This window comes from Acinetobacter sp. YH12132 (genome assembly GCF_013418645.1).
Classification (GTDB): Bacteria; Pseudomonadota; Gammaproteobacteria; order Pseudomonadales; family Moraxellaceae; genus Acinetobacter; species Acinetobacter indicus.
Map to the genome: position 1 here is coordinate 1 of NZ_VPBR01000017.1, position 45,391 is coordinate 45,391.

At 33.2% G+C, this 45,391-nt stretch carries 45 protein-coding genes; 22 read left to right on the plus strand and 23 right to left on the minus strand.

Going from position 1 to position 45,391, the window contains the following annotated elements:
* From FTU67_RS12475 to FTU67_RS12515, 9 genes are all read left to right on the plus strand, one after another.
* Positions 1–802: hypothetical protein (locus FTU67_RS12475; protein WP_180061805.1), on the plus strand; the 802-nt coding region annotated here is incomplete at its 5' end.
* Positions 803–916: 114 nt separating this feature from the next.
* Entirely contained in the window at positions 917–1,831 is a 915-nt protein-coding gene (locus FTU67_RS12480) for a hypothetical protein (RefSeq protein WP_180061806.1), read from the plus strand.
* A gap of 2 nt (positions 1,832–1,833) precedes the next feature.
* The gene (locus tag FTU67_RS12485; protein ID WP_180061807.1) at positions 1,834–4,554 is read left to right on the plus strand and encodes a hypothetical protein; all 2,721 of its coding nucleotides are present in this window, start codon (positions 1,834–1,836) and stop codon (positions 4,552–4,554) included.
* Positions 4,555–4,844: 290 nt separating this feature from the next.
* Complete coding sequence (locus FTU67_RS12490; protein WP_180061808.1) at positions 4,845–5,165, plus strand: hypothetical protein; 321 nt, start codon at positions 4,845–4,847, stop codon at positions 5,163–5,165.
* A 64-nt stretch (positions 5,166–5,229) separates the two neighbouring features.
* Positions 5,230–7,335 carry a DNA topoisomerase gene (locus tag FTU67_RS12495; protein WP_180061809.1) on the plus strand — a complete coding sequence of 702 codons (2,106 nt, stop codon included), beginning with the start codon at positions 5,230–5,232 and terminating at the stop codon, positions 7,333–7,335.
* Positions 7,336–7,422: 87 nt separating this feature from the next.
* Complete coding sequence (locus FTU67_RS12500) at positions 7,423–7,881, plus strand: H-NS family nucleoid-associated regulatory protein (protein WP_180061810.1); 459 nt, start codon at positions 7,423–7,425, stop codon at positions 7,879–7,881.
* 54 nt (positions 7,882–7,935) lie between these two features.
* Positions 7,936–8,406: a thermonuclease family protein gene (locus tag FTU67_RS12505; protein ID WP_257221863.1), complete on the plus strand. Its 471-nt coding sequence runs from the start codon at positions 7,936–7,938 to the stop codon at positions 8,404–8,406.
* A 391-nt stretch (positions 8,407–8,797) separates the two neighbouring features.
* On the plus strand, positions 8,798–9,613 hold the full coding sequence (locus FTU67_RS12510) for a SprT-like domain-containing protein (RefSeq protein ID WP_180061811.1): 816 nt from the start codon (positions 8,798–8,800) through the stop codon (positions 9,611–9,613).
* Between the two features lie 280 nt (positions 9,614–9,893).
* A complete protein-coding gene (locus FTU67_RS12515) occupies positions 9,894–10,331 on the plus strand; it encodes a hypothetical protein (protein ID WP_180061812.1) in 438 nt (145 codons plus the stop codon).
* A 335-nt stretch (positions 10,332–10,666) separates the two neighbouring features.
* Here FTU67_RS12515 and FTU67_RS12520 read toward each other — a convergent pair whose 3' ends face one another.
* The 3 genes from FTU67_RS12520 to FTU67_RS12530 all read right to left on the minus strand — a co-directional run bounded on the left by FTU67_RS12520 (position 10,667) and on the right by FTU67_RS12530 (position 13,110).
* A complete protein-coding gene (locus tag FTU67_RS12520; protein WP_180061813.1) occupies positions 10,667–11,524 on the minus strand; it encodes a hypothetical protein in 858 nt (285 codons plus the stop codon).
* A 163-nt stretch (positions 11,525–11,687) separates the two neighbouring features.
* A complete protein-coding gene (locus tag FTU67_RS12525) occupies positions 11,688–12,440 on the minus strand; it encodes a TraX family protein (protein ID WP_180061814.1) in 753 nt (250 codons plus the stop codon).
* 19 nt (positions 12,441–12,459) lie between these two features.
* On the minus strand, positions 12,460–13,110 hold the full coding sequence (locus FTU67_RS12530; RefSeq protein ID WP_180061815.1) for a hypothetical protein: 651 nt from the start codon (positions 13,108–13,110) through the stop codon (positions 12,460–12,462).
* Between the two features lie 563 nt (positions 13,111–13,673).
* On the opposite strand from FTU67_RS12530, the gene FTU67_RS12535 reads away from it, so the two are divergent.
* The 3 genes from FTU67_RS12535 (at position 13,674) to FTU67_RS12545 (ending at position 14,526) form a co-directional block, all read left to right on the plus strand.
* Positions 13,674–13,877 (plus strand): hypothetical protein, encoded by a 204-nt coding sequence (locus tag FTU67_RS12535; RefSeq protein WP_180061816.1) that lies wholly within the window; start codon positions 13,674–13,676, stop codon positions 13,875–13,877.
* Between the two features lie 89 nt (positions 13,878–13,966).
* Entirely contained in the window at positions 13,967–14,191 is a 225-nt protein-coding gene (locus tag FTU67_RS12540) for a hypothetical protein (RefSeq protein WP_180061817.1), read from the plus strand.
* A complete protein-coding gene (locus tag FTU67_RS12545; RefSeq protein ID WP_180061818.1) occupies positions 14,188–14,526 on the plus strand; it encodes a DUF2726 domain-containing protein in 339 nt (112 codons plus the stop codon). The genes FTU67_RS12540 and FTU67_RS12545 overlap by 4 nt, the downstream gene beginning before the upstream one ends.
* A 46-nt stretch (positions 14,527–14,572) precedes the next feature.
* On the opposite strand, the gene FTU67_RS12550 is transcribed toward FTU67_RS12545, so the two are convergent.
* The 15 genes from FTU67_RS12550 to FTU67_RS12620 form a co-directional block, all read right to left on the minus strand.
* Complete coding sequence (locus FTU67_RS12550; RefSeq protein WP_180061819.1) at positions 14,573–14,791, minus strand: hypothetical protein; 219 nt, start codon at positions 14,789–14,791, stop codon at positions 14,573–14,575.
* 11 nt (positions 14,792–14,802) lie between these two features.
* Positions 14,803–15,828 carry a P-type DNA transfer ATPase VirB11 gene (gene virB11 / locus FTU67_RS12555; protein WP_180061820.1) on the minus strand — a complete coding sequence of 342 codons (1,026 nt, stop codon included), beginning with the start codon at positions 15,826–15,828 and terminating at the stop codon, positions 14,803–14,805.
* 328 nt (positions 15,829–16,156) lie between these two features.
* The gene (gene virB10, locus FTU67_RS12560; RefSeq protein WP_180061821.1) at positions 16,157–17,557 is read right to left on the minus strand and encodes a type IV secretion system protein VirB10; all 1,401 of its coding nucleotides are present in this window, start codon (positions 17,555–17,557) and stop codon (positions 16,157–16,159) included.
* 18 nt (positions 17,558–17,575) lie between these two features.
* Positions 17,576–18,358 (minus strand): P-type conjugative transfer protein VirB9, encoded by a 783-nt coding sequence (gene virB9 / locus FTU67_RS12565; protein WP_180061822.1) that lies wholly within the window; start codon positions 18,356–18,358, stop codon positions 17,576–17,578.
* A complete protein-coding gene (locus FTU67_RS12570) occupies positions 18,355–19,113 on the minus strand; it encodes a virB8 family protein (protein ID WP_180061823.1) in 759 nt (252 codons plus the stop codon). Before FTU67_RS12570 ends, virB9 begins: the two co-directional genes overlap by 4 nt.
* Before the next feature lie 27 nt (positions 19,114–19,140).
* Positions 19,141–19,362 carry a hypothetical protein gene (locus tag FTU67_RS12575; RefSeq protein WP_180061824.1) on the minus strand — a complete coding sequence of 74 codons (222 nt, stop codon included), beginning with the start codon at positions 19,360–19,362 and terminating at the stop codon, positions 19,141–19,143.
* Positions 19,363–19,489: 127 nt separating this feature from the next.
* Entirely contained in the window at positions 19,490–20,536 is a 1,047-nt protein-coding gene (locus FTU67_RS12580; protein WP_180061825.1) for a type IV secretion system protein, read from the minus strand.
* Positions 20,537–20,582: 46 nt separating this feature from the next.
* Positions 20,583–20,909, minus strand: a complete 327-nt coding sequence (locus FTU67_RS12585; protein ID WP_180061826.1) for a hypothetical protein — start codon at positions 20,907–20,909, stop codon at positions 20,583–20,585.
* Positions 20,910–20,978: 69 nt separating this feature from the next.
* Positions 20,979–21,680 carry a type IV secretion system protein gene (locus tag FTU67_RS12590; protein ID WP_180061827.1) on the minus strand — a complete coding sequence of 234 codons (702 nt, stop codon included), beginning with the start codon at positions 21,678–21,680 and terminating at the stop codon, positions 20,979–20,981.
* Positions 21,681–21,720: 40 nt separating this feature from the next.
* Positions 21,721–24,279 carry a VirB4 family type IV secretion/conjugal transfer ATPase gene (locus tag FTU67_RS12595; protein WP_180061828.1) on the minus strand — a complete coding sequence of 853 codons (2,559 nt, stop codon included), beginning with the start codon at positions 24,277–24,279 and terminating at the stop codon, positions 21,721–21,723.
* Between the two features lie 19 nt (positions 24,280–24,298).
* On the minus strand, positions 24,299–24,604 hold the full coding sequence (locus tag FTU67_RS12600; RefSeq protein WP_180061829.1) for a type IV secretion system protein VirB3: 306 nt from the start codon (positions 24,602–24,604) through the stop codon (positions 24,299–24,301).
* Between the two features lie 91 nt (positions 24,605–24,695).
* A complete protein-coding gene (locus FTU67_RS12605; RefSeq protein ID WP_180061830.1) occupies positions 24,696–25,010 on the minus strand; it encodes a TrbC/VirB2 family protein in 315 nt (104 codons plus the stop codon).
* 62 nt (positions 25,011–25,072) lie between these two features.
* Positions 25,073–25,795 carry a lytic transglycosylase domain-containing protein gene (locus tag FTU67_RS12610; protein ID WP_180061831.1) on the minus strand — a complete coding sequence of 241 codons (723 nt, stop codon included), beginning with the start codon at positions 25,793–25,795 and terminating at the stop codon, positions 25,073–25,075.
* Positions 25,796–25,862: 67 nt separating this feature from the next.
* Positions 25,863–26,330, minus strand: coding sequence for a hypothetical protein (locus tag FTU67_RS12615; protein ID WP_180061832.1), 468 nt, complete (start codon positions 26,328–26,330; stop codon positions 25,863–25,865).
* Between the two features lies 1 nt (position 26,331).
* Positions 26,332–26,622: a hypothetical protein gene (locus FTU67_RS12620; protein ID WP_180061833.1), complete on the minus strand. Its 291-nt coding sequence runs from the start codon at positions 26,620–26,622 to the stop codon at positions 26,332–26,334.
* A 1,138-nt stretch (positions 26,623–27,760) separates the two neighbouring features.
* Between FTU67_RS12620 and FTU67_RS12625 the strand changes: the two genes are divergently transcribed.
* Both FTU67_RS12625 and FTU67_RS12630 read left to right on the plus strand, forming a co-directional pair.
* Positions 27,761–28,906 (plus strand): replication initiation protein, encoded by a 1,146-nt coding sequence (locus FTU67_RS12625; RefSeq protein WP_180061834.1) that lies wholly within the window; start codon positions 27,761–27,763, stop codon positions 28,904–28,906.
* Between the two features lie 20 nt (positions 28,907–28,926).
* Positions 28,927–29,373 carry a hypothetical protein gene (locus FTU67_RS12630; protein WP_180061835.1) on the plus strand — a complete coding sequence of 149 codons (447 nt, stop codon included), beginning with the start codon at positions 28,927–28,929 and terminating at the stop codon, positions 29,371–29,373.
* Positions 29,374–29,771: 398 nt separating this feature from the next.
* Here the strand turns inward: FTU67_RS12630 and FTU67_RS12635 are convergent, their stop codons facing one another.
* From FTU67_RS12635 to FTU67_RS12650, 4 genes are all read right to left on the minus strand, one after another.
* Positions 29,772–30,284, minus strand: a complete 513-nt coding sequence (locus FTU67_RS12635; protein ID WP_180061836.1) for a hypothetical protein — start codon at positions 30,282–30,284, stop codon at positions 29,772–29,774.
* Positions 30,285–30,939: 655 nt separating this feature from the next.
* Positions 30,940–31,527: a hypothetical protein gene (locus FTU67_RS12640; RefSeq protein WP_180061837.1), complete on the minus strand. Its 588-nt coding sequence runs from the start codon at positions 31,525–31,527 to the stop codon at positions 30,940–30,942.
* Positions 31,528–31,597: 70 nt separating this feature from the next.
* The gene (locus FTU67_RS12645; protein WP_180061838.1) at positions 31,598–32,374 is read right to left on the minus strand and encodes a hypothetical protein; all 777 of its coding nucleotides are present in this window, start codon (positions 32,372–32,374) and stop codon (positions 31,598–31,600) included.
* Between the two features lie 30 nt (positions 32,375–32,404).
* A complete protein-coding gene (locus tag FTU67_RS12650; RefSeq protein WP_180061839.1) occupies positions 32,405–32,824 on the minus strand; it encodes a hypothetical protein in 420 nt (139 codons plus the stop codon).
* A gap of 632 nt (positions 32,825–33,456) precedes the next feature.
* Here FTU67_RS12650 and FTU67_RS12655 point away from each other — a divergent pair.
* From FTU67_RS12655 to FTU67_RS12680, 6 genes are all read left to right on the plus strand, one after another.
* The gene (locus FTU67_RS12655) at positions 33,457–33,648 is read left to right on the plus strand and encodes a hypothetical protein (protein ID WP_180061840.1); all 192 of its coding nucleotides are present in this window, start codon (positions 33,457–33,459) and stop codon (positions 33,646–33,648) included.
* Between the two features lie 23 nt (positions 33,649–33,671).
* Entirely contained in the window at positions 33,672–35,309 is a 1,638-nt protein-coding gene (locus tag FTU67_RS12660; RefSeq protein ID WP_180061841.1) for a type IV secretion system DNA-binding domain-containing protein, read from the plus strand.
* A gap of 17 nt (positions 35,310–35,326) precedes the next feature.
* Positions 35,327–40,507: a MobF family relaxase gene (mobF, locus tag FTU67_RS12665; protein ID WP_180061842.1), complete on the plus strand. Its 5,181-nt coding sequence runs from the start codon at positions 35,327–35,329 to the stop codon at positions 40,505–40,507.
* A 5-nt stretch (positions 40,508–40,512) separates the two neighbouring features.
* A complete protein-coding gene (locus FTU67_RS12670) occupies positions 40,513–40,863 on the plus strand; it encodes a hypothetical protein (protein WP_180061843.1) in 351 nt (116 codons plus the stop codon).
* A gap of 132 nt (positions 40,864–40,995) precedes the next feature.
* Positions 40,996–42,450 (plus strand): hypothetical protein, encoded by a 1,455-nt coding sequence (locus FTU67_RS12675; RefSeq protein ID WP_180061844.1) that lies wholly within the window; start codon positions 40,996–40,998, stop codon positions 42,448–42,450.
* A 138-nt stretch (positions 42,451–42,588) separates the two neighbouring features.
* On the plus strand, positions 42,589–43,491 hold the full coding sequence (locus tag FTU67_RS12680) for a phosphoadenosine phosphosulfate reductase family protein (protein ID WP_180061845.1): 903 nt from the start codon (positions 42,589–42,591) through the stop codon (positions 43,489–43,491).
* A 102-nt stretch (positions 43,492–43,593) separates the two neighbouring features.
* Here the strand turns inward: FTU67_RS12680 and FTU67_RS12685 are convergent, their stop codons facing one another.
* Complete coding sequence (locus FTU67_RS12685) at positions 43,594–44,448, minus strand: hypothetical protein (protein WP_180061846.1); 855 nt, start codon at positions 44,446–44,448, stop codon at positions 43,594–43,596.
* 76 nt (positions 44,449–44,524) lie between these two features.
* Between FTU67_RS12685 and FTU67_RS12690 the strand changes: the two genes are divergently transcribed.
* Both FTU67_RS12690 and FTU67_RS12695 read left to right on the plus strand, forming a co-directional pair.
* Positions 44,525–44,824 (plus strand): hypothetical protein, encoded by a 300-nt coding sequence (locus FTU67_RS12690; protein WP_180061847.1) that lies wholly within the window; start codon positions 44,525–44,527, stop codon positions 44,822–44,824.
* 182 nt (positions 44,825–45,006) lie between these two features.
* Positions 45,007–45,391: hypothetical protein (locus FTU67_RS12695; protein ID WP_180061848.1), on the plus strand; the 385-nt coding region annotated here is incomplete at its 3' end.

Below are 45,391 nucleotides of genomic sequence, written 5' to 3' on the forward strand. Positions count from 1 at the left end.
TCAAGATGAAATCGCAGAAGCCCTTTATTCCAATGATGAAAACCATGAAGCACATACAAGCGTTTATAACGCTATGGCATGGTATGCAGGGGAGAAAGCAAGCCATGAATATGCAAATGCTATGGACAGCTTAGAAAGCGAATATGCGAAAGCGTATGAGTTCGATAGTTTAGGGGATGCAGTTGTAGAGCATTATGCAGGGGATAAGCTAGAAAACCCAATTTATGAGCTAGAAGAAAAACTGAATGATCTAAATATATCGGTAATCGGTATTGAAGTGGATCAGGATGACAAGAGCTTAACCTTTACAGCAACAAACCTTTTTGAAAGCCCTGAAACAAGTAATCTTGATATTTCAGTATCAGAAGATGGAATTAGTGTAACTAATGAAGCCGGTAAAGAAGTTCAATTTACCTTAGAAGAAACAGATAATGTATCTTCATATATTGCTGATAATACACTTGGCAAAGAATATGAAATGCAAGTTTATTCAGGTGAAAACCTAGATAAACTTGAACAAACTTTCCAAAGTCGTGACGTTGATGCAATTATGGATCAGGTTAATCAACTTGAAAACGGTAATGAAGTTTATATCAATCATGGTGATGAAGCAGTAGCTCATATTTCAATTGATGCCGGTGAAGCTAAGGCTCAATTTGTTGAATCCGATAAAGCAGAACATGCAGGACTATTTAATGCTTTAGAAAGCCAATCTAAAGAAATGGAGTTTTTTCATCTTCACGTTAAAGATGACACCAAGCAGGAAGTTAAGCAGGATAGCAAAGGAATGGAGCTAGATTGATAATAAGGTACATAATAAAAAAGACTGCAATTGCAGTCTTTTTTTTACAATTTAATTATGTATATATAATGACTTTAATAATATAATTATAATAATTATATAGGGAGTTTTATTATGATTAAGTACGATGTAAGCGGAACAAGCAATTCTATTCACCTTGATAAAGCAAATAACTTTATTGCTGTTTCATATTATGACAATAATTTAATTTCTATATTGGATTATAGAACAGGTCGGATCATTAAAGAATTAAAAACTGAATATTGTTCAGCATCAAGCAACTTGTTGGCAGGAAATGATAAATATTTCATTTATCAGTATTCAGCTAAAGAAATCGTAGTAGCAGATGCACGTACCCATGAAAAACTACATAATTTAAAAGTCGATCATTGTGGTGCTGTTAATTCAATTAGTTTGGATCAGGATCAATTGCTTATTACAGCAAACAAGAAGATTGGAAAGCATGATTTTTATTCAAATATTTTTCTTTTTGATTTAACAAATAAAACTGGAAAGACTTTCACGGATGGAACGAAATTTATTAAAAAAGGCATCATTAAAAATAATCATATAATCTGTTTTCATAATGAAATTGACAGTCATAACTATCTATCAATTAATTTAGATAGAGAAATAAAAGACTATAAAATATCAGATGGAGTGGCAGAGGATTTTAATATAATCAAAAGCAATGACAATTCTCTTTACTTTGTTTCAAGTATCAATACAGGTGAAAACCTAGTAAACAATATCTATGAAATTAGTCCTATCAGTGGATCATTATATCCAATTGAAAACAAATTCTTTAACTTACAGGTACAGACAGGCTATATAAACCATACCGGAAAGAGCTTTATTTTAGGATATGACAGCATGATCAAAAAAACGTGTTTATCAGTGACTAAAGGCTTTAATAGCAAGATTGGTAATACAATCTTAGGTGCAACCGTAATAACTGAATCAATTGCCGTTGATGATAAGTATTTTGCTTTTGGTGCGGATCATGTCATTTATCTTGTTGAGGTGTAAAAATGAGCAACATTAAAACACTAATTGCTGTCAATCATAATGCTTATTCAGCTTTAAAAAACAAAAATGATATTGAAGCAAAAATTGGTAATTATGAGTTCATAGGCTATAAACGTGACATGAAAAGCGATCATGGAGGGATAGCTTATTATAATCCGGAAGATAAAAGCGTAATTATAGCCCATAGAGGAAGTGCAACCTTAAAAGATTGGTTGAATCATAATCCTAGAATTGCGCTTGAAGTAATCGGAAAGCCAATTGAAACAATGGCAGACGTATCAGGAAAAAGATTCACTAACCAAATCCTAGAACAGCTTGACAAACAAGGAAATGAAATCGGATTGATAATCCAAAGTGGTCATAGTCTTGGAGGAAGAATCAGTCAAAGTTCACTAATTGAGATAACCGAAAACCTTAACTTAGAAACTAAAAGTCTTACTTTCAATTCAGCACCAATTAAAAACCCTACTGAGAGAGATTATAAAGAAGATCATATTAATTTAAAGTTATCAGGAGGAAGTATTTATAACACTGATTTAGTATCATCTTTTGGCACACAATTGGGGGAAAACTATAAAGTTATCAGTGATAAAATTGGCAACCCTATTACAGCACATTCATTAAAAAGTTTTGCTCATATTGAACGTGAAAGTAATCAATTTGTTTCAGATGACTTAGCAAAAATATTTAAGCATGTAAAAGATGGAAAATTGTATGCAGATTATCCAAAGGATTTATTATCAGTTGATAAATACTTTGAAGAAGAAAAAAATAAAACTATATACAGTTTAGGTAGTGAAGCTATTGGTAAAGGCATGATTTCTGATTCTGAGAACAAAAAATCAGGCGATAATAATGAAAAACAAACTTTTCATAATGTAGATTATAATGATCTTAAATTAGTTCGAGTTGTCAAAAATATTGATAACTTTAAAGCTGATGGAGATAATTTAATTATTGGTCAAAATCCAAATAAAGGAGAATCAATTAGAAATACACTTCATTTTACCTTGAATACAGTTGTTCAGGATCATGCGAACAGCAAAGGTCAATTTAGTGAATCAAAATATGCAATTGTGGCAGACCTGAAAGAAACAGCAGATAATAACAAAATTCATGGACTTTCACCGGTTGATACCTTTTTTTGGGGGGATAATTTAAAAGTTAAGCAACCAACTATATTTATGCCGGCAGGAGATCAGAAGATTGATCAATACTCTAATCAATTCGAGGTTATACAGTATCCTAAAGGTGATACCAAAGAAGAAAATTATAAAAATTTAAGTGTTGCCGTTGAAGATTATTTTAATAAGAAAGAATTGCCATTCAAAGAAGCTAGTCTATGGAATTGGAGTGGACACGGCATCACACCCGATGAAGAACAGAAAAAACTATCACAATACTTGGGAAGCACAGAAATGTTGCCGAAAAGTCACGATAGCTCATTAGATCGGCAAATTGAAAGTGCCAATGCTTCATTAGTAGTTATTAAACAGGATATGGAGCAAATAAAAACTGAAAATGATGTAAGTAAGTTGCCTTATTCAATTGGACATGAAATTGATGAAAGTAAAAAATTTATTACTGAGTTAATGAATCAAGTTAAGGAAACAAACCCCCACAGCCTAGAACATTATAGCTCAGTTCAAAGCCTACATAATGATTTAGAAAACCAATGGAAAGAAAAACTAGATTCATTTTACCAAGATATAAGTATTGCTACACCACCACCATTACCTAAAGAATATTTAGAGAGTGTAGAGCAAAATAAAATCGAACATTTTTGCTCAAGCATTGAAATTAATAATGCAGTAGATAAGCATTTTAGTTCTGATGGTGAAAATAAAGAGCGTAAATTTTTTATGACCCAAGAAGATGCCTTGAAGTTCTACCAAGAGAATTACAAGGAGATTGATCAGACAATAGACATGCAGAAAAATATACTTGGCTATTCAACTAAGGAAGATTTTTTGAAAGAAAGCCCATATTTTAGTGAATATGAAAAAGAAAATATTGAAAAAACTTTAAACAATCAAGCTAATGATCAGCAGAAAGAGATTCAAGCATCATTGGCAGGATATGCTTTAGATTCTACTATTTATGACCGCCAATTTTTTGCAGATATGCAGAAAGATATTGAACAAGACTATGAAAAAAATGAAGTCTATATCTTCTTATCTGATTCAGACAGTCAAACCGTTGTGTACCGGAGTGATATGTTCATGGACGATCAGAAGCATGAAATGCAAGTCGAATTGGATACCAAAGTTTTTGATCGGGTAGATCAAGTTGAAGATCATCTTGAAGCTAATGAAGCCCTGTTACAGCATAAATTTAATCGTTTAAATGTTGTTGATGGTCGAACAAATCCACAGGTATTAGCAGTTAAAGGAATGCTTCAAAACAAGCTAAACAATGTAAGAGGTGATCTTGCTGAATTAAAGCCGTTTCATAGCGTTACAGCAACACCGCTTGGAGCAGATAAAAACAATGTTATTCTAGTGGATACCAAGTCTAATAATTTATACAGTATCAGTAAAAATAAAATTGTCGGCACTGATATTGATTTAGATGATATTTTAAAGAATCATAAATCAGTTGAATTATTTAATAATGGTAACAAAATAGATACTAAACTGTCAGATAATACTTTGAATAATCAAGCAGATAATGATAGGTTGAAGTCTAAGAGTTCTGAAAGAAGTTTAGATTTAGATATTTAGGAGTGTTAAGTATGTGTTCAGGACATGATTCAAATAATGGCTATAATGGTCATAACAGTTATGATAGTGCTAAGGGCGACATGAAAGGCTTATTTATGTTAATTGTCTTTTTAGGCGCATCCATTGGTTTTTTATATGCAGTATCTTTTGTTCAAGAATTTATAAATAAGATACTACACTTTCTAAACTACTTATTTTAATAAAGATTTTGGCAAATAAAAGGCGTTTTACATAAACGCCTTTTTTATTATATAATGTTTGACATAAACGAACACATAATAGGTTTTAATATGAAAAAGTTTTCTAAAGCGTTATTTAAAAACTTAATTAATTCACCATACCATGAAATTTTGGCAACTCAAAGAGTAATGACTTTAATAGGAGATGATAGTACAAAAAGTGCTGAATTATCTGAATTTGTTAAACGCTATTTTTCGTGTGATTGGGGGGAAGATATTTTAAATGATCCGGAAGATTATGCTGTTAATAATTCTGCATTGTCTTATGGAGGACGTATTCTAGGTGTGTATTATATTGATAATATTAAGATATTCATTATGACAGGCTCACATTGGGAAACAACTCAAATAATGTTAGCAGATGAATATTAATTAGAGATTTTAAATTTACTTGATTCATTAAGATCAGGAAATAGGTGCGAAATAGGTAAAAATTATGAAAGTTGTAATCGCTGAGAAAAAATTAGTTGGTGAAGCAATCGCTAAATCAATTTTAACTAACCCTAAGAACAATAAAGGTTATATTTCTGACAATGACACCTTTATTACATGGTGCAGTGGACATTTATTGGAATTGGCAGAACCGGCATTTTACAATCCGGAATTAAAAAAATGGGATATAGCTAACTTACCGTTCTATATCCGTGAAGTTAAGCATGTGCCGGTTGATCGAACCAAAGAGCAACTTAAAGTTGTACTAGACCTCATTAAAAAGGCAGACACGGTATATCATTGTGGCGATCCGGATGACGAGGGACAACTAATTGTTGATGAAGTATTAGACTATGCCAATTTCAACAAATCAGTGAAGCGAGTTATTTTTAATGATAATAACCCTAAAATTATTGCAAAGGCTTTTGCAGAAGCGAAAGATAATTCAGAATACCGGCATTTAGGCTATAAAGCACTAGGACGATCATCAAGCGATTGGCATTATGGATTGAACCTTACAAGAGCATTTACAGTCGTTGAGCAACGTAAAGGATTCAATGACCTTTATTCAGTTGGTCGAGTGCAGGACGTAATTAAAGGACTTGTAGTTAGACGTTGCAGAGAAATTGCCGATTTTAAACCGCATGATTACTTTGTTATTAATTCTCTATTCAATAAAGATGACCAAGTAATTAAAGGCGCAAAATACCAAAACCTTTTAAATCCTGAATTAAAAGATACTGATAATTTAGATAGTGATAATCGAATTATTAGTAAAGCTATGGCTGATAAAATTAAACAATCTATTATTGATAATCCAAATTTTAAGGTAATCAATGTTCAGGTTGAAGATAAAAGTCAGAAGCCACCATTACCTTATAATCTATTAAAACTACAAATGGATATGTCAAGGAAGTTCAATATTTCACTTGACCGGACTTTAGAAATCACACAAGAATTGCGTGACCAATATAACGCTATCACTTATAACCGTTCAGATTGCCAGTATTTGAATGATGAAACTTATACTGAAAGCCCTGAAATTTTGGCTCAGATTGCAAATAATGCCAATATTTTTCAGGGAGCAGTTGCTAAAACTGATACCACCATTAAATCAAAATGCTTTAACACAAAAATCGTTAATGAACACGCCCATCATGCGATTATCCCAACATTAGATGCTTTTGACTTTGATGCACTGACAGACGATCAGAAGAAATGCTACCAACTCATTGCACGTTCATTTATTGCTCAGTTCTACCCGAACCATGATTATAAAGTTCAGACCGTAACTTTAGATAATGGTAATAATGACACATTCACTATCACAACAAAAAACGTGGTAAACAACGGATGGAAGAACCTATATAGAAATGACGTAGGCAATGAAGAAACGGAAGAAGAAGCTGAATATACAGAGCTTGATACCGTTTTACAGGTTGATGACATTTTATTAGCAAGCAATGCTGATTATGAAGCGAAAAAGACCACGCCACCAAGTTACTATACAGAAGCTACACTTGCCGGAGAGCTTACCAAAGTTGCCAAATACATTAAAAACCCTGAATTAAAGAAACTAATGATCGAAAAGGATGCAGGGAAAAAAGGGGAGCATGGAGGAATTGGCACATCGGCTACCCGATCTACAATTATTAAAGAGCTTTTTAATAAAGGCTTTTTGATTATAGATCGAAAAAAAATCATGGCTACTGATAAAGCATACAGCTTATATGACAAATTGCCGGATAATGCCAAATATCCTGACTTAACAGCGATATGGCACGAAGATTTAAGAAATGTTCGCACTAGAGAGGATTCTATTAATTTTGTGCAGAAAGTCATGCGCTCAGTTGCAGAAATGGTATCTGATTTAAAAAATCAATATGATAATATTGAAGTTAAGACATATAATTGCCCTACTTGCCAAAAAGAAATCCGCAGAGTTAATGCCGGTAAAAATCCTTTTTGGTCATGTGTCGGTTATAAAGATCAAAGTTGCAAATATACTTGTGATGACGATAATGGTGTACCAACTTTCCAAAAGGCTGAATATAAGCCTAAAAAGACAGTTAAAAAAACCAATGCAAAAAAAGGTTTTAGTAAGTATTAAACTTTGGTAATATCTAATCTGAATATCTATCTACTAATTTTAATCAATTAGATAATTGCCAAAATATCAACAAATGGAGTATGCAAAATGTTAGACCAAACAACTTTAAATGAGATTCAGAAATTAATTGGTAATATCCAAGATTCTGACACTCTTATTCAGATCAAGGCTTTATTAGACGTTAAATTAGAGGACGTTAAACAAGCTGAAATCGAACAGTTTGTCGCTAAAGCACAAGAGTTACAACGTAACTATGGTATTGAACCAACAGATTTAGCTACTGCATTGTCAAGCAATCGTGGCAAAGGCTTACGTGTTAAAGACAAATACCGCAGTAAAACTAATCCTAATAATGGTTGGTCAGGTCGTGGCAAACAGCCGGCATGGATTAAAGAATATCTTGATTCAAATCCGAACCATAAACTAGAAGATTTATTGGTTGATAAGTCAGCAGTTAATGCAGAAGCTAAACCGGAACAAAAGGCAGAAGCACCAAAGGCAGAAGCTAATAAGCAACAAGCGCAACAAGCTCCGGTCAAAAAATAATTTGATCATAATTAAAAGGCGCATTATGCGCCTTTTTTTATAAGAGGAATTATTATGCTGAAATCAATTTTATTTTTTTCATTTTTATTATTTTCAATTCAGAGCTATGCCTTTCATGGAAAGGTAATATCGGTATCCGATGGAGATACCATTACTGTAATCACCAATGATAAGAAACAATACAAAATTAGATTGCTACATATAGATGCACCTGAATCAAAACAGGCTTTTGGTAATCAAGCAAAAAAGGCACTCAGCAATCTAATTTATTCAAAACAGGTTTATATCCAAAGATCAGGAGTAGATCAATATAATCGAATACTTGGCACAGTTTATCTTGGTCAAAATAATATTAATAAGCACATGGTACATAGTGGCTATGCTTGGGCGTACCGCAACCGTTCAACCGATCCGAGCTACATACAGTTGGAAAGATCGGCTAAAGCTAATCAACGTGGACTATGGCAAGATAAAAACCCTATTGAACCTAAACAATGGCGAAAACTTCAAAACTCACAAAGGTAATTATGATGAAAACTTAGAAATCCAATCCCGTATCCATAAACATAAAACAGCAACGCCACGTACCCAAAAAAATACTTGGATAGTTCGACAGGCTCACTAACCAGGATTTTTCCGGCTACTCTTACAGAATCCAATCTAAAGCGATTTAAGAGCAAAAAGAAAAAGTATATACAAACACAAGGACACCACCTGAAATAAGCGATACAGCGCAAATGGTGAAGCTGTTTTTCCGGAAATCCAAAAAAAAAATCCAAAGTGACATAACCAAGCACATATTTTGCACAAATATATATTGTATGGTACGATACACTTTGTATTGAACGAAGCCGGCAAGTTTTCAAATTTTGCACCACTTGGAGTTCAATATTTAGGTCTAACCAATGGAGCGAACATGCAAATATATGTTGAATTACAAAATGCTTATGATCATTTTAATAAAACATTATTCAATGACAAATTAGATAGTTGCTTAATAACTTTACAGCGTCAAAAAAACACTTTCGCATATATTTCATATAATCGCTTTGTTTCTATTAATGATAATCAAGTTTTTATGCACGAATTGGCATTAAACCCTGAATATTTTGGCATTAAACCGTTAATTGAAGTAATGCAATCTCTATGTCACGAAATGGTACACCTCAATCAATATCAGTACGGTACACCAAGTAGAAAGACATATCACAATGCTGAGTTCGCAGAAATGATGGAAAACATCGGACTTATGCCTAGTGACACCGGCAGAATAGGAGGGAAAAAAACAGGTCAGAAAATGGCAGACTACCCGATACCTGATGGACGTTTTCTACACGCTTGTAATGATCTATTTAAAGATGGAAGCATAATTCAATGGTATGACCGCTATTTGCCGGCACACGCCACAGCAGAACGCATATACAGCGACCTACACTTCGCTGAAAGTCTAATTTCTCAGAACAGCGTACCATCATTATTAGAAGTACCGTTGATCAAAAATAATTCTATTTCAAAAATAAAAAAACCAAGTGCAGGAGCAGGAGAATCAACCAACCTGATTTTAGATGATGCTGAATCTAATCACACTGAATTGAGCATTCAAGCCATTCAAAAACCTAAAAATGCCAATAAAATTAAGTACACATGCAATTGTGGCAATAACGTATGGGGGAAAGGAGGACTAGATATAAACTGCAATTCATGCGGTACACAATTCATAGAAACAACCTAATTACACTAATCTTAATAATGGCTATTGTAATATTCTTTATAATGCTATATATAATATGGTACATAATATTTTTTCATGGTGCGAAAATGAAGAAACATTCAAAACTAAAAAGGAAGATCATAATTCCTTTGCTAATCGCAACAGCAAGCATATCTAATGTTGCTTGCTCAGTGAATCCAAGTGCAACATTCAGCAATCAAAATGCAAATGTTCATATATCAAAAAGCGGTGTGTCAGCGAATATTGGCACTTATTACAACCTTAATTTTTAGGAAGAAAAATGCCAATTCTATATTATGGTATTCACCCATTAGTGGCTATTATAGTTGCTTTAGTGTGGGCGAGCCTTTCAGTCTATATCTTTTTCCGTTTAGTTAATTCAAAACGTGCAACTAAAAATCACGCTTTTGGACTAATTGGATCAGTATTTGTTGTTGCTTTATTACTGTATATTTCAAATGACTTGCGTAAACCAATCACGGATCAGCAAGCAACTCAGTTAGATAGCTATCTTAGCACTAGCATTGAATACGGCAGTCTTGGCTACGAATTTCGTGACGCAATGGACAAACTAGCTGAAAGCAATGGAGTAGTCACAACAAGCGAACTTAGCTTGATCGGAGATCAGATATATACAACATATCTAACCAAGCACAATTGGAATCAGTTAGCTAAAATTTATAACGAATCTAACCTACCAAAAGACTTTCCAAATTAAACAAAAAAATACCGGACTAGCCAAATTTAGCAAGTCCGGTATAGGTGCGAATCACACTATAACATTTTTTAAGCCTAAAACAATCTGATTTACTGATAAAAATAAATCCACAACAAAATAATTACAGAGAATCCATTAAACCACCTTTCTTAAAGCAACAGACTTCGCTAGTTACTTCAAAAAAGCCGGTGCAGTTAAAAACCAAACATCAAACTAAATTAATACCATTACATTATCTTTAACATAACTATTAAACTAACAGCCGGATCAGCAGATATTAGAAACTTTCATACTCACAGCAAGTACAAACAATAAGACCATTATATCAATTAACACTACTTAATATTAACAAATTTAGCTACTTTTGCCCCACCACGCACCTTAGAGCTTTTAACCAAGACCTCCTTACCACTTTTTAATTTGCGAATATGTGATGCTCGATCATGTGGAGATTTAGCTGTACCTTGAATATTTCTGCTTTCGTACTTAAAAACCGTTTTAATTTCATCTAAAGACATATAATCCAAAGTAATATATTTGAACGAAGTTTTAATTGGCTGTGCTTTTCTTTTTTTCATCATTTTAGTTGGATGCTTAACTTCATATTTGTATTTTTTATTCAGCAACTTTTCAAATAGAGCCTTAACCATTGCCAAGATGATAAAAAACTTTCGTGAACGATCAACACCACTTGGATCAGAAGATGAAACAAAATTCTCAGGCGATCTTAGATTAATTGTATTTTGATCATAGATGATGATACCAACATCATTGTGAACACCTTTTTCTGACATAGTAAAGTTAATAAAAACCTCCTTTTCCTGTTTAAGAATATAAAGTCTTAATAACCGACCTTGTTCAGATTCAAAACTAACAACTTGATCAGGATATGGATAAAGAAAATCCAAATCAAACACTTCATTATTATTTTCGACTGAAACCCCACCAACAATTCTTTTATAGCTACTATCACTATCAGCCTTAACACCATTCTGATTTAAATAATCAAAATAGTTATTCAGTAATGGTAAAATTGAAAGCTGTATTTCATTAGTTACATTTTCAGCAATAAAGAAATGGTTTTTTGAATCCCGACTATCTGCTAATTGGCAAGCAGTCTTAAAACTATCAATCCCATTAGCTTGAGCAAATTTACTAAGAGCTTCAATCTGCATCATTTTGTTTTTGTTCATAATCGCACCTTAATTATGTTTTTGATTAAACAATATAGAATATTTTAAATTCTTTTAAATAAAATATCAAGCGACATAATCTATCCATAATCATTTATATAATCGCCTAAATAATCGAAATATAATAAAATTAAATCTCAATAGAACAACTTTGGTGCGAAAGTTATAATATAATACCTATAATCAACAAATGCACCGGATAAAACCACCACGCCCATTTACCGATCTTATTTACCTTGTATGGAGTTAAATCAATTCTACCTAGTGATAGTAGCAATGAAGCAAAAACACCGCTAAAACAGCCTATCAGCATTGAATAGACCCATATTGAACCAAAGCCAAGCGTACTTATCAATTCCATGTAATATTGAGCATTACAAGCAATAGCTAGTACAACCACCGCAGGAATAAACAAGTATTTAAGACTGCTATTGATATTTTTAAACATCAAGTAATATGCAACAATCAATAAAACACCAAGCAAACCAAATTGAAGCCTATCATTAATGAAATAACAAAATGCGATAATAGATGCAGGAGTTATATATTTAATGAGTGGATGAAACTTAATATTCATTGCTGAGATAATCAAAAGACCAAAAAACAATGTAATCATAATATTCATTGTTCCTAAATTTTGACCTTGTGACGCTAGTTGATATGGTATTTCTGAAATAACTGCAAATATAACCAAATTCTTAAAATAGCTTTTTAAGCTATCATATTTTTTATGGTCAAATATTTGTATTGCATTGTATGCCATAGCGCAAGCAAACATAATAAAAGCCCACCGACCAAATGCAATACAGATCAGTTGATAGTCCGGCAGGATATATCTCAGATGATCTATAACCATTGTTATTATTGCAATGATTTTGATCAGATCAATTCCCTTATTTCTATCAATAGTATTCATAATAATATACTTCAAATAATTATTCAGACTTAATAAAATCAACATTAATGTTTTTTTCAATATTTTTATCTAATATTCTATATGCCGAAATAAGCTCTTTAAATGTCAATTTACCATCACTTTTTATTAAAGATAACTGATTATCCAAATCAACTGACTGATAAATTTTAAACCTATCATCTGCTGAAAAACGTGCCAATATATCTAAATCTAAAGGAATTTCAGCCATAGCTTTATCCGCACAAGACTGTATTTCAGCAATTTTCTGTTTATTACTTATTTCGTAGTCAAATGACGTAGAATAAAGCCGACCCAATAAATCCCAACGCCCAACAGTAGAAACAATGTCACCTTGATTCAGCTTTATATCAGAACATTGTATTAATGCTTTATTTATTTCCCGATTAATACTATATGAGCTATCAGATACTTGTTTACCTACTGAATCTCGATAATCCACACTATAATCAGAACTTAAAGTTTTAGAAGAATCAAATACGTTAAAATAATGACTATCAATAACACTTTCATAAAGATTAAAGCCTAAAGTGTTACCCACAACAATACCGTTATCACGCTCAAAATAATCAAGACTATATTCATAATCATCAATACCGCTATCACAAGCAGACAAAGCAACTGAAATCCCAATAATCATTAATTTTTTCATAATCGCACCTTATCTATGTTTTTAAGAATATATGGATTATAAAACAATATTTAATAAACAACAACCACAACAATCAAATAACACACATATAATCACAATGATAATAAATGAGATAATCAATAAAACCATTTTAAAAATAATGTTATAATACTTAAACCACAATTGGAGGATCATAATGTTTTACTTTTTAATTCTTATAATTATAGCCGTTGGCTGTGTGTTTTTTTTCATAAAAAAAAATATGGATTCTAAAACCAAGATCAAAGAGTTTAAGTCCACCGCACCTATTGGAACAATCACGAAAAAGACTTCAATTTTATCTGAGTATGAAAAAGACTGTTATTCAATGCTTAAAGCAAATTTACCGGATCATATTGTACGAGAGTAAAAAAGTATCATACTGGTTTAATCTCAAGTCTTTGATTTTATGTGTCAGTATTTAAGCCATTAGAAAATAAAGATTCATACTAGGACTATTATTAATCTTGAAATGCACCGTAAAACGGTGCATAATATATTTTTAAATTTAAGTTAGGTTTAAATATCCATATCAAGGATTAAAAATGAAAATAAATGAAGCCCAAAAAATAAAAGAGAAGTACATCAAAGATCAAAAACAATTACGTGTTTTTTTTCTATCACTCATTACAATTTCTATTCTACTGATTGGTTTAGATTTTTATAATATAATTAATTTAGAAAAAATATTAGATCAACTCCCTTTTTATAACTTCACTAAGGAAGTTGCTAAAATATTTCAAATATAAAATTTGTAGTTAGGCAGTTCCATTGCTATGAGAAACCTATTTTTTACTAAATGCTGAATTTGAAAAAAAGTTAAATATCTAGGTAACTTATGAATATAAAAGATTATGAGTTTGGATATACTCCATCAAATTTAAGAATGGTATTAGCAATTAATAACTTGAAACAAAAAGAAGCAAGAGAAGTTTTAGCTAAAGGTAGAAATACATTTAGTCGTTATTTATATGATTCTGACAATATCAACCATGTAACAATGGCTCATTCCGATTGGTTGAAACTATTGCGGTATATAAAAAATAAAAACAACTTAGTATGAAACTTTATTACTCTCATACACATATAGTAATGTGCCAAGTATCATTCAATGCACTTGTCACAGCCAAATCAATGCAGTTAAGAGCAAAATTCAATAGGCTTTACACTGATTTTGTTGTCTTGGATCAGGAATTAAATGTTCTAGCTATTGTAGAACTAGATGACAAATCACACCGCAGACCCGATGTGATAGAAAAAGATATTACTAGAGATAAGATTTTAATTGATGCCGGATACAAGGTTATCAGATATAAAAAAATACCGACAGCAGAACTAATCAAGCACGATTTTGGTGTTAAACAGGATAAGCACCTAGAACCGGATTCAGTAAACTAAATTTAAGGCAAAAAAAAAGGGAATTATAAATAATTCCCTTTTTTATTTATTCACCATGTTCGATCAGCATACGAACCCTTGCTAGACCCAAGCAGAAACCTAAAGGGATCAGAAGAAAACCACCTATCCCATATAGATAAACCTCTGAAACACCAAAAAAAAGACAGACAATAAAAATAACAAACGCTATGGCTGTTATAATTGCACCTACTCTACCTTTTTCATTAATCTTATCTAATATTTGCTTATTACTTAACTCATTCATAATGCACCCCATTAACTCATAATATTCTTTTTAATGCGCTGAATCGGATCGAAATAGACTTCAACTAATTTACGATATTTAAAGAATAAAACTACTTCTAATGAGTTATTAAGCGACATCATAATGCTTTGTAGATCAAGACCACGACCCACTTCGCTATTTTTAATCAGTGTAGCTACACGATCAAAACTAGCTAAAGCGTTATTTGCATGAACAGTAGTCATGCCACCTGAATGACCGGTATTAAGCGAGTTAAGAAATTCATAGGCTTCATTGCCACGAATCTCAGCCAACAAGATACGATCAGGAGAAAGACGCATACAGGCTTTTAAAGCATCTTGTGGAGGTAAACGCCCTTTACCCTCACCCATTAAAAGGTGCAAATGGTTAGGTTGATCAATCTGCAATTCATGCACATCTTCAATGGTAATAATGCGCTCAGATTCAGGAATATTTAAAACTAGAGAACGCATGAAAGTGGTTTTACCCGAACCGGTTGAACCGGCAATCAAAATATTTTTTTTAGTTAGAACAATCTGCTTTAAAAATTCTTCGATATTACCTTGTTCTTTTAGTTGTAAAAGCATTAAGTCAGATTCATCTAATTGATCTTTATACTGCTCATAATCACTAGAAGTCTTATATTTTGAAACGTCACGGTAATTATCAAAAGCACCTTGTTTCACCAAGTCATCTAGCGTATAGATTTTTTTACTATGCTTTCGCACGTTAAAAGAAATATAACCATCTACCACAGATGGAGCTAAAGTCGCTTGGCAACGCTCACCGTTTGGCAGAAGCAGGGATAAATTGGGAGATAATGGCAAACTATTATAAGTACATAATGCAGATATAATCTGCTCAATATCTCTTTTATTCAAATCAATATCATGCCTTTTCCACTCATAACCATATTTAACCCAAATCTCATTCGGCTTATTAATAGTTATTTCATCTACACCATCAATATATAAATAATCATATATTGGCTTCAAAACAACATTAACGGTTTTGGCTTTATCAATTGCCATATTCATAATCGCACCTTAAACATTATAAACCAAAATAATAATAGCATATATAATATCATAACAATCCCATTGATAACAATTTCAACCATAATCATTGATAACTATTGCTTAGGCTAATTATGCTTTGAATTGACCAACCGGATCAGATAGAAAAGCTCGGATAATTCGCCTTGCTCATTAACCGGGCTTTTCCCCTATGACACCACATAACGATATGGAGCAATATAAAAAAAGGCTAAAAAAAAATCCAATCAAAAACTAATCTGATTGGATATTAAAAATGCCATTGTCCTTATTCAAAACAATGGCAGGGTGCGAAATGTAATTACTTACATCATTTGTAGTTTAAGCCATAAACACTTGAGAAATCTACATCACGAGCAACAAAAATTGTGACTTTATCGCCCTGATGCTTAACAATTGATGGAGGAATGTTGCTTGTTTGCTCGATAATTTTACCGGCAACATCACCGGCACTATTACTACCACCACCACCAAGATCAATTACAGTTGTATCGTTACCATCATTACCTAGACCTTTATCAATCTCACGACCAATAGAAGCACCTACTGACTTGCCAACACCATCACTGACACCGGTTACAAGAGATACTAACAATGCACCGCCAAAGCGTTTAAAGAAGTGATTATTAACACGACCTGTTAAGCCACTTTCGCCCAATTCAGAAGATGCAGGAGAATCAATATTAATTGACACACCTTTTGGAGTTACAATGCGATCCCATACAACAAATACTCTTGATTGACCTGTCTTAACATCACCTTGATATTGTCCTGTTACACGACTTCCACGATCAATTAAAATAACTCGACCTGATGCAGAATAAATATTACGTGTGACTTCACAAGTCATCATACCGGCAAGCTGAGAGTGAAATTTAGTTGTCATAACGCAATCAATAAACGCACCTTTATCTAGCGTTAAATCACGATTACCCATTTTACCGGCTTTTGCACTAGCAAAACCCTTGACATTATCCAAACGAGATAATCCACCACCATTACCGGTATTAATTTGTTCATTTTCTTCTTGACCACTTGAGATCGGACGAATTGAACCGGCAACAGCACCACCAACATTGTTATTAAATTCAGAACCTAGCATACGTTCTAAACGCAATTCTGATGCAGATTTTGGTTTTTCCATTGGCATTGGTGCAGGAGCATAAGCCATTTGTTGATCCGGCATTGGCTGAGTTGGCATTGGTGCAGGAGCATACATACCGGCATCTTCGCCAATTGGTGTAATTTCCTGATTCATACCATTATTTGCATAATCAGCTATTAACGCATCTTGTTCAGCAATTTGCTGTTCAGTTAATTGCTTTTGTTGAAATTCCTCACCAAAATTACGACTACCGACTTGAGTTGGTTGAGCAGAACTATCATCTTCAATTTGTTCAGCTTGATCTTCACCTTTTACGTCCAAGCTCATATTAGTGGCATACCACACGCCCCAAGCGACCATGCCGACAGCTAATAGTGAGATAAATACCATTACCATGCTCATGCCTTGACCGAACTTTTTACGATTGCCGACAACAGAGCGACCATCATAATCAGCTACACTTTCTACACCAACATTATTCATGTTGGAATCATTAGATGAATATTTAGTTTTTTCAAATCGAGATAAATCAATATCTTTTTCTGAATCAACAATACTTAAATCGTCATCTAAATCATCATCTTGATTTTTTGGATTCTTATTCATAATCGCACCTATAATATATTATTTAATAACACGTTCAATTTCATCGGATACCGTACCACCATCCATGTCATTACCTTTTTGATTTAAGGCATCATTAACAACATCGAGAGCATACGCACCAATTCTTAAACGCCACTTTGGACTAATACCATGAACCATAACCACGTTATTTGTTTGACCAAACACAGTACGATTATAAAGTGATTCTTTATTATCTTTATCTAAAGCATAAATAGCCGGTAAATCAGTGTTATTGCCAAATTTGAAATAAGTAAATGTGCCATCATCCCAAATATTAATAGGTGCAACAACAGAACTTCCACGCATTTTATAAGCTAGATTAATGCGTTTACCATCAAAACGAGTTTTGAATGAAGCTAACTTTATTTCTGCTTCTTTTTGTCGATTACGTTCAGCAATTTCTTCCGGATAAGTGAATTTCACTTGGAAAGTATCTTTTTTGCTGTATTGCACATAAAAGTTATAAACCCTACGATCTGTGACAATCGCTAAATTTGTCGATCCATTAACAGCTTTTGGCTTAATAAAAATATGATTACCAACATTGGTAAATAACCAAGCGTCAGAATCACCAAAAGCATGTGTCTGATATGTTTCATCATTATTTAAAATAATGTGAGTAGCAACACCGGCTTTTGCATAGATTTTTACTACATCATTGGGATTGTAATTAATAGTCTGAATACGACTATCCACACCTCTTGAAGTAGGCACAGATTCAGCCATTAAACTAAAAGATGAAGCACCAAGTAATGATGCTAATAATAATTTCTTAATCATTGCACCACCTCAGAACCAATAGTATAAGTTTTAACTGTAAAACCTAATGGATTTAAAAGACGTTTATCATCTTTAATACCGGCACGATTGTATTCATAACCAACAGTAGCCACCCATGCTTCTAAGATCGGCTCTTGACCCGATTTATTGGTAATCGTTTCAAATCGAACCCTTGCAACACCGGTATCGTCAATAAGAACAGATTTTACATTGACTTGACGAGTACCAATTTCACCCAAAACTTCATGCCGAGCATTAACACCTTCATATTGTCGCTCGAATTGTTTTGCCACGTTTGGAGTTGTCATTGTCAAAGTACGATCATAAGTATATTGCACTGTATTGAACGTATAACCCTCAAAGGCACGTACAAATTCAGCAACCCAATAACGATCTACTGCTGTGCTTTGACTAATTGTTTGTTCTTTAACGGTAGATACAACGTCCACAGCACCGGTTGAATTATCAACACGCAAAATATAAGGCTCAGTCACAGTGACCGGATTAGTTAAATGCCAACTAACAGCACCAAGACCGATCAGGACACCAATTGCGCCCATATTCATACCTAATTTTGCTTTTTTCTTTAATTCCTGAATCAAATCAAGATAAAGCATATTTTGGTTTTGCTTAAATTTATCCCAATTTTCTTTTTGGACTTTTTCACCCAATTGAGAATCATCATTTTCGATGTATTCTTTTGGCTCTAAATCCGCATCTTTGTTCTTTTTTGAACCTTTATTAAGAAATCCCATAACCGCACCTATTTAAAATTAATCAGATTATTTAGACGACTGTTTAGCTTTTTCAGCTTTCTGTTTAGTTGGTTTAGATGGATACTTAACCAATTCATAACGAACCCCATCAAGTTCAGTTGGAACAGTTTTATTTACTTCAACTAACTCAGAAAAAAAACTAGGTTTTGATGGATTTTTTGGGTAGCTTTGGCATCCTGAAACCATCAAGGAAACGCCCAAAGCCATAACAAGTAAACTTTTGCTCATAATCGCACCTTACTTATATTTAGAAGTACTCATAATACCACTGAATTGATCAAAAAAAAACTGATAATATGAAAATTATCAGTTTTTTGTAACCTACATAACAACCTACATAATAAATAATATAATCCTATTTTTTATATAAGTTACCAAAATAGTTCGCTCCACTAGCACCACGATTAATCGCTGTTTGCTGTGATCTTGCGTTTGCCAAACCTTGACCAACACTAGATGCAACACCTTTTGCACCACCGGCAACACCTCTAGCAGTAGCACCAACACCACCGGCAACACCACCGGCAACACCACCGGCAACAGCACCGGCTTTACCCATAGCACCGCCCATTGATATAGCACCACCTGTCAATTGGAATGAAACCGTTGGAATCAGAAACATAACACCGCAAGTCAAAATACCTAGCATTAGCAATGAAGCTGTACCAGCAATATGGTTAGCATCTACTGCATCCGGATTTAGACCGGATAAAACAGATTCAAATATTGAACCAAAAATCCCAAAGCAACCACAGATAAAAATATTAATCAGAATTAAACCCAATAGAGTATTCATCCATGATCCGAATAAATGCTGTGTACGTTGCCAAACCAATGAAACAATAAATAATGCACCAACAGCTAATAATAGTGCCATTAAAATTTTGGATGCAAACAGCCAAAAACAAGCAATAATAATGCAGAAGATAACAGCAACTAAAACAAGAACACCATTGATATAAGGCATTATGTCAATATCAGTTAAACCTATTTGACCTAAAGCAAAAAATGCACTTGATTTTTCTATGGCTTCAGTCCACATAGTATCCAATACAGTAGCCATTGCATTGCCTGATGTAACATTTGGCATTGATCCGGCAACTAATGATGCTACTAAGTCATCCGGTAAACCTAGAACAGAATCAATAATATAATTCTGATAAACACCGGCAGTCAAAGCAATATTGACAATGATACCTACACGAAAAATATGCCACAGAATGTCAGACAAAGTATCATCTACTTCGCCTTTCATATATTTAATACCCACAAATAAAAAATACAAAACAAGTCCAATTCTAACAAGTGGACTTATTTCAGCAATTATTTGGGCAGAAAAACTACTTACAAACGAGTTAAGCGCATTATCCACGTTTTGTAATGTTGCTTCAAATAAGTTCATAATCGCACCTCAATACCAAAATAAATATTTTGGCTTTATTTTGAACCTATACTTTTTCTTTAGTATTCACATTACTAAAATCAAAGCTAGGCTTTTCATTGTTTGGATTATTACGCAACTGAATAATTTTTTTCTTAGCTAACATCGCATTTTTACAGTCGCCTTTTGAGAAAATATCCTCATGTTCAACAATTGTAGAAGCCTGAGCATTACAATCATCTACAACTTTATATGCAACTTTTGGATTAGCCACATAATAATCCACATCATATTTTGCTTTAGATTCAACCGCAGTCGAATCGCTATCATTATTACAACCAACAGCCGTAAAAGCAACCAAAACAAATAAAGAAGATAATAATTTAATACTCATAGCCATATCCTTGTTTATAATCCAATTAATAATGAAGTGGCATTACGAATAACACCACTTCATTAATCATTAATAAATTACTTTAAAATCCGGTTTTGCATTAGCCGGATTGTTTCGTTTTGCAGAAATATCACGCATTTGTTGCGCTCTCAGCTTATCTTGAGCTTCAACAGCATATTTAACTAATTGGATATTTTGTTGTTCCAATTGGATTAAACCCATTTCTGCATTGATACGGTTTTGTAGATCGGCAGATGCTTTAGTATCACCGGTAGCGTCAATCTGATTCATTAGACGTTGCAAGTTATTGATACGTGAATTAGAACGCTGAAACGCTTGATCAATAATAGCTTCATTTCGTAAATGAGCTTCACGCCCTGCTTCCTGAACAGCTTTTGAGCTTGAAAGTGAAGATGATCCGGTATTTTTGTATTTCTGACTTAAAGTTGTCATTTGACCCAATAACGACTTGGTATCGCCATTGCGGATTTTTTCATACGTTTGGAGTGTTTCAGCCGGTAAATATTTTGAACCGGCATTCATTAATTGGTTTAAGTTACGTGACCCAATTAAAGATTCATAAGTTGATTTTTGTGTCTGCAATTGGTTTTTCATGGTAGTAAGCTGATTAGCCATTTCAACCATTTGCTTCGTAAAATTTGCCATACGGGTAGCATTGGCAGTTGCATCAATAACCGGAACACCGGCATTCACATTAGTTACGATTAATGCAGATGCACTAACCATTGTTGCTAAAATAATCTTTTTCATAATTCACCTGAATAAGTTTTTTTTTGGATAAAGAAGCAGATTAAATATCTGCTTCATTTAATGTTTGCCAATAGATCGGCAACCACTCACGGCTATCAATCTTGACATTTTGCCAAGACATATTCCGGACTTTGTTCTTATCTTCCTCAGAAGATAATTCAGATTCTAAAATTTTCTGTATTTTTTCTTCTCCTATTTTTTGCTTAATTTTATCTACCAAACGTGCATTATCCGGAGTACCTGATAATACATTAATAATGTTGGTAAATGCCTCACCGCCTTTTAATTCAAGTTTAGCAACGGCAGTTTGTGTCGCTTGCTTAATGACAAATTGGCGAGAACTTTCAGGGATGGACTTAACCAAATCAAATTCAGCATGTGTGAGTTTTAGACCCTCAATATAATGTTCGGCAGTTGCCTTATCATTTTCAAGCAGAATTAAAGTTGCAAGCTGAGTAACCAATGTAGGCGCAAGTGGATGCGATAAAACATCGTTTGGTTCTTGAGTTAAGAAGAAACAAAAACCGTTCTTTTTACGAATCGTTTTTAATTCATCCTTAATCAATTTTTGGAAAACTTCCGCTTGAAGCATTGACCAAAATTCATCAAAGACATAAACAAAAGGCTGTCCGTTTAGCATTTCTCTTGAGCGATATAATAGATAAGACATAATCGGCTCACGAATTACATCATTTTCAATATATTCACCAACATCAAATCCATATACACGGCATGTAGATAGATCGAGAAGATCATTATCATTGTCAAACAGATAACCGTATTCAGCACCACGTATCCATTTTTGTAAGCGACTGCTCATAGTTGGACGTTCATTATCAGAATCGGTATGAATTACTGTGCGTAAACCTTGCGTGAAATAAGACAAGTTGCGATCTGATTTTTCATGTTTGAATAGCAAATCAATTGCCGTTGTGACCTCTTGATCATCATAATGATTCCAACCGATCCCATCCGATCCAACCAAAGATTTAATAAAGTCTTTAATAAATCCTTTATCTTCAACTTGAAGTGGATTCCAACCGGTAGATTGACCTTGTTTAACCGTGAAATAACGACCATTTACCGCCTGGACGTAAACGCTCATGCCCTGATCCTTATCAAAGATAAATTGACCGGCATTTTTAGCAACGTCATTTAGATGATTAATCGTTGCGCCAAGTAGAACGGTTTTACCTGCACCCGACTGACCAAAACAAGCAGTATTACCTAATGCTTTTTTACCAAGACTATTTTCGTGAATTGGTGTGCTATGGAAATTAAAATACATTGGTGAACCCGATGTGGTTTTAAGTGGCATAATTGCCGAACCCCAAGGATTATTCACCGGCTTGCCGGTAGCGTAGTTATGGAACGAGTTAAAGCATAAAAAGTTAAATGTTGTAATCGGACTTGGACGAGGAATATATTTTGTATTGCATGGCAACATGCTAAAAAATGCACCCTCAAGCGACATATCACAACGAGTTAAGACAAATTGCAGATCGGTTAAAATGTTGTATGCGCTATTTAGTCCGGCTTGTGCCTGTTTAATAGAATCGCCAAAAATTTGAAGCGAAAGATAATGATGACCCATTAAGAAACGACCTGAATCAAGATCATCTTGAGCTTCAATTAATTCTTCCATTTGACTAAATGCCATATCCTTAGCATCTTTAAGGAATTTTAATTGTTGCTTTAAAAACGCCTTAGAATCACGCTTAGAGATAAAAACAAAAGACTGACTAAGCATAAATTCAAAATCAGACTTCATTAAGGCATTCAAGTGTCCTGATCCGGTAGCTTCCGGATAATCTTTAACATCAAGCATTGCGAAAAATTGCTTGTCGCCATTACTTAAACGAATTTCACCAAACTCGCCTTGTGGAGAGAAAAGGATACGGTGATTACCGATGTAATCTGAGATACGATTATTGCGTACCGGAACACGGCTTTTATCTCTTGTCAGCAAGTAGTTTAAAAATTCAAGCTGAGAACAATAAACCACTTCTTTATCTTCATCACTTACAAACTCAACAGAGTTTTCTAAAGTGTATGTGCCTAGATACGTTGGCTGATATTTTTTAGCTTTCAACAGATCAAACATTAAAGAGCTAACATTTTCTAATTGTTCAATGTAGCTATTCTGCAATTCAATACGATCACGTTCTGACATTTTATTTACTTTGCCAATTTTAACGCCTTGTCCGACTTGTGGGCGAAAAATGAAAGTAATGTAAATTGTATTAGCAAGGAGATTATCTGCTTTAAATAATTGACTATAATTTTTGTCAAAATATTCACTGAAATAATTATTATATTGTTTTTCAGGAAATTCACTAATTTTGTGGCGATCTAAATGCGTCCAAATCGCAAAGTTTTCAGTCATACAGCCTTTTAATGCAGTATTTAGCTCATACACCCAACGAGCGACTGTTTCAGGAGATTCACCTAAAAAGGTACGACCAACCAATTTAAGTGTAGTTAAATATTCACCTGTTTTCGTAACAATAATATTATCACGAACATGGTGACTATAAGGGATACGTTCAGAGATTGAACGCTCAGAAACCGAAAGTTCTGCTTTTTTGAAAGTTGTCATAATCGCACCTATGGACTTATTATTTATCTAATTCTTTTAAAGAATTAGTTGATGGAGAATAGCTAGTAGCATTCCAAATTCTTTTTAAAGAAGATGGATAACGCATTTTGGTTTTAAACCAAACAGCAATTAAATTAAATTGCTTATCATCACGTTTAGTAATTTCACGCATAATCAGAATTGCGATTGGTACTAAAAGTAAAAAGAAAAAGCTGAAAGAAATAGCCAATAAAAGAATAAAACCGGCTACAAACACTAATGCACGAATTGGAACACCCATTAACATAGGAGGTCGAGTACACGCTTTAAACAGTGGAAAAACCATTTACCACCCCATTATCTTGAACATTAATAAATTTATTATATAAAAAAAGGGGATACATTACCCCCTTTTTTTAATAACACTTACGATATTATTACCAAAGCAGGGTAACTAATTCAGTTGCAGATGCAGTAATAACCACACCGGCACAGATTTTGAATAACTTGCGGTTATCAACCCACTCATTCATGTATGCAAGACCACAGAAAATAACGGTAATAATCGCACAGATACGGATAATCGGCTGAATCTGTGCCATGAAAGAGTTAGCACCGGCATTCGCTTTTGCAAGACCCGCCATTGCCAATTCAGGCATGGTTACAGCAAAAATTGCCAACAGGCAAGTGAAAGCAAATTTTGCATTAAGGAAGCTGTTTTTTTCAACTTGGAGCGTATTAGCTTTAGTCATATCTAAGCACCTATATAGTTTGGTTTAGTTTAGTTTAGTTTAAAAAGGCTTTTGTTTATAACTTAAAACGAGAAAGCATCTTTTTTAGGACTAGAGAAAGCATCTGATAAATTATTATTAATGCGATTATCTGATGCAACAACAGCCCTTTCAATCACAGGCTTATTGTTGCTCAATTCTGAATCAAAAGCAATACCATTTTTGATATTATTTTGATTATATTCACCGTTAATAGAATTGGCATAATTTGCCAATTCAGCACTATTGTTCGGTAATGGTTTTATAGCATTTTGATTATCACTTAAATTATAAGTTGCTTTATAAATTGAACCATTTTGACCAATATAACGATTATAATTGGCACTAACCTTGTTTACATAGTTATTATTAAATCCTTTCTTATGATTGCCGGTATTATAACAACTAAATGCACGTTGCATTTTAGTTCCTAGACCGGATTCACCGGAACGCTTATAGCAATCATATAAAATGAATTGCATAGCTTTAAGATTATTACATGGCTGTAAAACTTGCTCTATGGAAAGACCAAGCCACTTTAAATTTGAGCTATTAATTTGAGCCAATCCTAGATCAATATTGTGACCACTACTGATTAACTGTTTTGCTTTTAATACGGCTTCGGCATAGCTTTTTGGCTGTTTAATTTGTTTACCACCATAATTAACACCGATAGCATGTGGATTAAACCTACTTTCAGTTCTGATGATAGCTTGCGCTACCGGTACAGGTGTGTTTGAAGCACACGCTTGTATTAGATCAATCATTTTCGCACCTATATATTTTTTTTAAAAAGGACTAAAAATTCATTAGCCCTTTTTTATGGCTAACAAATTACAATTGATAATTATAAATTTGCTTTTGATGTTTTTCGTCTGCTGAGTATTCAGGAGGAATATTGATTTCTATGGTCGGACAGACATAGTAGCTATTGAAAATACGTCTAGCTTGAGTTTCACCATCTTTACACATGCCACCTCTACGCTGTGTTTCAGTGTATCGCTTAACAGTGATCATGGAATCAGTCAGATTTTTAGTAGTACCACTTTCACCAAGACCGATAGCACCGCTACTACTGCTACCACCACCGACAAGTGAACAATGCGGAAAGCCCTTTCCTTTCGCCATATCACGAATTACTTTTTTAATTGTTGGTTGGCATTCAGAAACGCCTTTACCACCGGCAAAACATAACAATGCTTTACAGCCAAAATCTGATGCAAAGGCTTGTGATGAAAGAGTTAAAGCTAAACAAGCACCGCTTGCCTTTAAAGCTAGTTTTAAAGAAGATTTTATAGTCATGCTATACCTCATTTTCTTCTATGGTTGAAATTGAAAGTTTTTGAGAGTGATAAATCAAGCTCAGTGACTTTCTGTTTTTACACGCATCCAATGCGTATGTGAGCGCAGTTTCTAACGTCTTGAAAATTCTGACGTTGCCCCTCGCTGTCGTTGCTTCAAATACACGCTTATCAGCGCACAGTATCAATTCTAACGTCCAACCGGAAGTTTTGCCCTTGTCCGATGCAATCTGACGAATAACAACGTCATACTGTGTCGTTTGATCAAGTAGCTTGATTTCTTGTAAGTTCATTGTTGAGCATCCGGTATCAAGGTGATGCTTCAATTTTGAATCAATAAACGACTTGTTAAGATCAAATGAAGAATTTATTTTTCATTTCCCCCTTTTGTTTGACATTTTCTGATTTTGTTTAAGTGAGCATATAAAAGTCTGCATACTTAGGCAAGATACAAAGTGAATTATTTTGTAATCAAAAGAGTGATGTATTAAGAAAATCTGCATTATTATTTTTGTTTAATGTATAACAATTTATTATCTTTATTAATAAAAAGTTATACCATATTTAGATAGATCACTAGCTTCAATTTAACTCATGGACAAAAATTGATAAGTGGTTAAACAAAAAAGCAAAAAAAAAATTTAATTAAATCACTAAGCCTAGCAAGGCTTAGTGTTTAAAGTAGATGCAATTTGATTCAGAAAAGTTATCAACAAAGATGCACGAACTTAAAAACATTAAAATTACAATTATTGCTTTTGCTTGTTTAATATTAATATTGCGCTAGATTTCTCCTTTAAAATCAATGTCAAAATTACGTTTGTATGGCAGATTAGTAAGAAACCTATGGCAGATTAGTAAGAAAGGTATGGCAGATTAGTAAGAAAGGTATGGCAGATTAGTAAGAAAGGTATGGCAGATTAGTAAGAAACCTATGGCAGATTAGTAAGAAGAAACTTCAAAAAAAAGCCTAAAAATAGTGACTTATCCACAGGTAAGTGAAAAAAATAGGCGATTTAATTCAGCAGGAATAAAATTAGACATTTTGAGCATAAAAAAAACAGTATGATCATAATTATTATAAATTTTGGATGCCTTAAACGATTGAATTATAAAAAAAGTTTATAAGTAATCAAGGCTTCAAAACATTGTTTACCAATTGGCATAAAATTACACTTTTTTTATTATATGACTACAATTTCTTTGCTCATTTTTTAGTCGGAAAAGTTTTTTTTATTTATAGGTATGGCAAAATTAGTAAGAAGAATATTCTTTAAAAACATATATTTATAATCATAAAGATATAGAGTTGTAGCACTAATCGAGGTGTGGCAGTTTTTTTAAAACTTGCCACACCTATATTGATGTACTATTATATAATCCTTATTAATAGGTATATTAATATAATTATAATTTTTTATGGGTGCGAAAATGTCAGACAGTATCATTGAAGTTAAACCTGATAAGTTAGAGCGTAAAGTGACAGTGTATAAATCAAGTTATAAATTAGATTTAGTTTATGAAGATGTGCAGACGATCCGGAAAAACAATTTCTTTATCAATGATCTTGAAGCACTGAAAGTTCAAAATTTAACACCGGATGATTTTAGGATTATCACGACTGCTTTCATTATGGCTGATTATTTCAATAAGCAAGGTTATGATTATGATGCCAATACAGAGTTCAGTATTGGAATAAAAGAGTTCAATGCTTTATGGAGAATTTCACGAAGCACAAGCTCAGGTTATGCCTATCGAAGTTTATTTGATGCTTGTGAAAGGTTACGTTCTAACTCATATCAGTATCTTGATCTTGAAACAGGTGAGCCGGTTAAATCCGGATTATTTGCTTATATAAAATCTGAGGATGCAGTAGTAACTTTTGGCTTTCCAAAACCATTAATCGCTTATTTGAAGCGGATGGACAAGTACACTTGGTTGTGGTTTGAAAGTCTAGTTGCACTAGCAGGAAAACCAATAGCAGGACAGTTATTCGAGTTTATTTGCAGTAAACGCTACATAGGTAAAAAAAATATAAGTGGTGATACTGTTATTAATGTAAGTATTGAAAAATTCAGGGAAATTTTTTCTGACTTCACTTCAACCAAAGCTGATTTAATCAGACGAAAAATTACACCGGCTATTGAATCTATTAACAGCAATACAAGTTTAACAGTTCAATCAGTGCCAATATCCGAAGAATCATGCAAGATTACAGGCTACACATTAGTATCATCTTTTGATGGTTTAGATGGAACACTTAAAGCAGTCCATGACCCAACACTAAACATGAAAAGATTATTCAGTGAAAAGCAAGTAGCGAAATTCACACCTAAACTTTTACAGCTTGAAAGTTTTGAAAAACATTTTAAACAGCCGAAAGAATCAGTCAGTGAGTTTTATCATCGAATTACAGTTGAATTAACAGATAATTTAAGGCTACTAGAGTTCTATCCTTTTTTAGTTCAGTGCGGATATACAAATAAAAGGATTGAAAAACTAATTATTAAACAGCAGGAAGAAAAGGCAAAAAAATCCAAAGAAAATCCTGAAAATTCTGACGAATTGCCGTTTTAGTATTCATTATAGGTGCGATTATGAATGATTCAGTATTAAGCAAGATTTTGATTGAAAGTGACAGAGATCAGAAACTATATGATTATCTTCTCACTCAAAAAAGCCCATACGAGATTGAAAAGATTTTGCATAAAATGGGAAATACTAAGCCTTACTTATCTAATGTTTTTAAGTATGCCGGTATCTCTATGCCCGATCTTAGCTTGAAAGCTATTGGTTATACCTTTAATGACATAATCATTGAAAATGAAAGGGATCAGCAGACCTTAGATTATATTGTTTCAGTACGTGGTAAAGCCGGAGTTGAAGCGATTATGAAGCGGTTTTTTTCAGGAGGTACAAAACCTTATGTCAGCAACATTGCCAAGTACGGAAAAATCGAAATACCTGATACCTTTAATAATCCGGTTTTAGGTGATGAAAGACGAGCTATACTCGCAGAGCTTGCCAAGAAACTAAAACGATGATTAATTCCAAAAGCCTACTTTAGAAAGTAGGCTTTTTTATTTCAATGCAGGATCGAAATTAAAAAATCCGGACAGGATCAGAACCCCCTACCCGACCAACAAAAAAAATATTCAGCAAGATCAAAAAAAGAAATTAAACCGCCAATGTCAGCAGACATTGGCTTGCTGTGACCTAGCAAGGTAACAGCGTTAAACTAATCTAAGGATTTTTTAAAAACGTCATATAGGCGAAATGAGAGCGTTCTAGCACTATCAGGAAAAAATACTTGGATAGTTCGACAGGCTCACTAACCAGGATTTTTTCTGATAGTGTTCAGTGTTGGCAGTCGGATTGCAAAATCAATAGGTACTTGGATACCCATTCTCTTTTAACTTGGATACTTTAATCAACGTATTCGTTAATTTTTGCAGTGTTCCTCAGTTGGCAATGTGAATACCATGCCACTCACCAACGAGCTAATGCGATTACTTTCAGCCTTACGTTGCTTGGTATTTACCGACAGGGCATATATGATCATTGTGTCCTGATACATTTTTTCAGGCTCAACTTTATAGTCAATTTCCGAAGCACAAACCATTTTCCTACTAACTTCGTGTGACGCTCTACGATAGACCTCACGATCTTCACTAGCTAAAGTCAGCTTTCTTCGTAATTCTTTTGCATACTGCATATATACGCTAACAAATTCAGGGTTATTCCCATATTTGAGCTTTATGTATTCCTCAATATCATCACGCACACCATTACTATTTGCATCAATCCCACCAATAGTTTTTGTTTTATCTTCATTTTTTAGGAATTTTGATGTTCTCACTTCTTTTAGTGAGTTCTGAATACTTGGATTAAGAAGCGAGGAACAGCTCATTAAAAGCATACCTAAGCAACTCAGTGCAATAACCGTTTTTTTCATATTAATCATTTTCCTTTTCTCTTTTAAATTTCATTTTAGATACAAAGAGTGTCTAATTAAAAGAAGAATCTATGTCCACTACAATGCACCATTAAGTGTCCATTTGGACAAGAATATGCAGTCGGATACCACAAATCAAAAAAAAGCCCCGATTGGATCAGAGCTTAAAAGAATAATTACTGCTTTTATTTTTAGATAGACTTCGCTAATCAAAAAATAAAAGCAGTTCAGTTTTGAAGTTTACGGAGCATTCTAGCAGATGCTTTTTTAAGTTCTCTTGTTGCCCCATTGGTAACTAACCATTCAAGACGCTTGATAAATTTATTGCGATCTAAACGATGATAGTGAGTATTAATAACCTTGTAAGCAGTATGCTTATCATTCAAGAAACTATCGTAAATTTTCACTTGATGGTTGATCAAGGTATGAATAGATATTTTGTTATCTACTTTAAATTTTTTATTAAAATAAAAAATTTTATGGCTTTCAGAAATTTTAATAGTACACCTCAATATTTGTTATCGAGAGATCAGTTAAACGCCCCTTTTCTTTTATGATGGAGGAATAACAGAAATGGGAAAAGTATTAAAGCCCCGACCATTGTTTGCACTACGCCAACAACAAACTAATGAATATCACGACAGCACCCTATAGACTAAAAAAATTTATCGAACAATAAAAAAACGATCAACAGGAAATTTGAAATTATTAAAATCGGAACAAGTTTAGCAACACTAGCGACCTTAGCAACATTATTTTTAATCTCAATATTTAAAGAATTATTTTCTTCGAGATTATGTACCAATTGCTTATTCAGCTTGCTTAAAGACACCCCAACATTTTTTGTGTTTTGGCTGATGTTTGTAAGTGGATCAGAAAGACGTTCTAAATTTTTATCAAACTCAGTTAAAACCAAATCAAGTTTATTATGAGTTGATTCAAGCAGTCTGTTTTCAACAGTTTTGTCTAAATTCTCAAGTTTTTGACAAACTTTTTGTAGATTAAGAAGTTTTAAGTTTAAGGCGATAGTACGCTTTTTAAATGTTTCATCTACTGCATCATAGGCTTCGAGTAAGCTAATAAAAAATGCTTCACGAATATAAGCCGGATTTTTTTTCATTTCCTCAATAGCTTGACGTACCACAGAAATATGAGCTTGTAATTCAGTATCTTCTTTTTTAACGTCAATTTTTGAATCAACATTATTTTTTTCAGAGATCGGATTTTTTTCTTCAACATTCATTTTGGATTACTCAGGAAGATGGAATAAAAAAAGTAGGTATATTTGATTATATACCTACTTAGTTTAATTATTAAAACAATACTTGGTAAGCATCATCCACATTTTGTCTTACAGTAACAGCAAGACGAGATAATTGAATCAATTGAGCAATTTCTTTCATGCTATTGTGCAATTTTTCTTTTTTAGCCGTATCTGTTTCAGCTTTATATTGATTACGAACCTCAGTTAATTCAGTTTGGAACAGATCAACACTTTCAGCCATGAAATCCATATCAAGCAATTTAGACTTAAATTTGTTTTTGTAGGTAATGTCATTTACCAGTGTATCTACTTTATTGTAGTAGTCTGTGAAAAATAATGTTGCAGTATTATTTTTCAATTTCATTTTTTGGAAAAGAGAAATGATTTTTTCAAAATCGAAATCAATATCATCTGCATTTTTAACTTGGTTGAAAACAACTTTAATGCGTTTAGCTTCAATGTCAAATTCTTGCATTAAAGTACCAATAGTATTCAGAGTATCAACAATCTGTTTATCCATTGGGATAGTCGGGATTAAGAAATAGTCAAAATCGTGCTGAGAACCACTATAAGAAGTCATTTGAACCAACAGTTCTTCGATATTAGAAGAACCAATATCAACAATTAAAGAATCGTTTAAAAGCATTGCTTCTTGCAAAGCTGAAAACTGTTTAGCTTTCAGTTTTGTAACTTCGGTATCACTGAATAGTGATTTATTAATGGATTCAACAGAAAAAACCTCAGTCTGCATGTGACGTTGAAGTAAATAACGAGAAATAGTCGATTTACCTACATTACCTGAGAAATTTAATACAGCAATTTTCATTTTCGCACCTTATGTTTTGATCTAAAAAAATTATGGTTTACTCATTAATTCATGGATAAACATTTGACCTCTATCACGGAATGATAAATTCCTTTGTGATTTAGGTTTATGGCTTTCATCTTCCAATTCATTATTATCTGAATCATTATCTGAATCTGATTCATTTAAGTGAGAATTGATAAATTCTTTAACTTCATTTTTAACATTATCATCTTGATTATGTTCACCCACGTTATTTTCAATTCCTGATGAATCAACAGGATCAACAGCCTTTACCGGCAAATTATCTGACTTCCTCAAACGATGCAGATAATTTTTAAATGTGCCTACTGTTAAATCCAAATTATGCTCAAGTTTTAGTTTTTCAACTATTTCAGCTTGAGTATAACCTTGATTATACAATGAACTGACAAGTGGGTATTTTGAACGGAAAACAGTAAACTTTTTCATATTCGCACTACCCTTTCATTGATTGCTACTTTAACAAAATCCGATTTTGTTTGTCAAATACTTTTTTCGGTATTTTGCTATCCAAAGTCTATCTAAAGTCTAACCAATTGCTATCCAAAGTCTATCTAAAGTCTAACTTTTCCAAATAAAAGCTATCCAAAAGCTACCTAAAAGCTATCTATATGCTATCTAAAAGCTATCTAAAAGCTAACCAAGAATAAATCGAAAGATTTATTCTTTAAATTTGAACTAATATTCAAGACCTAAAATTTTAAATGCCTAGCAAGGCATTGAAAATTTTAGTTTTTTTTGATGACGCTCTAAAATCCAATCAGAGATTGAATTTTGGCAAAGTACAGGCTTTCAGCCTGACTTTTTACACAAAAAATAGTCATTTTTTGTCACACACCATACGCACCTTAGCAGGATGCCACCAAAAGCCTTACTCCGTAAGGCTTTCAGTCAGATTATGGTGTAAAAATCCAGTTTATTTAACTTGTCAGTAGTTGGCAGTAAATCAATAAAAAAAACATAATAAACATATAGATATAAATACTTTGTCAGTAAATGCCAGTAAATTGATAATTATATAAAAATAGTGCAGAATGACTAAAGTTGTTTTGGAGGTACAAATGGCGACTAATAAGAAGCAAGTCAGAATCCATATTTCGTATGACACAGCCTTAAAGATACAGGTATGGGCGAATACGCAAGGATTAACTTTACCGCAAGCATGTTCGGCTATTTGTGAAAGTTTTACAGATAAAGAAAACGTGGTAATTGATAAACTAGATCAGATTATTGATTTATTAACAGACCAGTAAATTTGGATTAAAAGGGTATTATTATGGCTAAAGCAAAAAAGAAGTATTCAGAGAGTAGAAGAAGCGAAAGAATAGGTATGATGATTTTTGCATCATTATTTTTCGCTTTTGGTGCATGGATTGTGGCTGTTAAGGTATTACATGGTATTCCTGAAATTGAAAAGAAAGGAGCTTATTTGTGGTATGTTTTTCAGCAAACGTATCAATTAAATGACATTAGATTATTATTTCCATTGATTATCCCACCTATTATTGTTTTCACAATTGGTTATTTTATGAAAGCATTTAGACCTGATGTATATACAGGAGAGAAATATAAAAAGCATTTACGTGGTACACAGATCGTTTCACCTGAAACATTAATTAATGCAACTAGAGAAAGTACCAAGAGCGATAAACAGCTTACAGTTGCAGGAATACCAATCCCTAGAAAGGTTGAAGCATTGCATATTCTTATGAATGGTTCGACAGGTACAGGTAAATCAGTATCAATTAAAGAAATGATGTACTGCATTAAAGAACGTCAAGAACTTTATAAAAAGTTGAGTGCTAAAGGGGATAAAAAGCAGTTAGACCGTGTTATTGCAATTGATCCAAACGGTGATCTTTACTCATTATTTGCCGACCCAAAAAAAGATATTCTACTGAATCCTTTTGATGACAGAACAAAAGGATGGAATCTATTTAACGAAATTAAAAATGAAGCTGATTATAATCGCTTTTCATTTTCTATTGTTCCACGTTCTGAGGGGGAGAGCGAGAAGTGGAATAGTTATGCTCGATTATTATTAAAAGAGTGTATGAAATACGTTAAAAACAATAATGAAAAACCGTCAATGAAAGACGTTCAATACATGGCAACAGTATTAGAAGAAGATAAGTTAAAAGAATTATTATCCGGCACTGATGCAGAAGCTATGTTCGTTAAAGGCGCAGATAAAGCACTAGGTTCAGCACGTTTCACATTATCAGACCGTTTACCGGCATTCAATTTAATGCCTGATGGTGACTTTAGTATTTTAGATGCTTTAAGTGATGAATCTGAGATCGGGAATATTTATATTACATGGAAAGAAGATCAGAAAGACGCATTAAAGCCATTGATTACTACTTTTGCTGATATTTTTATTTCAGGTATTTTGTCGTTGCCACCAAGTAAAACTAGAAGTCTTTTTGTTTCATTAGATGAATTATCTTCTATGGATGCTATTAGTAGTTTGCGTGATGGACTAGAAAAAGGACGTAAACACGGCTTAAAAGTTATTGCAGGACTTCAAACCGTTAAGCAATTAACGCAGATTTATGGTGAAACAGAATCTATTATTTTAATGAGTTGTTTCCGTAATTTATTTGTTTTAGGGGGATCAAGTACAGACCATGAAACAGCTAATTATATGTCATCTGCTTTAGGTGAAATGGAAGTATTAAGAGAGCAAGTGACAAGCAGTAGTGGTCAAAGTAGTTCACGTTCAAGACAAACTATTAAAGCAACAGAGCATGTAGTTTTGGCAAGTGAGATTATGAATCTACCGGATTTAAACATTTATATTAACTTTGCCGGTGATTATCCGATAACACGTACCAAATTAATTCCAAAAGATTATCCGGAAATTAATAAGCAGTACGTGCCATTACAAAATTTTGAAAAAGATTTTGCATAATAAGGGAGCGTAAATAAATGATTAGCCATTCAATCATCACTAGATCAAGCGCAGGAAGTCAATCTATTGGACATATAGATAGCTATTATAAGGATGCTAAGGATGATTATTACTCAAAGGAAAATCAACCTAGCCAATGGCAAGGCAAACTTGCAGAGGAACTAGGATTGAGTGGCGAAGTCAAAAAAGAACACTTTATTGATTTAATGGCAGGGAAAGACCCACGTAATTTTAAAAAACAGTTGCGCCAAGATAAATTTAATAAGAAAGATGCTAATACTCGATTAGCAATTGACCTTACATTTTCAGCACCTAAATCAGTCAGTATTGAATCATTAGTTAATTCAAATGTTGATGTAATGAAAGCGCATGAATTAGCAGTTAAAAAAACATTAGAAAAGATTGAAGCAAATGCTGAAACTAGAAAAAAAACTAAAGGCATAACTGTAATTGAAAAGACCGGAAAGTTAGCAATTGGTACGTTTAGACATGAAACTAATCGTAATCAAGACCCACACCTACACACCCATGCAGTAATTATCAATCTAACCCAACGTGAAGATGGTGAGTACAGGGCATTGCAAAATGATTCAATTATCAAGAATACGAAAGAGTACACGAAAATGTATCAAACGTATCTTGCGAAAGAATTAAAAGAAATGGGATTTAAACTCAGAATTACTAAAGATGGTTTTGAGTTGGCACACGTAAATGATGCTCAGATTCAGGCATTTTCAAGTCGATCTAAAGAAGTGAATGAAGCCTTAGAAGCGAAAGGATTGAATCGAGAAAATGCTACAACCGCAGATAAGCAATCTGCAACTTTAGATACACGACAAAAAAAGGTAGAGAAAGATATTGTTCAGATACGCCATACATGGAAGCAAGTAGCAGATCAGGTAGGCGTAGTCAGTTTTAAAAATCAAATTAAACAACAGTCAGTCGGGCAGGGGAGTAAAACCCCAAAGATCGGATTGAACACTTTTGAAAATGCTTTTAATGCAAATCAAGAAATCCAAATTAATTTTGGTGATCAACTTTTAAAATCGGAGAACTTAAATGTCAAAGAAAAAACAACCACAGAGCGAGAGCTTAGTACCGGAATTAGTGGATTCAGCACCACAGGAGCAGGAATCAGTGGATTTAGCACCACAGGAGCAGGAATCAGTGGATTTAGCACCACAGGAGCAGGAATCAGTGACTTCACCGCAGGACTTGCAGACTTCAAAGCCGGAATCAGAGCCAAAGCAGGAAACAACACCGAAAAAGAAGCGAACAACCAACCGGAGATCGGTAGAACCAACGCAGGAAATGTTAGCCAAAGTCGAATCAATGAAAATGATCAAGACAGTGGAAATAGAAACAGTCACACGCTATACGACCAAGTTTGGATTGACCAAGAAAAAAATATTGGAATCCAAAGAAGTTACACAGCTATCGGGCAATTTAATTCAGCCGGAACAGAAGATATTAGTGACAGTATGCGAACTTTGTCCGGCAAGCCTATGGCAACTTGGAGCAAGCCAAGTGATGTGTTATTGCCAATTGACCAAGAAGTACAGCTTCAACAGTCAAGAGCCAATGAGCTTATTGGATTGCGAGGGAGTGGAAATAGCGTACCAAGCGACACAACAGGAAGAATAGAGGAAACATTGGATGATATTTTAGACTTGGATCAAGTTGATCTAAGTCTAAAGGAACAGTGGAAAGAAAAGATTAATAAACTTGAAACAGGCGAGGGGGATGAAGAACTATTTTTTAATAATTCAGAAAATTTAAAAGATTTTGTTGTTAAACACTTAACTGATAAAGATCATGTAATCAGAGAAAAAGACATGAAAGAAATTATCATGTCAAAAGGACTAGGTATCATTGATTATGATGATATTGATAATATTTTGTCAGAAATGGTCGAAGATAAGCAAATTGTGAAAACAGAAGCTAGATATGAAAATAAAGGCGTTTTATATAGCGAATATTCTGTAAGAGATATTCTAGGAATATATGAAGATATAGATGAAAAAGACTTCAATAAAATTTTAAAAGATAATGGATATGAAGTAACTGAGAATATTTATACTACTCAAAGAGCTATTGATGAAGATAAAGAAATAATCCAAAGATTGACCGATTCACAAGGAACTTATATTGCTACTTATAACAAAGAAGAAGCCAAAGAAAAATTAGATAAAACCACTTTAAATGATGAACAAAAAGCATGTGCATTGATGGTATTGTCAAGTGATAATGCCGTTTTAGGTATTCAAGGATATGCCGGTACAGGTAAGTCTTTTATGATCTCAAGGACTAAGGAATTAATCGAAGATAAGGGCAAGGAAATGGTTTTATTTGCACCATATTCAGCCCAAGTTAAAAACCTTGTAAATGATGGACTAGAAGCGAATACAGTAGCTAAATTTCTAGTATCTAAAGAAATTCAAGATAATCTAAATGAAAATTCTGTAATTGTTATTGATGAATCAGGTGTAATCAATAGCAAGCAAATGAAAGATATATTAGAGATACGTGAAAAGATTGGCTGTCAATTAGTATTACTTGGGGATACAGCACAGACCAAAGCAGTAGAAGCCGGAACACCTTTTGAGTTGCTACAAAAAAATGGTATGGAAACAACAAAAATGGCTGATATTCAGCGTCAGAAAAATCAGGTACTCAGAAAAGCCGTTGTTTCAAGTGTTCAAGGTAATTTTGATGATGCTTTAGATAATCTGGAAAATTTATCTGAAATTCAAAATAAAGATGATAGACATAAAGTTTTGGTAGAAAAATATTTGTCGCTCAGTGATGAAGATAAAGAAAAAACGCTAATTGTTTCAGGTACGAATGATGATAGACAGAACATTAATAGTCTAATCAGAGAGCAGATCGGAACTTTAGGTAAAGGTATTGAGTACACCAAGCTATCACAGCGAGATACAAGTAAAGCAGAATCAGATTATGCCACTTCATTCTATGCCGGTGATTATGTGATTTTTGGCAAGTCAGATAAAAGAAGAAAAATTGAAAGTGGAGAAACCTATAAAATCACAGGAAGAAATGTTAAACAAAATAAAGTTGAGCTTGAAAAGTCAGATGGAACAAAATTATTTGTCAGTCCAAGTGGATTACAGGCAGGGATTTTTGAAGAATCAAAAATAGAGCTTTCAGCAGGGGATAAGGTACGTGTGACTAAATCCTATGATGACTTTAAAACAGGCGACCTATTGACAATTGAAAGTGTTTCTAAAGATACAGGTATTGCTATTGCTAAGGATTCTGATAATAAACTTTTAGAAATTGATTTAAGCAAAAAACATCATTTAGATTATGCTTATGCAATGACAGTACATGCTTCACAAGGTTTAACGTATGATAATGTTATTGTTGATTTAAACACTAAGAGCCAAACAACTTCTCAAGAAACATTTTATGTTGGGATCAGTCGTGCAAGACATAATGCTTTTGTTTATACAGATAGTATTGAATCTATGCCGGAAGCTATTTCAAGAAGTGCAACAAAACATAATGCTATTGAATTAATGGATTATGGATACAAATATGAAAATGATAATAGTGGAAAAAATAACAATGATAATGGCATAATATTAGACAATTATAATGGAAATAAAGGAATTGAGGTGCAGTTTAAAGATTACATTAATGAAGATAAAGAAAGATTAAGTGTATTTGAGCAAATCAAATTTAATCATTCAAAAGTCAGTAATGAAAATATTAAAGGTGCAGAGTTAATGGACTTTGCATCAAGTCTAGCTGATGAAGTAACTAAATTAGAGCAAATACTAATTAAAGACTTTAACGAAAATAAAGTTGATGGATTGTTTGCTGAAACTTCAACAGGCATGGTTGCTTTAACCAAGAGTGCTAAAGAGGATGGAAAATGGCAAGTTAGCCATTTTGGGAAAAATAATTTACCGATAGCAGATAATGGTAATCAAAGTATAGATAAAGCAGTAGAGGATTTTATCTATGCAATAGACTATTCAAAACTTCAATTGGAGCAGAACGTGGTTAAGTCAAATAATGAGATCAAAGCAGAAATATTAGATAACTATGTGTCTAATCAGGAGCTTGCAGAAAATGTAATCAATAAACTTGGGGGAGTAGATAAATTTATTGAAATGGCTGAGAAAGGCATTAATGAAAATGTTAATGATCTTGTTCAAGAACACTTGGCAGGGAAAGATCAGGATCAGTCAATTATTTTTGTTCAAGAAAATTGGAAAAATATTTCTGATTTAGTTAAATCAAATGGGGGAGATATTTCTAAATTAGATATTTCTAATCCGGAAATTGCTAAAGACCTAGAAAACATGGTTATCGCAGAAGTGGTGCAGGAATATTCAGCACATTTATCAATGAAGCAGGATATGAGTATGAATGATCAGGAATCAGGTATTGATCTTAGAGCCGTTGATATATATGACTATGAAGCACATGATTCTAAAGGCATGGTCGAAATGTCAAGTCAAGTCGTTGGTTATATTGAGGATGATTTAGGAATCCAAGTATCTGAATATAAGTTGAATAATGCCGATGATATTGAAAATAGCTATATCACTATTAAAGCATATAGTGAATATGGTGACGAATTTCAAGCAACTGTTAATCAGGCAGGTGAATGGACTGTTAGTGGTAATAACCCAATACTTAATTACCAAGAAACAAAACTTGGCATTAATCCGGATGGAGTATTGGAGTTCGCAGAGCATGGTTTAAGTAAGTATGGAGAGGTTGAAGTTAATTCAATTTCAGACCTTAAACAATATGCTGAGAAATACGGATCAGAAACCCAAGCAGAAAATATTAATGCTATTGTAGAAAAGATCGAAAGTTTAGATGCTAATGATATGGTATCTAAAATTAATATGACATTCAGTGCAGAAGAAGCACATTTTACTATTGATATAAACAAAGGATATTCACCTTTACCTTTTGAAAGCGAAACTAGAACCGATAGTGATAAGAGTGCTTCAATTTCAATTGATGGTAATCAGGTATCAATTATTTCAGATTCAGTAAAAGCAGAGCGTGATCAGGCGATTATGAGTGATAATCCAAATAAATACCTAGAATTGTTCGGTACTGAAAAAAATCAAGGCATTGAATATGTGCTAGATAAAATGGAAATTGCTATCAATAATGAAAAAGGTAAAGATAAAGGAATGGAATTGGAGTAATTAATATGCCGGCATCATCTAAAGCAACAATGAATATGGTTGAAAATACTATTTCAAGTCAGAAAAATTGTTCCTCAGTTACATCGGATGGAGGAAATCAAGGCTACTATCTAAAAGGCGATAAAGAAACATTGTTTATTGACTTCTCAAATGAAAGCATTGATATTTCCAACAAAGGTAATCACTTAAAGTCTTATGACGTGTCTAAATCAAAAGATATGAAAGAAGCAATGAATGATGCTTATGATATAATAAAAGATATTAAGGCTACACTTAAAGATATTGATTCTAAGTCACTAGGGATTGAAGCCAAGCAGGAAGTTAAACAGGAAAGCAGAGGGATGGAGCTAGATTAATAATCAGGTATATAATAAAAAAGACTGCAATTGCAGTCTTTTTTTATTGTTACACTTAAATGTTAAAAATAATTGGATGGATAATAAATAAACTAATATAATTAACTAATCCATAAACTTGAGAGTGATTTTATGAGCAATAAAGATATTTTAAATAGCTTAGAATTAGATAATCCGGAATATAGAAATGAACAAAATATTCCTATGGTTGAACCATTTATTCCCGAAGAATTGACACCGGATTTTATTAAAGCCGGAGTTAAGGACTTTCAGTTTACAGGTACAATAGAATCTATTGTTAATATTCAAGATATAGATCAGATCGAAACTGAATATGCAATTTTATATCAGGACGATAAAGGCGATTATAAAATTTACGCAAGTAATGATCTATCAGAAACGCTAACAGGTTTAGTGAATAATAGTTCTGATGAAAATCTACTTAAAGGGGAAACTTTTTCAATTGAAGTTAAAGACGACCAATTAATAAGTTTTGTGCATGATGGTCAGGAATTGGTAATTGATTCTAAATTAGAAGAACAGCAAAACATATTTTTGAGCAACTATTCATCTAATGAAAAACTGAATAAAGCTGTAATCGAACAAATGGGCGGTTTTAAGGCATTCGCTGAAAATGCACCGGAAATCGCTAATAATGGAATTGATGGAGGTTTTACCGGTTTTACCTACCATGAAGATACGCTTAAATTTGCTCAAGATAATCGTGAGTTAATCTTAGATGCTATGAAAGAAACGGTTGATAATAGTGGATGGTATGAATCAGTGCCGGAAATGATGGGGAAATGGACAGACCTAAAGGGATTCAGCGAAAATGAAATTGCAGAAGCCCTTTATTCCAATGATGAAAACCATGAAGCACATACAAGTGTATATAACGCTATGGCATGGTATGCAGGAACAACAGCAAGCCATGAATTTGTAAGTGCAATAGATGAAATACAAACGGAATTAATGCCATTGCGTCCAAGTGATGAAAACCTAGATTTAGCAGATAAAATTGAAGATTTTGCTAATAAGAATGATTATTCAGCTAAAGTGACAGTTGATGAAGAAAACATTACTATTGAGATCAGCAATAAGAGCGATTCAGTTTTAGTATTTTTGAATCAAGATTCTGAAAATATGGTTTATTCAGATGATAAGTTCGGGGAAAGAGAAATAGATAGTAATTCTACTAATCCTGAAAAAGATATATTTAATGCCGTTAATGATGGTTTAGGATTCAATAAAGATAATCTATATTCTGCTAATTTTGAATTAAATGGAGAAGAACAGCGAGTAGTAGAGAAAAGTTTAAGCATAGCTTTAGACACTTTCCAACATTATGAAAAAAATAATGATCTTAAAGGTGAATTAAATGTATTCAGTGATGGTATGGATGACCGCACAATTTCATTCAGCCGGCAAGATGGAGAGCAAAGTTTAACTTTCAATAAAGATGATTTTTCAAAACAGGAAGTTGATTTTTTACAGAGCTATGCTGAATCAAGAAGCATTAAAATCAATGATGGTTTAGAAATGGGAAAGGAAGTTAAACAGGAAAGCAAAGGAATGGAGCTAGACTAATAATCAGGTACATAATAAAAAAAAGACTGCAATTGCAGTCTTTTTTTAGAAAAACATAATAGTTGTTGATAATGTCAATCAATTGATAAATAATGAATAATAAATAAATTTACGTCCATACATAATTCAGGAATTAATATGGCTACTCAAAATATAGTTAGTGTTTCAGGCGGTAAGGATTCAACAGCAACACTTCTATTAGCTATTGCTTTAGAAGTTGAAAATTTAACACCGGTTTTTGCAGATACAGGGCATGAACATCAAGAAACTTATGACTACTTATTCTATTTAGAGCAAAAATTAAATTTAAATATAAAGAGAGTTAAAGCGGATTTTAGCCGTGAAATTGCGAGAAAGCGTGAATATGTAATGGTCACTTGGAGAAAACAAGGTGTACCGGAATCAATTATTGAAAATGCTTTATCAGTGTTAGTGCCAACAGGTGTACCGTTCCTTGATTTATGTTTATGGAAAGGATTATTCCCATCAAGAAAAAAACAATTTTGTACTAAAGAATTAAAAATTGTTCCCCAACAACAGCTTTACTATCCATTACTAGATCAGGGCGACATGGTTATTTCATGGCAAGGAGTAAGACGAGAAGAATCATTGGCTAGACGCTATTTGAACGAGTGCGATCAAGTCTGTGATGGACTATTTAATTATAGACCTATTCTTAAATGGAGCGTTAAATCCGTTTTTGATGCTCATTTCGATATGGGTGTGAAACCAAACCCATTATATATGCAAGGTATGAATCGAGTTGGTTGTATGCCTTGTATTAATACGACAAAAGACGAGTTAGCAGAAATCAGCAGACGTTATCCGGAGGAAATAGAGAGAGTTCGGGAGTGGGAAAGCCTTGTTAGCCTAGCTTCAAAAAAACAGTCAGCAACACTACTAACTTCTGATTATCGTGGACATGGAATTATTGAATTGGCAGAGTGGTCAAAAACATCGTTTGGCGGTCAGCAGTATGATTTAATTGGCGCAATTGCAGATACAAGTTCATGTGTTTCTGCATACGGTTTATGTGAATAGATTATCAGAAATATGAACAGGGATACTTCGCTTCGCTCAGTCACCCGGTTCATATTCACCGATCCCAAGCCAAAAAAAAGGACTGCAATTGCAGTCTTTTTTTTAAAAGATACATTCACAAGGTTTTTCATCATCATTACTATGAATTAAATGAATCCCATGTTTTTTAGCTTTAGACCAAAAGGACTTGCCGTTCTGATGCTCAGTAGCTTCAAATCCAATCGCATGTAGCTGTGCAAAGATCGGCTCAAGTTCATATAAGAAATATTCTTTATCAATAGAATATCCAATTCTTTTTTCAGCCCATTTAGCCTTGTCGAATATTTCTTTATCCATTACATAAGTCACATACCAAGATACACGCCCACCTTTAATGCAACCAACGCAATTTGCATGTTTTCTATGGGAGTATTGACTTGGCTTTTGAATACCAACGTCAGACGTTTTAAAAAAAGTTCGATTATAATCTTTTTTAAATTGCCATAATGCTAGTGGATAATCAGATTGATAACCTTTTTCAGCTAATATTGATGAACGCCTTTGAATACGTGCTACTTCATTTTCATCAAATCCATAATAGATAATGCAATTTCGATCAGGAACAAAATTTTCTAACCAATTATGAAATGGAGTTGTTTTCAAAAAAGTGGTACATAGGGGAGGATTTTTACCAAATTTGAATCCATTGAGCTTTACTGATAATTCAAATTGATCAGGAATATTAGATACTTTTTGATCCTCATAATTTGCATAGGTAATTTCTTTGCCAATGCTTTTAGCTACATTTTCTTTGTATTTTTTAATTTCTTCGGATTCAACCAAAGTGCTTATGTCATGGTTTAGGAGTATTAAATTTTCTGTTCCATATTGCTTCGCAACTTCAAGACCAACAATGCTAGAGCTTTCACCCCCTGAAAAGCATACAATGTGCTTTGTTTTGTTGTTAATATCCAACATAATAATTCCTATTGCTTAATATATAATCTGTAATATAATCGTATAACAGTCAAAACACAACCATAAAGGTGTAACAATGGAAAGATTAGTAAGTATAATTGATAATATTTCTGATAATTCAGATATTGTCTTTTTGAAATCTCTAATAGATGAAAAACTATCTGAAATCAAAGATAAAGAAATGGATAAGTTGATCAGTGAGGGTAAGGCGATTATGGAAAAGCATAATTTACCAAGTGATTATTTTATAAGTTATTTTAGTGATAAAAAGAAATCCATTAAGTGTAATCAATTGGATTTATTGGCTCATGTTCAACAGGCAAATGAAAGAGCTAAAGTAGTCAGAGATAAAAAAATAAGTAGAGAAAACCAATAAAAGACTGCAATTGCAGTCTTTTTTTTGTTACATAAAATAGATTAAATTATATGGAAATATAATCACGTTTTTAATATAATTAAGTCCATAACATAATAGTTTAGATAATTTTATTTTAATTGTTTTGCTAAACATAAGTTATGATTTTTCTAAAGTTAATCCAATAAGTTGAGATCAGAAATATGAAAGATTTAGACGCAATGCAAGATTCATTTTTAAATGAGTATTCATCTAACAAAAAGTTAAATGAAGCTGTTATCGAGCAAATGGGCGGTATTGAAGCATTCACTGAAAATGCACCGGACGTTTCAAATTATGGTATTGATGGAGGTGCATCGGGATTTATTTATTATGAAGATACGATCAAATTTTCACAGGATAATCGAGAAGTAATCCTTGATGCCTTGAAAGAAGATGCTCAAGAGTTCGGGCATGAATCAGTGCCGGAAATGATGGCTCATTGGAAATCCCTAGATGGATTTAGTCAAGATGAAATCGCAGAAGCCCTTTATTCCAATGATGAAAACCATGAAGCACATACAAGCGTTTATAACGCTATGGCATGGT

Excerpts from the sequence above, each read along its gene's own strand:
- FTU67_RS12480 (WP_180061806.1), top strand. The coding sequence starts at position 917 with ATGATTAAGTACGATGTAAGCGGAACAAGCAATTCTATTCACCTTGAT.
- FTU67_RS12485 (WP_180061807.1), top strand. The coding sequence starts at position 1,834 with ATGAGCAACATTAAAACACTAATTGCTGTCAATCATAATGCTTATTCA.
- FTU67_RS12490 (WP_180061808.1), top strand. The coding sequence starts at position 4,845 with ATGAAAAAGTTTTCTAAAGCGTTATTTAAAAACTTAATTAATTCACCA.
- FTU67_RS12495 (WP_180061809.1), top strand. The coding sequence starts at position 5,230 with ATGAAAGTTGTAATCGCTGAGAAAAAATTAGTTGGTGAAGCAATCGCT.
- FTU67_RS12500 (WP_180061810.1), top strand. The coding sequence starts at position 7,423 with ATGTTAGACCAAACAACTTTAAATGAGATTCAGAAATTAATTGGTAAT.
- FTU67_RS12505 (WP_257221863.1), top strand. The coding sequence starts at position 7,936 with ATGCTGAAATCAATTTTATTTTTTTCATTTTTATTATTTTCAATTCAG.
- FTU67_RS12510 (WP_180061811.1), top strand. The coding sequence starts at position 8,798 with ATGCAAATATATGTTGAATTACAAAATGCTTATGATCATTTTAATAAA.
- FTU67_RS12515 (WP_180061812.1), top strand. The coding sequence starts at position 9,894 with ATGCCAATTCTATATTATGGTATTCACCCATTAGTGGCTATTATAGTT.
- FTU67_RS12520 (WP_180061813.1), bottom strand. The coding sequence starts at position 11,524 with ATGAACAAAAACAAAATGATGCAGATTGAAGCTCTTAGTAAATTTGCT.
- FTU67_RS12525 (WP_180061814.1), bottom strand. The coding sequence starts at position 12,440 with ATGAATACTATTGATAGAAATAAGGGAATTGATCTGATCAAAATCATT.
- FTU67_RS12530 (WP_180061815.1), bottom strand. The coding sequence starts at position 13,110 with ATGAAAAAATTAATGATTATTGGGATTTCAGTTGCTTTGTCTGCTTGT.
- FTU67_RS12535 (WP_180061816.1), top strand. The coding sequence starts at position 13,674 with ATGAAAATAAATGAAGCCCAAAAAATAAAAGAGAAGTACATCAAAGAT.
- FTU67_RS12540 (WP_180061817.1), top strand. The coding sequence starts at position 13,967 with ATGAATATAAAAGATTATGAGTTTGGATATACTCCATCAAATTTAAGA.
- FTU67_RS12545 (WP_180061818.1), top strand. The coding sequence starts at position 14,188 with ATGAAACTTTATTACTCTCATACACATATAGTAATGTGCCAAGTATCA.
- FTU67_RS12550 (WP_180061819.1), bottom strand. The coding sequence starts at position 14,791 with ATGAATGAGTTAAGTAATAAGCAAATATTAGATAAGATTAATGAAAAA.
- virB11 (WP_180061820.1), bottom strand. The coding sequence starts at position 15,828 with ATGAATATGGCAATTGATAAAGCCAAAACCGTTAATGTTGTTTTGAAG.
- virB10 (WP_180061821.1), bottom strand. The coding sequence starts at position 17,557 with ATGAATAAGAATCCAAAAAATCAAGATGATGATTTAGATGACGATTTA.
- virB9 (WP_180061822.1), bottom strand. The coding sequence starts at position 18,358 with ATGATTAAGAAATTATTATTAGCATCATTACTTGGTGCTTCATCTTTT.
- FTU67_RS12570 (WP_180061823.1), bottom strand. The coding sequence starts at position 19,113 with ATGGGATTTCTTAATAAAGGTTCAAAAAAGAACAAAGATGCGGATTTA.
- FTU67_RS12575 (WP_180061824.1), bottom strand. The coding sequence starts at position 19,362 with ATGAGCAAAAGTTTACTTGTTATGGCTTTGGGCGTTTCCTTGATGGTT.
- FTU67_RS12580 (WP_180061825.1), bottom strand. The coding sequence starts at position 20,536 with ATGAACTTATTTGAAGCAACATTACAAAACGTGGATAATGCGCTTAAC.
- FTU67_RS12585 (WP_180061826.1), bottom strand. The coding sequence starts at position 20,909 with ATGAGTATTAAATTATTATCTTCTTTATTTGTTTTGGTTGCTTTTACG.
- FTU67_RS12590 (WP_180061827.1), bottom strand. The coding sequence starts at position 21,680 with ATGAAAAAGATTATTTTAGCAACAATGGTTAGTGCATCTGCATTAATC.
- FTU67_RS12595 (WP_180061828.1), bottom strand. The coding sequence starts at position 24,279 with ATGACAACTTTCAAAAAAGCAGAACTTTCGGTTTCTGAGCGTTCAATC.
- FTU67_RS12600 (WP_180061829.1), bottom strand. The coding sequence starts at position 24,604 with ATGGTTTTTCCACTGTTTAAAGCGTGTACTCGACCTCCTATGTTAATG.
- FTU67_RS12605 (WP_180061830.1), bottom strand. The coding sequence starts at position 25,010 with ATGACTAAAGCTAATACGCTCCAAGTTGAAAAAAACAGCTTCCTTAAT.
- FTU67_RS12610 (WP_180061831.1), bottom strand. The coding sequence starts at position 25,795 with ATGATTGATCTAATACAAGCGTGTGCTTCAAACACACCTGTACCGGTA.
- FTU67_RS12615 (WP_180061832.1), bottom strand. The coding sequence starts at position 26,330 with ATGACTATAAAATCTTCTTTAAAACTAGCTTTAAAGGCAAGCGGTGCT.
- FTU67_RS12620 (WP_180061833.1), bottom strand. The coding sequence starts at position 26,622 with ATGAACTTACAAGAAATCAAGCTACTTGATCAAACGACACAGTATGAC.
- FTU67_RS12625 (WP_180061834.1), top strand. The coding sequence starts at position 27,761 with ATGTCAGACAGTATCATTGAAGTTAAACCTGATAAGTTAGAGCGTAAA.
- FTU67_RS12630 (WP_180061835.1), top strand. The coding sequence starts at position 28,927 with ATGAATGATTCAGTATTAAGCAAGATTTTGATTGAAAGTGACAGAGAT.
- FTU67_RS12635 (WP_180061836.1), bottom strand. The coding sequence starts at position 30,284 with ATGAAAAAAACGGTTATTGCACTGAGTTGCTTAGGTATGCTTTTAATG.
- FTU67_RS12640 (WP_180061837.1), bottom strand. The coding sequence starts at position 31,527 with ATGAATGTTGAAGAAAAAAATCCGATCTCTGAAAAAAATAATGTTGAT.
- FTU67_RS12645 (WP_180061838.1), bottom strand. The coding sequence starts at position 32,374 with ATGAAAATTGCTGTATTAAATTTCTCAGGTAATGTAGGTAAATCGACT.
- FTU67_RS12650 (WP_180061839.1), bottom strand. The coding sequence starts at position 32,824 with ATGAAAAAGTTTACTGTTTTCCGTTCAAAATACCCACTTGTCAGTTCA.
- FTU67_RS12655 (WP_180061840.1), top strand. The coding sequence starts at position 33,457 with ATGGCGACTAATAAGAAGCAAGTCAGAATCCATATTTCGTATGACACA.
- FTU67_RS12660 (WP_180061841.1), top strand. The coding sequence starts at position 33,672 with ATGGCTAAAGCAAAAAAGAAGTATTCAGAGAGTAGAAGAAGCGAAAGA.
- mobF (WP_180061842.1), top strand. The coding sequence starts at position 35,327 with ATGATTAGCCATTCAATCATCACTAGATCAAGCGCAGGAAGTCAATCT.
- FTU67_RS12670 (WP_180061843.1), top strand. The coding sequence starts at position 40,513 with ATGCCGGCATCATCTAAAGCAACAATGAATATGGTTGAAAATACTATT.
- FTU67_RS12675 (WP_180061844.1), top strand. The coding sequence starts at position 40,996 with ATGAGCAATAAAGATATTTTAAATAGCTTAGAATTAGATAATCCGGAA.
- FTU67_RS12680 (WP_180061845.1), top strand. The coding sequence starts at position 42,589 with ATGGCTACTCAAAATATAGTTAGTGTTTCAGGCGGTAAGGATTCAACA.
- FTU67_RS12685 (WP_180061846.1), bottom strand. The coding sequence starts at position 44,448 with ATGTTGGATATTAACAACAAAACAAAGCACATTGTATGCTTTTCAGGG.
- FTU67_RS12690 (WP_180061847.1), top strand. The coding sequence starts at position 44,525 with ATGGAAAGATTAGTAAGTATAATTGATAATATTTCTGATAATTCAGAT.